At 75.5% G+C, this 54876-nt stretch carries 53 protein-coding genes and 1 pseudogene (1 of these 54 cut by a window edge); 21 read left to right on the top strand and 33 right to left on the bottom strand.

The features are described from left to right. Positions 1–318, bottom strand: partial view of a TetR/AcrR family transcriptional regulator gene (locus ACFVFS_RS00455; protein WP_380618466.1) — the 5' portion only. 261 nt of this gene lie to the left of the window's left edge; 318 of the gene's 579 nt are visible here — the first part of the coding sequence; it begins with the start codon at positions 316–318; its stop codon lies beyond the left edge, outside the window. Between the two features lie 91 nt (positions 319–409). Between ACFVFS_RS00455 and ACFVFS_RS00450 the strand changes: the two genes are divergently transcribed. After that, a complete protein-coding gene (locus ACFVFS_RS00450) occupies positions 410–856 on the top strand; it encodes an anthrone oxygenase family protein (RefSeq protein WP_380618464.1) in 447 nt (148 codons plus the stop codon). 13 nt (positions 857–869) lie between these two features. Here the strand turns inward: ACFVFS_RS00450 and ACFVFS_RS00445 are convergent, their stop codons facing one another. Continuing rightward, the gene (locus tag ACFVFS_RS00445) at positions 870–1406 is read right to left on the bottom strand and encodes an RICIN domain-containing protein (RefSeq protein ID WP_380618462.1); all 537 of its coding nucleotides are present in this window, start codon (positions 1404–1406) and stop codon (positions 870–872) included. A 383-nt stretch (positions 1407–1789) separates the two neighbouring features. On the opposite strand from ACFVFS_RS00445, the gene ACFVFS_RS00440 reads away from it, so the two are divergent. After that, on the top strand, positions 1790–3034 hold the full coding sequence (locus tag ACFVFS_RS00440; RefSeq protein ID WP_380618460.1) for a hypothetical protein: 1245 nt from the start codon (positions 1790–1792) through the stop codon (positions 3032–3034). Positions 3035–3135: 101 nt separating this feature from the next. Next, the gene (locus tag ACFVFS_RS00435) at positions 3136–3690 is read left to right on the top strand and encodes a hypothetical protein (protein ID WP_380618458.1); all 555 of its coding nucleotides are present in this window, start codon (positions 3136–3138) and stop codon (positions 3688–3690) included. A gap of 49 nt (positions 3691–3739) precedes the next feature. Here the strand turns inward: ACFVFS_RS00435 and ACFVFS_RS00430 are convergent, their stop codons facing one another. The 3 genes from ACFVFS_RS00430 to ACFVFS_RS00420 form a co-directional block, all read right to left on the bottom strand. After that, on the bottom strand, positions 3740–5584 hold the full coding sequence (locus ACFVFS_RS00430; RefSeq protein WP_380618456.1) for a trypsin-like serine protease: 1845 nt from the start codon (positions 5582–5584) through the stop codon (positions 3740–3742). A 386-nt stretch (positions 5585–5970) separates the two neighbouring features. Next, on the bottom strand, positions 5971–6915 hold the full coding sequence (locus ACFVFS_RS00425; RefSeq protein ID WP_380618712.1) for an arsenic resistance protein: 945 nt from the start codon (positions 6913–6915) through the stop codon (positions 5971–5973). A gap of 178 nt (positions 6916–7093) precedes the next feature. Further along, the gene (locus ACFVFS_RS00420; RefSeq protein ID WP_380618454.1) at positions 7094–7570 is read right to left on the bottom strand and encodes a hypothetical protein; all 477 of its coding nucleotides are present in this window, start codon (positions 7568–7570) and stop codon (positions 7094–7096) included. A 209-nt stretch (positions 7571–7779) separates the two neighbouring features. On the opposite strand from ACFVFS_RS00420, the gene ACFVFS_RS00415 reads away from it, so the two are divergent. From ACFVFS_RS00415 to ACFVFS_RS00405, 3 genes are read left to right on the top strand one after another with little or no spacing between them, the layout of a single operon-like run. After that, complete coding sequence (locus ACFVFS_RS00415; RefSeq protein ID WP_380618452.1) at positions 7780–8205, top strand: NAD(P)H-dependent oxidoreductase; 426 nt, start codon at positions 7780–7782, stop codon at positions 8203–8205. 58 nt (positions 8206–8263) lie between these two features. Next, a complete protein-coding gene (locus ACFVFS_RS00410; RefSeq protein ID WP_380618450.1) occupies positions 8264–9088 on the top strand; it encodes an NAD(P)H-binding protein in 825 nt (274 codons plus the stop codon). Beyond that, on the top strand, positions 9088–9741 hold the full coding sequence (locus tag ACFVFS_RS00405) for a GNAT family N-acetyltransferase (RefSeq protein ID WP_380618448.1): 654 nt from the start codon (positions 9088–9090) through the stop codon (positions 9739–9741). The genes ACFVFS_RS00410 and ACFVFS_RS00405 overlap by 1 nt, the downstream gene beginning before the upstream one ends. Here the strand turns inward: ACFVFS_RS00405 and ACFVFS_RS00400 are convergent. Continuing rightward, positions 9696–10118 (bottom strand): hypothetical protein, encoded by a 423-nt coding sequence (locus ACFVFS_RS00400; RefSeq protein WP_380618446.1) that lies wholly within the window; start codon positions 10116–10118, stop codon positions 9696–9698. The two genes, ACFVFS_RS00405 and ACFVFS_RS00400, sit on opposite strands and share 46 nt — an antisense overlap. 112 nt (positions 10119–10230) lie before the next feature. Next, positions 10231–11268, bottom strand: a complete 1038-nt coding sequence (locus ACFVFS_RS00395) for an ArsR/SmtB family transcription factor (RefSeq protein WP_380618444.1) — start codon at positions 11266–11268, stop codon at positions 10231–10233. Positions 11269–11559: 291 nt separating this feature from the next. Here ACFVFS_RS00395 and ACFVFS_RS00390 point away from each other — a divergent pair, with 291 nt between their 5' ends. Next, complete coding sequence (locus ACFVFS_RS00390; RefSeq protein ID WP_380618442.1) at positions 11560–12066, top strand: RICIN domain-containing protein; 507 nt, start codon at positions 11560–11562, stop codon at positions 12064–12066. Positions 12067–12094: 28 nt separating this feature from the next. Here ACFVFS_RS00390 and ACFVFS_RS00385 read toward each other — a convergent pair whose 3' ends face one another. From ACFVFS_RS00385 to ACFVFS_RS00375, 3 genes are all read right to left on the bottom strand, one after another. After that, the gene (locus ACFVFS_RS00385; RefSeq protein WP_380618440.1) at positions 12095–12865 is read right to left on the bottom strand and encodes a hypothetical protein; all 771 of its coding nucleotides are present in this window, start codon (positions 12863–12865) and stop codon (positions 12095–12097) included. 92 nt (positions 12866–12957) lie between these two features. Continuing rightward, entirely contained in the window at positions 12958–13506 is a 549-nt protein-coding gene (locus ACFVFS_RS00380; RefSeq protein WP_380618438.1) for a PadR family transcriptional regulator, read from the bottom strand. A gap of 61 nt (positions 13507–13567) precedes the next feature. Continuing rightward, the gene (locus tag ACFVFS_RS00375; protein WP_380618436.1) at positions 13568–15625 is read right to left on the bottom strand and encodes an FAD-dependent oxidoreductase; all 2058 of its coding nucleotides are present in this window, start codon (positions 15623–15625) and stop codon (positions 13568–13570) included. Between the two features lie 227 nt (positions 15626–15852). Here ACFVFS_RS00375 and ACFVFS_RS00370 point away from each other — a divergent pair, with 227 nt between their 5' ends. After that, a complete protein-coding gene (locus ACFVFS_RS00370) occupies positions 15853–17091 on the top strand; it encodes a monooxygenase (protein ID WP_380618434.1) in 1239 nt (412 codons plus the stop codon). Positions 17092–17162: 71 nt separating this feature from the next. Here the strand turns inward: ACFVFS_RS00370 and ACFVFS_RS00365 are convergent, their stop codons facing one another. After that, complete coding sequence (locus tag ACFVFS_RS00365; RefSeq protein WP_380618432.1) at positions 17163–17738, bottom strand: TerD family protein; 576 nt, start codon at positions 17736–17738, stop codon at positions 17163–17165. A gap of 54 nt (positions 17739–17792) precedes the next feature. Next, positions 17793–18716 carry a LysR family transcriptional regulator gene (locus ACFVFS_RS00360; protein ID WP_380618430.1) on the bottom strand — a complete coding sequence of 308 codons (924 nt, stop codon included), beginning with the start codon at positions 18714–18716 and terminating at the stop codon, positions 17793–17795. Between the two features lie 72 nt (positions 18717–18788). Here ACFVFS_RS00360 and ACFVFS_RS00355 point away from each other — a divergent pair, with 72 nt between their 5' ends. Then, positions 18789–19529, top strand: coding sequence for an SDR family oxidoreductase (locus ACFVFS_RS00355; RefSeq protein ID WP_380618429.1), 741 nt, complete (start codon positions 18789–18791; stop codon positions 19527–19529). A gap of 12 nt (positions 19530–19541) precedes the next feature. On the opposite strand, the gene ACFVFS_RS00350 is transcribed toward ACFVFS_RS00355, so the two are convergent. The 3 genes from ACFVFS_RS00350 to ACFVFS_RS00340 all read right to left on the bottom strand — a co-directional run bounded on the left by ACFVFS_RS00350 (position 19542) and on the right by ACFVFS_RS00340 (position 20945). Then, positions 19542–20012 carry an Imm21 family immunity protein gene (locus ACFVFS_RS00350; RefSeq protein WP_380618427.1) on the bottom strand — a complete coding sequence of 157 codons (471 nt, stop codon included), beginning with the start codon at positions 20010–20012 and terminating at the stop codon, positions 19542–19544. Between the two features lie 41 nt (positions 20013–20053). Then, positions 20054–20194: a hypothetical protein gene (locus tag ACFVFS_RS00345; protein WP_380618425.1), complete on the bottom strand. Its 141-nt coding sequence runs from the start codon at positions 20192–20194 to the stop codon at positions 20054–20056. Positions 20195–20474: 280 nt separating this feature from the next. Beyond that, positions 20475–20945: a hypothetical protein gene (locus tag ACFVFS_RS00340; RefSeq protein WP_380618423.1), complete on the bottom strand. Its 471-nt coding sequence runs from the start codon at positions 20943–20945 to the stop codon at positions 20475–20477. Positions 20946–21080: 135 nt separating this feature from the next. Here ACFVFS_RS00340 and ACFVFS_RS00335 point away from each other — a divergent pair, with 135 nt between their 5' ends. Further along, a complete protein-coding gene (locus ACFVFS_RS00335) occupies positions 21081–21374 on the top strand; it encodes a hypothetical protein (RefSeq protein WP_380618421.1) in 294 nt (97 codons plus the stop codon). A 13-nt stretch (positions 21375–21387) separates the two neighbouring features. On the opposite strand, the gene ACFVFS_RS00330 is transcribed toward ACFVFS_RS00335, so the two are convergent. Next, positions 21388–22959 carry a glycerol-3-phosphate dehydrogenase/oxidase gene (locus ACFVFS_RS00330; RefSeq protein ID WP_380618419.1) on the bottom strand — a complete coding sequence of 524 codons (1572 nt, stop codon included), beginning with the start codon at positions 22957–22959 and terminating at the stop codon, positions 21388–21390. A 39-nt stretch (positions 22960–22998) separates the two neighbouring features. Beyond that, on the bottom strand, positions 22999–23598 hold the full coding sequence (locus ACFVFS_RS00325) for a TetR/AcrR family transcriptional regulator (RefSeq protein WP_380618417.1): 600 nt from the start codon (positions 23596–23598) through the stop codon (positions 22999–23001). Positions 23599–23618: 20 nt separating this feature from the next. On the opposite strand from ACFVFS_RS00325, the gene ACFVFS_RS00320 reads away from it, so the two are divergent. The 5 genes from ACFVFS_RS00320 (at position 23619) to ACFVFS_RS00300 (ending at position 29353) form a co-directional block, all read left to right on the top strand. Then, the gene (locus ACFVFS_RS00320; protein WP_380618415.1) at positions 23619–25244 is read left to right on the top strand and encodes an FAD-binding oxidoreductase; all 1626 of its coding nucleotides are present in this window, start codon (positions 23619–23621) and stop codon (positions 25242–25244) included. Next, positions 25241–26152, top strand: coding sequence for a diacylglycerol kinase (locus tag ACFVFS_RS00315; protein ID WP_380618413.1), 912 nt, complete (start codon positions 25241–25243; stop codon positions 26150–26152). Before ACFVFS_RS00320 ends, ACFVFS_RS00315 begins: the two co-directional genes overlap by 4 nt. Positions 26153–26300: 148 nt before the next feature. Next, entirely contained in the window at positions 26301–26657 is a 357-nt protein-coding gene (locus tag ACFVFS_RS00310; RefSeq protein WP_380618411.1) for a hypothetical protein, read from the top strand. A gap of 1 nt (position 26658) precedes the next feature. Further along, entirely contained in the window at positions 26659–27975 is a 1317-nt protein-coding gene (locus tag ACFVFS_RS00305; protein WP_380618409.1) for a caspase family protein, read from the top strand. Beyond that, positions 27968–29353 carry a Clp protease N-terminal domain-containing protein gene (locus ACFVFS_RS00300; RefSeq protein ID WP_380618407.1) on the top strand — a complete coding sequence of 462 codons (1386 nt, stop codon included), beginning with the start codon at positions 27968–27970 and terminating at the stop codon, positions 29351–29353. The genes ACFVFS_RS00305 and ACFVFS_RS00300 overlap by 8 nt, the downstream gene beginning before the upstream one ends. Before the next feature lie 17 nt (positions 29354–29370). Here the strand turns inward: ACFVFS_RS00300 and ACFVFS_RS00295 are convergent. Next, a pseudogene (locus ACFVFS_RS00295) lies at positions 29371–29694 on the bottom strand (hypothetical protein); the annotation flags it as partial. Positions 29695–29783: 89 nt separating this feature from the next. Between ACFVFS_RS00295 and ACFVFS_RS00290 the strand changes: the two are divergent. Further along, a complete protein-coding gene (locus ACFVFS_RS00290) occupies positions 29784–30344 on the top strand; it encodes a TetR/AcrR family transcriptional regulator (RefSeq protein ID WP_380618405.1) in 561 nt (186 codons plus the stop codon). A gap of 15 nt (positions 30345–30359) precedes the next feature. Here the strand turns inward: ACFVFS_RS00290 and ACFVFS_RS00285 are convergent, their stop codons facing one another. After that, complete coding sequence (locus ACFVFS_RS00285) at positions 30360–30968, bottom strand: TetR/AcrR family transcriptional regulator (RefSeq protein ID WP_380618403.1); 609 nt, start codon at positions 30966–30968, stop codon at positions 30360–30362. Between the two features lie 49 nt (positions 30969–31017). On the opposite strand from ACFVFS_RS00285, the gene ACFVFS_RS00280 reads away from it, so the two are divergent. Then, entirely contained in the window at positions 31018–31923 is a 906-nt protein-coding gene (locus ACFVFS_RS00280; protein WP_380618401.1) for an alpha/beta fold hydrolase, read from the top strand. Positions 31924–31957: 34 nt separating this feature from the next. Here the strand turns inward: ACFVFS_RS00280 and ACFVFS_RS00275 are convergent, their stop codons facing one another. The 8 genes from ACFVFS_RS00275 to ACFVFS_RS00240 form a co-directional block, all read right to left on the bottom strand. Then, a complete protein-coding gene (locus ACFVFS_RS00275; RefSeq protein WP_380618399.1) occupies positions 31958–33316 on the bottom strand; it encodes a DUF2252 domain-containing protein in 1359 nt (452 codons plus the stop codon). A 185-nt stretch (positions 33317–33501) separates the two neighbouring features. Then, the gene (locus ACFVFS_RS00270; protein ID WP_380618397.1) at positions 33502–35091 is read right to left on the bottom strand and encodes a multicopper oxidase family protein; all 1590 of its coding nucleotides are present in this window, start codon (positions 35089–35091) and stop codon (positions 33502–33504) included. Continuing rightward, complete coding sequence (locus ACFVFS_RS00265) at positions 35088–35660, bottom strand: hypothetical protein (protein ID WP_380618395.1); 573 nt, start codon at positions 35658–35660, stop codon at positions 35088–35090. Before ACFVFS_RS00265 ends, ACFVFS_RS00270 begins: the two co-directional genes overlap by 4 nt. A 337-nt stretch (positions 35661–35997) precedes the next feature. Beyond that, positions 35998–38610, bottom strand: a complete 2613-nt coding sequence (locus tag ACFVFS_RS00260) for an FtsX-like permease family protein (protein ID WP_380618393.1) — start codon at positions 38608–38610, stop codon at positions 35998–36000. Then, complete coding sequence (locus tag ACFVFS_RS00255; protein WP_380618391.1) at positions 38607–39407, bottom strand: ABC transporter ATP-binding protein; 801 nt, start codon at positions 39405–39407, stop codon at positions 38607–38609. Before ACFVFS_RS00255 ends, ACFVFS_RS00260 begins: the two co-directional genes overlap by 4 nt. Positions 39408–39575: 168 nt before the next feature. Continuing rightward, positions 39576–40367 carry an aminotransferase class IV gene (locus ACFVFS_RS00250; protein ID WP_380618389.1) on the bottom strand — a complete coding sequence of 264 codons (792 nt, stop codon included), beginning with the start codon at positions 40365–40367 and terminating at the stop codon, positions 39576–39578. Positions 40368–40464: 97 nt separating this feature from the next. Next, positions 40465–41955 (bottom strand): pyridoxal-phosphate dependent enzyme, encoded by a 1491-nt coding sequence (locus ACFVFS_RS00245; RefSeq protein WP_380618387.1) that lies wholly within the window; start codon positions 41953–41955, stop codon positions 40465–40467. Positions 41956–42140: 185 nt separating this feature from the next. After that, positions 42141–43250 carry a GNAT family N-acetyltransferase gene (locus ACFVFS_RS00240; protein ID WP_380618385.1) on the bottom strand — a complete coding sequence of 370 codons (1110 nt, stop codon included), beginning with the start codon at positions 43248–43250 and terminating at the stop codon, positions 42141–42143. 405 nt (positions 43251–43655) lie between these two features. On the opposite strand from ACFVFS_RS00240, the gene ACFVFS_RS00235 reads away from it, so the two are divergent. Together ACFVFS_RS00235 and ACFVFS_RS00230 are read left to right on the top strand one after the other, a co-directional pair. Beyond that, the gene (locus ACFVFS_RS00235) at positions 43656–44969 is read left to right on the top strand and encodes a glycosyltransferase 87 family protein (protein WP_380618710.1); all 1314 of its coding nucleotides are present in this window, start codon (positions 43656–43658) and stop codon (positions 44967–44969) included. Further along, positions 44966–46165, top strand: coding sequence for a glycosyltransferase family 4 protein (locus ACFVFS_RS00230; protein ID WP_380618383.1), 1200 nt, complete (start codon positions 44966–44968; stop codon positions 46163–46165). The genes ACFVFS_RS00235 and ACFVFS_RS00230 overlap by 4 nt, the downstream gene beginning before the upstream one ends. Positions 46166–46301: 136 nt before the next feature. Here ACFVFS_RS00230 and ACFVFS_RS00225 read toward each other — a convergent pair whose 3' ends face one another. The 6 genes from ACFVFS_RS00225 to ACFVFS_RS00200 all read right to left on the bottom strand — a co-directional run bounded on the left by ACFVFS_RS00225 (position 46302) and on the right by ACFVFS_RS00200 (position 51666). Then, complete coding sequence (locus ACFVFS_RS00225; protein ID WP_380618381.1) at positions 46302–46559, bottom strand: hypothetical protein; 258 nt, start codon at positions 46557–46559, stop codon at positions 46302–46304. Positions 46560–46568: 9 nt separating this feature from the next. Continuing rightward, complete coding sequence (locus ACFVFS_RS00220) at positions 46569–47516, bottom strand: SPFH domain-containing protein (RefSeq protein ID WP_380618379.1); 948 nt, start codon at positions 47514–47516, stop codon at positions 46569–46571. A 304-nt stretch (positions 47517–47820) separates the two neighbouring features. Continuing rightward, a complete protein-coding gene (locus ACFVFS_RS00215) occupies positions 47821–48516 on the bottom strand; it encodes an alpha/beta fold hydrolase (RefSeq protein ID WP_380618377.1) in 696 nt (231 codons plus the stop codon). 91 nt (positions 48517–48607) lie between these two features. Next, complete coding sequence (locus tag ACFVFS_RS00210) at positions 48608–49273, bottom strand: response regulator (RefSeq protein ID WP_380618375.1); 666 nt, start codon at positions 49271–49273, stop codon at positions 48608–48610. Then, complete coding sequence (locus ACFVFS_RS00205) at positions 49261–50709, bottom strand: sensor histidine kinase (protein ID WP_380618373.1); 1449 nt, start codon at positions 50707–50709, stop codon at positions 49261–49263. Before ACFVFS_RS00205 ends, ACFVFS_RS00210 begins: the two co-directional genes overlap by 13 nt. Before the next feature lie 9 nt (positions 50710–50718). Next, the gene (locus ACFVFS_RS00200) at positions 50719–51666 is read right to left on the bottom strand and encodes a DMT family transporter (protein ID WP_380618371.1); all 948 of its coding nucleotides are present in this window, start codon (positions 51664–51666) and stop codon (positions 50719–50721) included. Positions 51667–51772: 106 nt separating this feature from the next. On the opposite strand from ACFVFS_RS00200, the gene ACFVFS_RS00195 reads away from it, so the two are divergent. Together ACFVFS_RS00195 and ACFVFS_RS00190 are read left to right on the top strand one after the other, a co-directional pair. Beyond that, positions 51773–52663 (top strand): LysR family transcriptional regulator, encoded by an 891-nt coding sequence (locus ACFVFS_RS00195; RefSeq protein WP_380618369.1) that lies wholly within the window; start codon positions 51773–51775, stop codon positions 52661–52663. A 423-nt stretch (positions 52664–53086) separates the two neighbouring features. After that, positions 53087–54745 carry a translation initiation factor 2 gene (locus ACFVFS_RS00190; RefSeq protein ID WP_380618708.1) on the top strand — a complete coding sequence of 553 codons (1659 nt, stop codon included), beginning with the start codon at positions 53087–53089 and terminating at the stop codon, positions 54743–54745. Positions 54746–54876 lie beyond the last annotated feature (131 nt).

Below are 54876 nucleotides of genomic sequence, written 5' to 3'. Positions count from 1 at the left end.
CGCCGGGTTGCGGTCGGCGAAGTCGAGGTAGGTCCGGGCGAGGGCGGCGACCCGGGCCCGGGGGCCGTCCGCAGCGGCGGTCGCGGCCCGCAGCGCCGCGGCCATCTCGACGGCGCCCTCCAGGGCGACGGCGCCGATGATCTCGCGCTTGCCGCGGAAGTGGCTGTAGAGGACGGGCTGGCTGTACTCGATGCGCTCGGCGAGCCGGCGGGTGGTGACCGCGTCCCAGCCCTGCTGCTCGGCGAGTTCACGGGCCGTCGCCACGATGAGGCGTTCGCGCTCCGCCCGTTCGCGCTGCTTGCGTTCCTGTACCGACATGACCCGATCCTAGCACCGCTAGACAATCAAGCGGCAGCAGCGCTAGCGTTGCCTCATCAGCTAGCAACGCTAGATACCTGGAGGGGTCGTCATGCTCACCACACTTGAGGTGCTCACCACCGTGGTCGTCGGCGTGATGGTGGGGGTGGAGTTCTCCGTCGCCTTCGTCATGAACCGGATCTTCAACGCACTGCCCGAGGACAGCGATCAGCTGGCCCGCGCCCACGGGGGCCGGATGCTCGGCGCCGTGATGCCGGTCTGGTACATCACCTCACTCGTCCTGAGCGGCGTCTGGGCCGTCGCCGAATGGCAGCGCCCCGGCGCCGGCCTGGTGGTCGGCGCCGGGGCGCTGCTGGTCCTGAGCGTGCTGATGTCGGTCCTGCTGCTCGTCCCGATCAACAACCGGGGCAAGACGTGGACCCCGGAGAACCGGCCCGCGGACTGGAAGGAGCAGATGAACCGCTGGGACCGCTACCACTACGCCCGGGTGGCCGTCATCGTCGCCGCCTTCGCCCTGCTGGTCTCCGCCCTCGCCTGAGCCCGTGGTGGGCCTAGTACTCGACGGGGGGATACCCGTTGCCGGGCGCATAGGGGAACCACAGCTGGTTGTTGCCGTTCCAGCAGTCCCACTGCTGGATGCGGACACCGTTGACGTAGCCCGCGCCGGGGACGTCCAGGCACTTCCCGCTCCACGCGTTGCGCAGGGTGTAGCCGCCCGGCGTGCGGGTCCAGACCCAGTTCTGGTTGGCACCGCCGTTGCAGTCCCACTGCTGGGCGGGCGCGCCGTTGTCGGTGCTCCAGCCGCCGATCTCCAGGCACTTGCCGGAGTGCTCGTTGACCACCGGACCGCCCGCCGCCCGCCACAGCTGGTTGTTGCCGCCGTGGCACGACCACTGCTGGATGGGCGCACCGTTGTCGGTGCTCCAGCCGGCGACCTCCAGGCAGTGCGGACTGTTGGCGCTGCCCAGGGTGACGACCTTCGGGATCACCGGGTGGTAGCCGTCGGCGGCACCGGCACCGGGTACGCCGACGGTGAGTGCGAGACCGGCGCCGAGAACGGCGGCGGCCATGCGGGACTTGAGAGCCAAGGTCGTGATCCTCGTCGGAGAGATAGCTGATGACGTCGGCGCGCCGCGCACGAGCACCATCGCCCCCCCGGCTGCCGGGCGGTCACACTAGCGGATCGGCCGCAGGAAGATCACCAGGGTTTCGGCCTCCCGACCACGCCGACAGGCGGAAGAGGGAGCGGGAGGTCGGACCGGCCGACCTCCCACGCCACGACTCCCTGCGCGGCGGCTACCGGTGCCAGCCGCTCCAGTTGCCGTTGGCGGCAGGCCTGCGACTGCGGGAATCGGACAGATGTTCAGCAGTGTGACGGCAGCACGGGGTGGGCACGATGGAGCCGCGTCCCCGGCTCCCTGTACGTGTGCACCCGGTCCGGAACGATCGATCGACGGAACGAGGGATTCTGATGCAGGAAAAGACCCGTGCCACTGTTCGCGATCTGCCGTCGAGCTGCCTTCTCGCCTCGGGAAGTGAACGCGCAACCAACGCCTCGGGCATCCTGAAAGCCATTCAGGGCCACCGGATCTCGGACGTCTTCGCGGGCCCCAAGACCAGCTACGCCCTGGGCCCGGACGGCAAGCTCCTCGGCCGGGATTCCTGGTCCGAGGAGTTGACGGCCCAAGCCCGAGGAGTACGGATCGCCGACATCTTCGCAGGATGGCAACACGTCGCCGCCCGGACCGCCGAGGACACCCTCATCATGGCGGGTTCCCATCGGGCCCTCCCCAAGCTCATGAAGGCGGCGGAGGGAAGGAAGATCGTCGATGTCGCCGCCCCGATCACCGGCTTCGCCGTCGCGCTCACCGCGGAGGGAAGCGTCCTCGGCGCGGACCGCGAGGGCTGGGACCTCGGCCGCAAGCTGGCGGAGGCCGCGCGGGGCCGACAGGTCACCGCGGTCTCCGCAGGACCCTTCGGCGCTCTCGCGCTGACCGCCGACGGCACCCTGCTCACCTCGGGAAACGGCAACTACGGCGAGATCCCGATGGTCGCGAGGGCGGCGAAGGGCAGGAGGATCACCGCCATCGCCGCCTGCACCGGCGCCAGCTTCGCGGTGACCGAGGAGGGCACCGTCCTCGCCGACGGGAGGGACGCCTTCGTCACCCCGGCCCTGAAAGCCATGGAGGGCAGGAAGATCACCGCAATCTCCGCCTGCGAGGAGAACCTCCTCGCGCTGGCCGCCGACGGCACCCTGCTGGCGGCCTCGACGGATGACGAGAGCGACGTGGTCCCCGGGATCCTGAAGGCGGCGCAGGGGAGGAAGATCCTCAAGATCGCCGCCGGAGTCTTCCACAACCTGGTGCTGGTGGCTCCCTCGGACGAGATCGAGTGCCCGCCCCTGCAGCCCGGCGAGACCTGCCTGGCGTTCACCTCGGCCGAGCGCGTCAGCCTGGTCGTCAAGCGCGGCACCGACAGCATCACCATCGCCGCCGGAACCGCCAAGGGCTGGAAGGCCTCCGAGACACCCCACCAGGTCGTCGTACGCAGCACCAGCCGGGACCTCGCCGTCGGGTCGGTGTACTTCGCGACCGCTCCGGACGGCCGGGTCGGCGTCAACCGCGAGGCGAGCCAGCTCCCGGCGGGGCTGACCGCCACCGTTCCCGACGGCACCGACCGGGTCGTCTTCCACTGGGCCCCGGGCAGGAAGCACTGACACCCGCGCCGCTGCGGGCCGGCCCGGCGATCCCCGAGGGACGGCTCGCGACCGGGAAAAGCAAGTGCCCGTACGGGGCGGCCGGTGCGAGACTGCGCGCCGTGAGCACATCCGAACCCGACGAGCTGGACTACCTCCGGGAGATCGAGCGCCTCGCCGACGGCGTCACCATCGAGGCCTCCGCCGAGGGCTGGCTCTCGTACGCGCCCGACCCGCCGGACGCGACGCCGTTCCAGCGCAGCGTCAACGCGCTCGCGCGGGCGGTGCGCGCGTACCACTTCGAGGGGGACGGCTGTGTGGACGACCGCCCCCTCCTCAAGCTGGCCGCCGCCGCCCTGCTGAAGCCCGGGGCCGTGTCGGCGGGGCTGGACGAGGACTACGAGCAGGCGTGCGCGCGGTTCGGCGTCGAGCCGCGGCCGGAGGGCTGGGCGCTCTGGCACACCTGGGGCAAGGGCGGGCTCCAGGTGACCATGGTGGTGTCGGCGGTCGCGACGACCGAGGGGCTGTTCCGGAACTGGGCGCTCGGCCGGGAGTTCGACCCGGTGGAGCCGCTGCCCTCGCAGATCGCCCTCGTGCACCGGGGCTGGATCGGCCCGATGACCTTCGCGCCGCGCGGCGTCCGCCGCATCGGCCTCGAAGGGACGCCACTGGCCTGACGGCCTCCCCGGCCGTAGCCGGGGAGGCCGTCGGGCGGTCGGGCGGTGGTTACGGGAGCTGGATGGCGTTCCAGTCCCAGCCGGCCGCGGCGGGGACGGTCCAACCGCCGGTGCCGAAGGCGCCGATCAGGCCGGACGCGTCGGTGCGCGAGGTGTGCTGGGTGATCCGGCCGTCGCCCTGGCGGTACATCATCGCCAGCTCGGCCCGGCCGTCGCCGTTGAAGTCGCCCGGGACCAGCTTCATGTCGGCCCGGCTCCAGTTGCCCGCCGGAACCCGGTACCCGGCGGTGTACTCGCCGAGCGCGCCGTTCGCGCCGGAGGGCGCCGTGTAGAAGCCGATCGCGCCGTCACCGAAGTAGTAGGCCATCATCACGTCGGTGCGGCCGTCGCCGTTCACGTCGCCCGGGAGGAGCTGGATGGCGTTCCAGTCCCAGCCGGCCGCGGCGGGGACCGTCCAGCCGCCGGTGTCGAAGGCGCTCAGCAGGCCGGCGGTGTCGGCGATGGAGGTGTGCTGGGTGATCCGGCCGTCGCCCTGGCGGTACATCATCGCCAGCTCGGCCCGGCCGTCGCCGTTGAAGTCGCCCGGGACCAGCTTCATGTCCGCCCGGCTCCAGTTGCCCGGCCCGACCCGGTAGCCGCCGTTGAACTCGGCGACGGCGCCGGTCGGTCCGGCCAGCGCGGTGTAGAAGCCGATCGAGCCGTCGCCGTGGTGGTACGCCATGATCAGGTCGGTGCGGCCGTCCCCGTTGGCGTCACCGGGGTACAGGTCGAAGGCGTTCCAGTCCCAGTTGCCCGCGGCCGGCACGGTGGTGCCCTTGACGTCGAAGGCGCCCAGGTGGCCGGCGGTGTCGGCGAGCGCGGTGTGCAGGGTGATCGAGCCGTCGCCCTGGTGGTACATCATGGCGAGGTCGGCCCGGCCGTCGCCGTTGAAGTCGCCCTGGACCAGCTTCATGTCCGCGCGGCTCCAGTTGCCCGGCGGGACCACGTAGCCGCTGGTGTACTCGCCGAGCGCGCCGTCGGTCCCGGCCTGCGCGGTGTAGAAGCCGATCGAGCCGTCGGCCTGGTAGTAGGTCATGACCGAGTCGGCGCGGGCGTCGCCGTTGGCGTCCCGGGGCGTGCGGGCGCGGCGGACGGTGTCCCGCACCCAGCCGCCGAGGTCGTCGACCCGCGCCTCGGTCGCGCCGGTCCTGGTCTCGGTCGTGCTCCCCCAGCAGCCGCCCTGCCAGGAGCGGCTGCTGACGCCCACCAGCTCGGCGCCGCCGGCGGCCGTGGTGCGCAGCGCCGGGCCGCCCATGTCACCCGCGCAGACGGCCGCGCCGCTCTGGCCGGTGATGCTGATCCCGGTGGCCGCGACGGACTTCACCGTGAAGGTGTTGGTGTGCAGGTTGACCGGCACCCATTCGATGGCGGTGCGGCCGTAGCCCGCCACCCGCAGGGTGTCGCCGGCCGCCGGGGCGGTGGTGGCGATCGGGGCCGGGGCGATGCCGTCGACGGGGGTGGCCAGCCGGCCGAGGACCACGTCGCGGTCGGCGCGCGGCACCAGCTCGACGACCTCGGTCTGGACGCCGCCGGGCTTGGTGAGGTCGCTCCGGCCGATGGTGAGGACCGTGCGCTTGGCGGGGGCGCCCGCGGGGGCCGGGAAGCCGGGGGTGGCCGTCTCGGTGAAGCAACTGGCCGCGGTGATGATCCAGAGGCGGTCGACCAGGACGGCGGAGCAGGCCCGTTCGCGGTTGCCGATCTCCAGGCGAGCCGTGTAGGCGTAGCTGCCGTCGGTGGCCGGGGTTCCGGTGACGGCTCCGGCGCTGCCCGCGGTGACGGTGGTCAGCGCGCCGGCGGCGAGCGCGGCGGCGGTCAGTGCGGACCGCCAGGCGCGCGGGGCGGAGGTACGGGACATGCAGTGGGCTCCTAGGTCGGGAATCAGGTGGCGGCCGATTTGGCCGGTCCACCGGAGAAACGCATTTCCAGCAGGGCGGCCGCCATTCCGAAAGACGACGAAACGGCGGCCGAACCGGATTTCCGGGAAGATCCGTACGCACCCTAGGTCATGTGCACGGCTGCTCGGGAAAAGCTTTCGGAAACTTCCTCCGTACAGTAACGGTGCGTCAATCACGGCACTCCCTACGGCGACGGAAGGGCGGTCACGCATCGGAACATGTCCGACATGGGGGCTTCCGGAGGGCGGTATCCCGCCAGCGGGATGGCCGAATTCGTACGCCTACTAATCAGTCACCGGGTGTGTTTTCGGACATCGGGACAGTTGGCCGACGATCGAGAAAATCCTCAGGCCGCGTCGGGGACCAGCCGGGGGACGAGGCGGACGTAGACGACCATGCCCAGCACCTCGACCAGCGTCTGGGTGACGACCACGGACGCCGCCACGGCGAGCGTGTCGGGCAGGGCGAGGGCGAGCGGCAGGACGACCAGGGAGTTGCGGGTCGCCCCGGTGAAGACGATCGCGCGGGCGGCGCCGGTACCGAGCCGGAAGAGGCGGGCGACGGCCTTCCCGGCGAAGGCCATCACGACCAGGAACAGCACGTAGAACGGGATCACCCCGGCGACGTCGCCCAGGCCGTCCCCGAGCTTGGGCACCTGGGAGGCGACCACTGTCAGCAGGGTGGCGGCCATCAGCGGCACCATGGCGGCGGTCGCGGCGTCGGAGACCGTCCGCCCGGCCGGGCGGCGGGCGGCCCAGGCCTGGAGCAGCCAGGCGAGGACGAGCGGGACCGCGATCAGGGTGAGGAAGGCCCGGACGAACGGGCCGGCCTCGACGATGTCGGACAGCTCCGGGCCCAGGAAGAGGTAGAGGAACACCGGGAGCAGCAGCATCTGCGCGACCAGCAGCAGCGGGGTGGCGGCGAGCAGGCGGCGGTTGGAGCCGCCGGCCAGGCCGGAGAAGACGATGACGTAGTCGACGCACGGGCAGAGCAGCACCAGCAGCACCCCGATCCGCACGGCCTGCTCGTCGGGCAGGAAGGTGAACATCGCGGCCACCACGAGCGGGACGACGGCGAAGTTCACCGTCAGCGCGGCGCCGAGGAAGCGGGTGTCGCGCAGCGAGCGCAGCAGTTCGGCGGCGGGCACCTGGAGGAAGGTGACGAACAGCAGGGCGCCGAGGACGGGGTTGATGGCGTGCTCCAGGCCCGGGCCCGCGCCGGGGGCCAGCCACCCCAGCAGTCCGCCGAGCGCCATCGCGGCGAGGTAGACCGCCACCTGGTGCTCTTCCATCCGCTCGACCGGGCCGCTGCCCCGCGGTCCTTGCTGCGCCACCCTCACTGCTCCCTGCGTCTCGGCGTCGGGCCGCCCGGGACGGCGGCCCGAAGCCCATCCTCGCAGGTCAGGACAGGACGACCAGGGGCCTTCCGGTTCGCCGCGCAGGGCGGGCGGACGGTGCGGGGCCCGTCGCTCAGGAGCCGTCGCCGCAGGAGGCCTTGCGGCGCTTCTCGAACTCCTTGAGGGTGAGCAGCTTGTAGTCCCAGTCCCAGCCGCCGGCCGCCCACTTGCCGGCCGGAAGGGCGAGCAGGACGTCGCCGGGGACGGTCACGGTGAGGGCGCGGTTGCGGAGCACCTCCACGGTGTAGCGCTTGTCGGCGCTGACGCCGCCGGTGAGCCGGCCGGACGAGGTCCAGCCGGGCGGGAGGGCGCCGAGGTCGACCGCCTCCAGCGCCTCGGCGGCGGAGCGGCCCTCGCGCGGGCGGACGTCCAGCTTCTCCGAGCCCGGGAGGACCTTGACGCGGACGGCGTGCAGGCGCTCGTCGTGGCACATGCCGGTGCGGACGACCAGCCGGCCGGACTCCACGCGGACGGCGATCAGCTCCTCCTGAGGGGGCTTCGGCTCGCCGCAGCCGACCAGCGCCGCCGCGGCCGCGGCTGTCAGGGCCACCGCCGCCATCACCGTTCCCGCCCCGCGCCGCCGCACCCCGCGCCTCCTTCGCACCCGCCCGATCCGTTCCGACCTGACCGATCCTGCCCCACCGGCCCCGCGCCGCGCACAGGAGGGACCGGTGCAGAGCGCGCGGGGCACACGGGGCACACCGGGCGCACGGGAAGGGAGGGACGGGAGCAGGAGGGCCGCCCGCCGTCGGAGGACCGGTGCAGAGCACGCGGGGGCGCGCGGGAAGGAAGGGGTGCGGGACGCGGGCGCGTTCCCGGCGCCGCTCGGGATCGCTCGGCGGGAAGCGCGGGCTGCTGGCGGTGAGCGTCGGCGCGCGCGGGTCGGCGTTCACCGACCGGGGCGCGCACGGGCCGCTGGCGGAGGTGCTGTTCCCGCTGCAGCACGGCGTGTTCTGGTTCACCGGCATGGCGGCGCTCGAACCGTTCGCCGCGTACGGGACGGTGGGCCTGCCGGAGGAGGGGTTCGCGGCCGTCGCGGAGGCGTACGGGCGGCGGCTGGACGGGCTGTTCACCGAGGAGCCGATGCCGTTCCGGCGGCTGGACGGCGACTACGGGCGGGACATGCGGCTGCGCGAGGGGCTGGAGCGGCCGGGCACGAGCGGGCTGGGGCTGCACACCCGCTGAGCGGCGCGCGGCGAAAAGGCGTTGACGAACGGGTCGGCGGCTCAGGAGAGTTGCCCGGGTGATCGTTGTGACCGGCGCCTCCGGCGCCCTCGGACGCCTCGTCCTCGACCGGTTGCTCGCGCTCGGCCCGGCCGGGCGCGTCGCCGCCGCCGTCCGGCGCCCCGCCGCGCTCGACGGGCACGCCGCCCGGGGCGTCGACGTCCGCCGGGCCGACTACGGGGAGCCGGCGAGCCTGCGGGAGGCGTTCGCCGGCGCGGAACGGGTGCTGCTGATCTCCTCCCCCGAACTCGCCGCCGAGCGGCGGACCGCGCACCACCGGGCGGTCGCCGAGGCCGCCCGCGCCGCCGGGGTCCGACGACTGGTCTACACCAGCTTCCTCGGCGCGGACACCGCCGCCGACGGCCTCACCGAGGCCCACCACGCCACCGAACTCCTGCTGCGGGAGAGCGGGTTGGCCACCACCGTGCTGCGCAACCCGTTCTACACCGAAGGGTTCGTGACAGCGGAGCTGTTGCGCACCGCGCTCGCCACCGGCACCCTCGCCGCCACCACCGGCGGGCGCGTCCTCAACACCGCCACCCGGGCCGACCTCGCGCAGGCGGCGGCCCGGGTGCTCGTCGAGGACGGGCACGAGGGCGCCGCGTACGACCTCACCGGGGCGGGCTGGACGCACCCCGAACTGGCCGCCCTGCTGCCCGGGGTCGCCCACCGGGAGGCCGACCCGGCGGAGGAGCCGCCAGGGGTGCGGCGATTCCTCAACTCCCTGGCCCGGTCGGGTGCGCTGGAGCGGCGGACTGCGGACCTCGCCCTGCTGCTCGGCCGTCCCGCCACCCCGCTCGCCGACACCGTCCACGCCCTGCTCGCAGCCCCCGAGGAGTCCTGATGGCCTTCCCCTTCGACGCCCCGCCGCTGGAGGGCGCCCTCGTGCGCCTGGAACCGCTCGCCCGCCGGCACCTCGCCGACCTCGCGGCCGCCGTCGAGGAGGAGCGCGGCTCCTACGCCTTCACCGAGGTGCCGCGCGCCGAGGAGCTGCCGCGCTACTTCGACCAGCACGCCGCACGGGTCGAGGCCGGGCAGCTCGCCCCGTACGCCCAGGTGGACCGCGCCACCGGGCGGGCCGTCGGCGCCACCGCGTACTGGTCCCCGCGCCCGTGGCCCTCCGGCGAGGGCCTGGCCGCGGTCGAGATCGGCTGGACGTGGCTCGCCGCCTCCGCCCAGGGCACCGGGGTGAACACCGAGGCGAAGTACCTGCTCTTCCGGCACGCCTTCGAGCAGTGGCGGGTCGCCCGGGTCGACCTCAAGACCGACGCCCGCAACGCCCGCTCCCGCGCCGCCCTGGCGGCGGTGGGGGCCGTCTTCGAGGGCGTGCTGCGCAACTGGTCGCCGTCCTGGGCCCCCGGGGAGGCCGGGAGGCTGCGCGACTCGGCGATGTTCTCCGTCACCGCCGAGGAGTGGCCGCAGGTGCGGGCCCACCTGGAGCGGCGGATCGCTCAGAAGGCCGAGGCCAGGTCGAGGGCGTCGCGCAGCGAGGCGTAGAGGACGCAGAGCAGCAGCCAGACGCCGAGACCGGCGGTGACGGCGGCCAGGACCCGGCCCGAGCGGCCTCGCCGCTCCTTGGGGCGGCGCAGCTGCCGCACGCCGAGGACGACCACCAGCACGCCGGCGGCGCCCAGGGCGTAGGCGAGCGCGGGGCTCCGCCGGTGGGCGAGTTCGGCGAGCACGAAGGCGGCGGCGAGGGAGGCGGTGGTCAGCACCACGAGCAGGGCCTCCCCCACCAGTTCCAGCAGGAACTCGCCGATCGCGCGCAGGCAGCCGCGCACCGGCCCGTGCGGGGGATCGGTCACGGGCGTCGGGTCGCCCGGCTGGTGGACGGGCTTGCCGAGGTCGGGCGTGCCGACGCTCTCGTCGCTCATCCCCGCCCACACCCCCGTCATGTCGCGCCCGCCCCGCACCCGTTCACGCAAGCTAACACGGGGCGGGGCCGGGCGGGACGGCGTCAGGGGCGCGGGCGGGGGCGGGGCGGTGTCAGCCGCGGGGGCCGGGCTCGGGGGCGGGTGCCGGGGTGCGGGGCAGACGGTCGTCGAGGAGGGCCTGGCCGAGCGGGGTCAGCGCGTGGCGGACGCCGGGGCCGGTGCGTTCGGTGGTGAGCAGGCCGGCCACCCGCAGGACGGTGGCGTGGTGGCTGGCGGTGGCGGCCGACGTGCCGGTGCGGCGGGCCAGTTCGGCGGTGCCCGCCGGTTCGGCCGCCGCCCGCAGGACGCGGGCTCGGGTGGCGCCGAGCAGGGCGACCAGCGCGCCGGCCGGCTCCTCGGCGGCGGCGGTCCAGACGGTCCGGTAGGTGGTGAGGTCACGGGCCAGCGGGTAGTGCAGCACCAACGGGTGCTCCGGGCCGCGGTTGTCGGTCATGGCCATCGGCTCCGGCCAGAAGAAGGTGGGCACGAGCAGGATGCCGGTCCCCCGCAACTGCACGTCGACGTCCAGCGGGCAGGGCACCGACAGCACCGGTGACGCCCAGTGGATGTCCGGGTGCAGCGAGCCGAGCAGGCCGTCCAGCCCGGCGTCGGCCACCGCCAGCGCCCGCGCCGTCCGCTCGGTGTGCGCGGCGGCCAGCAGCTGCGACCAGTAGGGCGCCACCGCGAAGGCGTGGTACTCGCGCAGCCTGCGGTCCACCACGCCGCGCCACTCGCGGGAGCCGCCGTGCAGGTCGCGCACCCAGCGGGGCGTCCTGGGCCGCAGGTACTCCAGCACCGTCAGGTCCGCCGCCCACCGGCGCCGCGGCAGCGACCAGGTGTGGTCCAGGCTGTCCGGCAGGCTTTCGGTGGCGGCGTGCAGCAGGGCCTCCGGGGCCTCGGCCGGCCCGGCGGCGGTCGCCAGCTCGAACAGCACCCCCAGTTCGGGCCGCAGACGTGGGCGGATCCTGCTGCGCCACCCGTCCAGGGCCACTCCTCCCACCTCGCGGGCCTGTACCAGTGACAGGCTCAGGACCGTCTCGGTGAGCGGATCGGGCGTCCGCGCGATCCGAACCCTCGTCAGGTCGTCGTGGGTGAAGTGGATACGCAGCAATCCGGACCCTTCCGTCGGCCTCCCGGCGGGGAGCATCGAGGTCCCGGACTCGCTCGCACCCACCGATCCCTGCGGCCCCGGGCGGCCGTAAGCCCAGCGTAAACGCACCGACCGGGCGTGTGGGGGACGTTGCCCGGCCCTGACCGCTTCGTGGCACGGCGAGGACATTGCCCCGCCCGAATTCGATGCAGACCGAACGGTCTTGGGACGAACCGTACCGGTTCGGGAGACTGACGGCCGAGGGCGCCCCGACGCGGCGCCCCGGTCCTCCGGTGAGGAGTGCGTCCCATCATGCGATTCACCCGTCAGTCCGCCGTCCGCTCCGGTGTCGTCGCGGGCACCGTGCTCGCCGCCGCGACCCTGCTGGCCGCCCCCGCGCAGGCCGCACCGGTGCTGCACGGCTACGCGAACGCCCTCCAGGGCAAGTGCCTCGACATCCAGGGCGCCTCCAACGCCGAGGGCGCGATGCTCCAGGAGTTCAGCTGCAAGAACGCCTCGAACCAGCGGTTCTGGACGGACGACGCCGCCGTCGGCGGGACCGAGATCCGGGTGCAGAGCTCCTTCCTCTGTCTCGAACCGACCACGCTGAACGCCTACAGCACCGTCGTCCAGCGCCAGTGCTCCGGTGCCGACACCCAGCGCTGGGAGCTGGTCCCGGCCGGCGTCAACGCGGTCACCATGCAGAACAAGGCGACCGGGCTGTGCCTGCAGGACTGGCTGTCGGCCGACGGCAGCCGGCGCCACGTGAACATGTGGCCGTGCAACGGCAGCGCCTACCAGCAGTGGCTGCTGCGCTGAGTCCGGCGCCCCGTTCCCGGCGCGGCCGTCAGGCGGCCGTACCGGGAACGGCGGTGGCGCCGGCCTGGAGGCCCAGGGTGCGTTCGGCCTTGGCCACGGCGGCACGGTAGTAGAGGGAGGCGAGTTCGGAGTCGTCCGAATCCTGCTGGAAGTACCCGTAGCCGAGCGCGACGTCACCGAGGCGTTCGACGCCCAGGTAGCCGTTGAGCCGGGTTCCGGCCAGGGTGCCGTCGATGCGCACGGCCTGGGCGTCCTGGCGGTCGCCGAGCGTGACCGGGGTGACGGAGAAGGTCACGCGCTCACCCGCGTCGCTGGTGAAGTCGATGCTGGGGCACCGGGTGAACGCGGAGTTGACGGTGCCGAGGTCGGCCGCCAGCTCCTCGGACTCCTCCGCGGTGAGGAACTCGGTGATCAAGGGGGAACCGTCCGGGCCCTCGAACTGGACTTCCTGGAACGGGCTCTGCGCGGGACTGGGCAGTTCCTCGGTCACGGTGCCGTTGATCAGGGCGCGCAGGGCGTCGCAGCCGGCCAGCGGGGAGGGACCGGACCCGGTGCCGGCCTCGGGCGAGGGGCTCTCGGTGCCGAGGGGGACCTCGGTGAAGTCGGGGCCGAGTTCGGCGGCGGTCAGCAGGGCCGCCTTGAGCTGCTCGTCGGTGGGCGGCTGGGCGGCGGCGCTCCGCGGCGCGTTCGCGGGTGCGGCTCCGGCTGCCGAACCGGCGGCGAGCTGGGCGCCGCCGAGGGTGAGCGCCATGCTGACGGCCACCGCGGTGAGGACGGGGAGAGGCCTCGGAAGAGACATGCGGGCCCCCGGTCGGTGAGGTCGGGCAGGGACAGGCGTCCAGTGTCCCACCGGCCGCTCCGCCCCGCCCGCCCGGCGGGCATCGCCGCAGGTCAGGATGGTTGCGCCGGGGCCTCGGGCAGGGTGTCGACGGTCTCCTCCAGCCAGCGCACCCAGAAGGTCTCCAGGCCGATCCCGGCCCGCAGCACGGCATGCTGGAGCGGGTCGCCGTCGGGCTCCTGCCCGGCCGGGAAGTCCCGCCGCTCGATCTCCTCGTAGTGGGCCAACCGCTCCCGGTGCAGGGCGAGATGACGGCGCAGCTCGGCGTCCAGGCCGGCCGTGCCGATCACGGCGGCGGCGCGCAGCCGCAGCAGCAGCGGGTCGCGGATCGGCCGGGGGTCGTCCGCGGCGGCCGTCCAGCGCTCCAGTTCGGCGCGGCCGGCGGGCAGGACCTCGTACTCCTTCTTCTGCCCGCGCACCGGCCCGGCCTGCGGGAGCGCCCGGATCAGGCCGGTGGACTCCAGCCGGCCCAGTTCCCGGTAGATCTGCTGGTGGGTGGCGGACCAGAAGAAGCCGATCGACTTGTCGAACCGCCGGGTCAGCTCCAGACCGGAGGACGGCTTCTCCAGCAGGGCGATGAGGATGGCGTGCGGCAGCGACATGGCACCGATCCTAGGCGCGCCCTGTCGCCGCCCGGGAGGCCGCCGCACGCGGGGCCTCGGCTCAGAGCGCGGCGGCGAGTTCGGTGCCCTGCTTGATGGCGCGCTTGGCGTCGAGTTCGGCCGCCTCGACGGCCCCGCCGATCAGGTGCGGGGTGACGCCGAGGGCGCGCAGGGCGGCGTCGAGGTCGCGGCGCGGCTCCTGGCCGGTGCAGAGCACCACGGTGTCGACGGGCAGCAGTTGCGGCTCGCCGTCGAGGGTGAGGTACAGGCCGGCGTCGTCGATCCGGTCGTAGCGCGCGCCGGCGACCGTGGTGACGCCGCGGTGCTTGAGCTCGGTGCGGTGGATCCAGCCGGTGGTCTTGCCGAGGCCTGCGCCGACCTTGCCGGCCTTGCGCTGGAGCAGGTGGACGCGGCGCGGCGACTCGGGGCGCTCGGGGCGGGCCAGCCCGCCGCGCTCGCGGTACTCCGCGTCGATCCCCCAGTGGCGGCGGTGCACGGCGGGGTCGAGGCTCGCCGCGTCGCCCGCGTCGGTGAGGTACTCGGCGACGTCGAAGCCGATGCCGCCCGCGCCGAGGATCGCCACCCGCTCGCCGACGGGCGCGCCGTCGCGCAGCACGTCGAGGTAGCCGAGCACCCGGGGGTGGTCGACGCCGGGCAGGTCGTCCGGGTCCGGGGTGCGCGGGGTGACGCCGGTGGCGAGCACGATCTCGTCGAAGCCCTCGGCCGCGAGCTCGGCCGCCTCCACCAGGGCGCCGAGCCGCAGCTCCACGCCGAGGGCGTCGAGCCGGTGGCGGTAGTAGCGCAGGGTCTCGGCGAACTCCTCCTTGCCGGGGACGCGGCGGGCGATGTCGAGCTGGCCGCCGATGGTGCCGGCCGCGTCGAACAGGGTGACCCGGTGGCCGCGTTCGGCGGCGGTGACGGCGCAGGCGAGGCCGGCCGGTCCGGCGCCGACGACCCCGATCCGCCGGGCGAGCCGGGTGGGGGCGAGGACGAGCTCGGTCTCGTGGCAGGCGCGCGGGTTGACCAGGCAGGAGGTGATCCGCCCGCTGAAGGTGTGGTCGAGGCAGGCCTGGTTGCAGCCGATGCAGGTGTTGACGGCCTCGGGGCGGCCCTCGGCGGCCTTGGCGACGAAGTCGGGGTCGGCGAGCAGCGGGCGGGCGAGCGAGACGAGGTCGGCGCAGCCGTCGGCGAGCAGCTGTTCGGCCAGTTCGGGGGTGTTGATCCGGTTGCTGGTGACCAGCGGGACGGAGACCGAGCCCATCACGCGCTCGGTGACCCAGGCGTAGGCGCCGCGCGGCACCGAGGCGGCGATGGTCGGGATGCGCGCCTCGTGCCAGCCGATGCCGGTGTTGATGATGGTGGCGCCGGCCTCCTCGACGGCCCTGGCCAGGCGGATCACCTCGTCGAGGGTGGAGCCGCCGGGGACGAGGTCGAGCATGGAGAGCCGGTAGACGAGGATGAAGTCGGGGCCGACCCGCTCGCGGACCCGGCGGACGATCTCGACCGGGAAGCGCATCCGGTTCTCGTACGGGCCGCCCCACTCGTCCTCGCGGTGGTTGGTGGCGGCGGCGGTGAACTCGTTGATCAGGTAGCCCTCGGAGCCCATGATCTCTACGCCGTCGTAGCCGGCCCGCCGGGCGAGCGCGGCGCAGCGGACGAAGTCCTCGATGGTCCGCTCGACCTCGTCCGCGGTGAGGGCGTGCGGCGGGAAGGGGCTGATCGGCGCCTGGACGGCGCTGGGGGCGACCAGGCCGGGGTGGTAGGCGTAGCGGCCGAAGTGCAGGATCTGCAGGGCTATCCGGCCGCCGGCGGCGTGCACGGCGTCGGTGACGACGCGGTGCCGGTCGGCCTCCTGCCCGGTGGTGAGCTTGGCGCCGCCGTCCCAGGGGCGGCCGGCCTCGTTGGGGGCGATGCCGCCGGTGACGATGAGGCCGACGCCGCCGCGGGCGCGCTCGGCGTAGAAGGCGGCCATCCGCTCGAAGCCGTTCGGGGCCTCCTCCAGGCCGACGTGCATGGAGCCCATGATCACGCGGTTGGGGAGGGTGGTGAAGCCGAGGTCGAGCGGGCGCAGCAGGTGCGGGTAGGGCGCGGGCGGCGGGGTGCTGGCGGTCGTCGTCATCGCGGCGTCTCCTGGGACGGGAGGGGGCGGCCCGGGGGCGGGTTGTTACCACACGGTAGGGGACGGGGTCCGCCTATGCAACCAGTTGCATAGGTGACCCGGGGAACACCGCCGGACGCCGCTCCGCGCTTTCACTGACGGATCATCAGTTCACGTCGTATCGTCGACGGGACGACGGACGGAACGACGGACGGGGCCGGTGGGCCCCGGCGAGGAGGGGGACGGTCGTGCGGGGTGGATCGGTCGCCGTGGTCGGCGGCAGCATCGCGGGGTGCGCGGTCGCACGGGCGGCGTCACGGGGCGGCGCCGAGCGGGTCACCGTGCTGGAGCGCAGTCCCGGGCACCTGGAGGACCGCGGGGTGGGCCTGTGCATCCTGCTGGACCGCTACGACGAGCTGGTCCGGGCCGGGCACCTCGACGACGGCATCCGCCACCACCCCGTCACCGCCCGGCACTGGGTGGCCAAGGACCCGGACGGCTCCCCGCGCGGGCGGGCGCTGTGGGTGCAGCCGATGGCCATGCACTCCTACCACTGGGGCGTGCTCTGGCAGGGGCTGCGCGAACGCACCCCGGACGGCGTCGAGTTCCGCTCCGGGACGGCCGTCACCGCGGTCGGCGGCGCCGACGGCACCGGACCCGCCTGGGTGGAGACGGCGGCCGGCGGGCGCGAGGAGCACGACCTGGTGGTCGGCGCCGACGGCCACCGCTCGGTGGTGCGCGCCGCCGTCTGCCCCGAGGCCCGCTCCGAGTACGCCGGGTACGTCGCCTGGCGCGGCAGCCTCGACGCCCGGCTGCTCGACGGCCTCCCCGGCGGCGCGGCCCGCTGGCCCGAGGAGGAGGTGATCACCGCCTGCTACCCCGGCGGCCAGGTGGTGCTCTACCGCATCCCCGGGCTGGAGCCCGGCACCACCCTGGTGAACTGGGTCTTCTACGCCCCCGAACCCGACTGGCTGCGGCGCTCCGAGGAGGACTCCGACCCGCTCGGATTCCCGGTCGGCGCGCTCGACACCGCCCGCCGCGGCGAACTGGCCGAACTCGCCGAGCGCGTCCTGCCGCCGTACTGGGCGGGCGTGGTCGCCCTGACCCCGGTCGAGCGGATCCTGCTCCAGCCGATCCAGGACCTGGAGACCCCGCGCCGCACCGCCGGGCGGCTGCTGCTGGCCGGTGACGCGGCGACGCTCGTGCGCCCGCACACCACCAGCGGTGCGGCGAAGGCGCTGCAGGACGCCTGCGCCTTCGAGGACGCCTGGCGGGCGGCGGAGGACTGGACCGGACTGCTGCCCGGCTACGACCGCGAGCGCGGCGCGGCCGGGCACGCGCTGGTCGGCCTCAGCCGGCGGCTCGGCCGGGCACAGGTCACCGGGGCGCCGGACTGGGCGGCGATCGACGAGCCGGGGATGGTCGCGTGGTGGCGCCGACAGCTGGGCGCCACGGGCGGGTTCGGCGGTCTGGCGATGGAGCGGTAGGCGGGTGGGCCGGTAGGCGGGTGGGCCGCCGGGCGTCGAGCCGCCCGGCGGGCCCGCCGTTCAGGCGCCGGTCAGACGTTGACGCCGTAGTCGGTGGCGATGCCGCGCAGGCCGGAGGCGTAGCCCTGGCCGATCGCCCGGAACTTCCACTCGGCGCCGTTGCGGTACAGCTCGCCGAAGACCATCGCGGTCTCGGTCGAGGCGTCCTCGGTGAGGTCGTAGCGGGCGATCTCCTGGCCGTTGGCCTGGTTGACGATCCGGATGAACGCGTTGCGCACCTGACCGAAGTTCTGGAGCCGGGCGTCCGCGTCGTAGATCGACACCGGGAAGACCACCTTGGCCACCTCCAGCGGAACGGCGTCCAGGTCGACCTTGATCTGCTCGTCGTCGCCGTCGCCGCCACCGGTCAGGTTGTCGCCGCTGTGCTCGACCGAACCGTCGGGGCTGCTCAGGTTGTTGAAGAAGACGAAGTGCTGGTCCGAGACGACCTTGCCGTGCGCGCCGCAGAGCAGCGCGCTGGCGTCCAGGTCGTAGTCGACTCCGGTGGTGGTGCGGACGTCCCAGCCGAGCCCGACGATGACGGCCGTCAGCCCCGGCGCCTCCTTGGTCAGCGAGACATTGCCGCCCTTGGCCAGCGAAACTCCCACGATTTGCCCTCCTCGGTCGCTCTCCCTGCCAACGAATCTACAGCACTGTAGAGATCATGGAGCCTCGTCGTCCGACAACATCCGGGCCACCTGGTCCGGCAGCAGACAGGCCCGACGGGCCAACAGTTCGACGAAGGCCGCCGTCAACGCGTCCGGCCTGGTGCGGGTGTAGGCCACCAGCGGCCGGCGCACCGGCGGCTCTGGCCGGCGGACCAGCCCGTCGAACCCGGTCGGCACGATGTTCGCGGGCACCAGCGCCGGCCCCAGCCCGGCCGCCGCGAGCAGCGGCGCCGCGGCCGTCTGCTCGGTGCGCACCGCCGCCCGGGGGCGGAACCCGGCCTCCGCGCAGACCGCGTCGACCAGGTCCGCCAGGCCGTTGCCGGGGGCGTAGTGCACCCAGTCGCGCCCGGCGAGTCCGGCCAGCGGCACCCGGTGCGCCGCCGGTCCCGCGTCCTCGTCCTCCGCCGGGAGCACCAGCACGAACTCCTCCACCCCCAGCTCCCGGATCGGCCCCTCCCAGTCCGCCGGCGGCGTCCCCACCGCCACGTCCGCCTGTCCGGCCGCCATCGCCGCCCGCAACTCCTCGGTGTGCGCGAACTCCCTCAGCCGGATCCGCACCCCCGGGTGCGCGGCCCGCCAGGCCCGCAGCACCGGCGGCAGGATGCCCAGGCTCACCGAGTACACCGTCGCCAACTCCAGCTCCCCGCCCGCCAGTCCGGCCGCCTGCCGGGCCGCCGCCCGCAGCCGCTCGGCGTCCGCGAGCGCCGCCCGGGCGTGCGGCAGCACCGCCCGCCCCATCGGCGTCGGCCGCACCGCCCGCGGCAGCCGCTCCAGCAGCGGCCCGCCCACCGCCTTCTCCAGTGCCCGCACCTGGTGCGACAGCGCCGGCTGGGTGACGTGCAGCAGCTCGGCGGCACGGGTGAAGGAGCCGGTGTCGACGACGGTCACCAGGTACTCGAATTGCCGGAGGGTAGCCATGCAAGGAGTTTATGGCCGACCGAGAAAACAAGCCTTGGACGCATCCACCCAGCTCAGCGCAGCCTTGTGGGCATGACCGACACCACTCTCCCCCTCGCCTCCCGCCGCGTCGTCGTGGTCGGCGCCGGCTCCCACACCGGCCGCGCCCTCGCCCACGCCGCCTCCGCCGCCGGAGCCGAACTGGTCCTCGCCGGCCCCGACCCGCGCAAGCTGGAGTGGACGGCCGGCGAGCTGTCCGGCCCCGCGGAGGTCGTCCCCGTCGACCTCACCGACGAGGCCTCCATCGCGGCCCTCGCCGCCGCCACCGGCCGCTTCGACCACCTGGTCTCCACCGCCGCCCTGCCCGCCAACGGCCCGCTCGCCGAGCTCGAACTCGCCGACGTCCACCGCGCGTTCGCCGCCAAGGTCTACGGCCCGCTGCTGCTCGCCAAGCACCTCGCCCCGCAGGCCGCCACCGACACCCCCGACGGGGCCTCGTTCACCTTCTTCTCCGGCGTCGCCGCCTGGCGCCCCGCCCCCGCCCGCACCGTGATGGCCACCACCAACGGCGCGCTGGCCTTCCTCGTCCAGGCCCTCGCCGTCGAGATCGCCCCCGTCCGCGTCAACGCCGTCTCCCCCGGCATCGTCGACACCGGCGCCTGGGACCGCATGGGCGCCGACAAGACCGCCTTCCTCCGCTCCGTCGCCGACCGCAACCCCGCCCGCCGCACCGGCACCACCGAGGACCTCACCCGCGCCGTCCACTTCGCGATGACCAGCCCGTTCGTCACCGGCACCGTCCTCCACGTCGACGGCGGCGGCCGCCTGGCCTGAGCCCCGGCCGGGCTACCCGCGCGCCGGCGGCACCGGCTCCAGCCGGTCGACGCGGAACTCACCGTCCGGCGTCTCCAGCGCCAGCGACAGGATCCGGTAGAGCGCGTCCGGAAGGTCGACGTCGATGCTCTCGCCCGCGTGCGGGTAGTCCCCCGGACAGGCGGAGTCGATCAGCCGGTACCTCCCGCCGAGCCGCACGTCGGCGCAGTGCTCCCACCGCGACGGATCGCCGAGGGCCGCATCCAGGCCCTCGGCGATCCCGCCGTCGCCGTCGGCGGAGATCCAGCGGACGAACGAGAACCGCTCGGGGATCCAGGCGACTTCGAGCGGCTCACCGGAGAGTGTGACGACGTCCCGCCCCAGGAACTCGATCCCCGCGACGTCGTCGAGGACCGTGCCGTCCGCCTCGTTCCCGGTCCACGAGGGGAGGAGCTCCACCGGACACAGCGCGTAGTAGCCGAAGTCCGTGTTGATCCACCGCAACGCCGTCCCGCTTCCTTCCGCTTCCGTTGCGGACCATCACATCACCCCTCCGGGGCCTTCCGCTTCCGCCTCCGGGCCGGAGTGCTCCGCGCCGCCGCCACGACGGCCTCGGCGTAGCCGGCCAGGTCGGCGGTGAACGCCTGGGGCGCGGCATCCGTCCAGTGGTGGAAGTAGGACTCCACGCACCCGCGGAACCGGGCGGGATCGGCGGGCCCGGCCGGCTCGAAGGCGATGTCGTTCCCCTTCGGCCCGTCGCGAACAGCCGCAGCGGCCGCCCGCCGGCGTCGAAGGCGTCCCTGATGTCGCTCACGAAGTCCGGCTCGGACGCCAGGCGGACGTCGTCCGGCGTCCCGCAGGGGATCAGCCAGTCGTCATCGTCGACGAGCACGCACGGGAAGGCGACCACCGGTGCCGTCATCCCGGCCTCACCCCCACTCCTCGCTCCTGCCGCCTTCCCGCCGCTCAGTCCCAGAACGGTGATGCGAAGTCGTCGACGTACAGGCCCGAGGCCCGGGTCTCCAGGACGGCCTGCTCCGGCGGGCCCGAGACGCCGAGGTACATGTAGTAGTCGTAGCTGATGTGCACGAAGAAGTCGCCGTCGCCGTAGAACTGGCACCACACGTAGTCCTCGCGGAGCACCGACCGCACCAGTTCGAGCGCCTCGTCGAGCGGCAGCCGGTCACCGTCGGCGACGCGCTGCCACCACGGGCTCTCGGGGTAGATCTCCAGCCCCTCGACGCGCAGCGCGGTCACCCGGTCCACCGCCGCGAACCGGCGGACGGCCGCGAGATAGCTCTCCTCCATCGCCCGGTAGACCGGCTCGGTGAGCACCTCCCCGCCGAAGGACCGGCCGATGTCGGAGATGGCCGTCCACGCCGGCGCCGCCCCGGTCCGCTCGTCCTCCGTGTACTTCACCACGCGATACTGGTGCATCCGCCCTCTCCCGATCTTCCCGGTGCGCCACTCTACTGATCACCGGAGCACCGCTTTTGCCGCGATCCATCAGGAATCGACCTGGTTCCGGCCGTAAAATGACCGTTGGCCGGGGCTGCACTGCGGGAGGTCCTCATGCGTCAGCGGCACAGCTTCCACCTCGACCGGGGCGGGCACTCCGTCACCGTGAACGTGCGGTCCGGGTGGATCACCGAGACCGAGGTGCTGGTGGACGGCAAGGAGGTGGCGTTCCACCGGGTGCACGGTCACGGGGTGTATCCGCTCACGCTGGCCGCGCAGCTCGCCGAGGAGCCGCCGCGGCCGCTGGCGGTGCGGCTGGAGCGGACGGGCTCGGCGGAGCGGCCGCTCAGCTGTGCGCTGGAGCTGGACGGGGCCGTGCACCCGATGGCGGAGCGGACGGAGCAGTGAGGGGCCGCCGGGGTCAGCGCGCCTTCGCCGCGATCTCCTCGACGGCCGCGCGGGCCCGGTCGGCGTCCGCCGGGACGAGGCCGATGCGGGTGCGCCGGTGCAGGACGTCCTCGGTGTCCAGGGCGCCCTCGTGGGTGAGCGCGTACGCGATCTCGGCGCGGCTGACGTCGACGCCCTCCGCGACCGGCGCGCCGTGGCCGGCGCCCAGCCGCTCCTCCCCCAGGGCCAGCACCTCGCCCGCCGCGCCGCCGTGCCGGGCGAGCAGCGAGGCCGCCACCTCCCCCTCCGGCGCCGGGCGGCTGTCGCGGTGGCCGGGCGCGCCGACCAGCGGCAGCCGGGCCGTCCAGCAGGCGCGGGCGGGCAGCCCGCGCAGCCGGACGGCGGTGTCCACGGCGTCCTCGGCCATCCGGCGGTAGGTGGTGAGCTTGCCGCCGACCACGGTGATCACGCCGTCCGGCGACTCCAGTACGGCGTGCTGCCGGGAGAGGTCGGCGGTGGCGCCGTCGCCGGTGTCGATCAGCGGCCGCAGACCGGCGTGGGCGCCGCGCACGTCGGCCCTGGTCAGCGCCGTCTCCAGGGCGGTGTTCACGGTGGCCAGGAGGAAGTCCAGCTCGGCCTCGGTGGGCTGCGGCTCGTCCGGGACCGGGCCGGGCGCGTCCTCGTCGGTGAGGCCGACCGCCACCCGGCCGAGCTGCTGCGGCAGCGCGAAGACGAACCGGCTGGTGGAGCCGGGGACGGGCACGGTGAGCGCGGCGGAGGGCCGGCCGAGCGCGGCCGCGTCGACCACCAGGTGGGTGCCCCGGCTGGGGCGCAGCCGGATGGACGGGTCCACCTCGCCCGCCCAGACACCGGTGGCGTTGACGACGGCGCGGGCGTTCAGGAGGAACGACGCGCCGGTCAGGGTGTCGGTGAGCCGGGCGCCCGTCCCGGTCACCCGCTCGGCGCGCACCCGGGTCAGCACCGACACCCCGTACTGCGCCGCGGTCCGGGCCAGCGCCACCACCAGCCGCGCGTCGTCGACGAGTTGGCCGTCGTGCGCGACCAGCGCGCCGGACAGCCCGGCGCCGCGCAGGCCCGGCACCAGGGCGCGGGCCCGCTCGGCACCCACCCGGCGCACCCGGGGCAGCAGGCGCCCCGGGGTGCCGGCGCTCAGCCGCAGCGCGTCACCCGCGTGGAAGCCCGCCCGGACCAGCGCGGCCTGCCCGGGCTTCATCAACCCGTGCAGCAGCGGCACCAGTTGGGGCAGCGGCCGGACCAGGTGCGGGGCGGTGCGGGTCATCAGCACGCCGCGCTCGACCGCGCTCTCCCTTGCCACGCCGATCCGCCCGGAGGCCAGGTAGCGCAGGCCGCCGTGGACGAGCTTGGAGCTCCACCGGCTGGTGCCGAACGCGAGGTCGCGCGCCTCGACCAGGACCACGTTCAGCCCGCGCGCCGCCGCGTCCAGGGCGACGCCCGCGCCGGTCACCCCGCCGCCGATCACCAGCAGGTCGACCGCCGGCCCGGCGGCGAGCGCGTCGAGCTCCAGCTCCCGGCGGCGGGCGGTGAGTCGGGAGGTCCCGGCGAAGGGCCCGGCGGTGCTGGTCATCTGCGGTCTCCGTGACGGTCTGGCGGTCGGTGGTGGTCGTTACGGCGCGAGGTAGCCGTCGAGGGCGCGGGCGAGCTCCCGCCGCCAGGCCGCCTCGGGCAGCAGCGCGGCCACCATGCGGTGCGACTGGACGGTGGACTGGGCGATCAGCAGCACCATGGCGGCGAGTTCGAGCGGCTCGCCGGCCCGGATCGAGCCGTGCCGCTGGCCTTCGGCGATCCCGGCCCGCAGCGCCTCCAGCAGTCCGCGCTGGCTGGTGCCGAGGCGGTCGACCACGTACTCGAAGAGCGTGTCGGAGTCGGCGGAGCGCAGCAGCGCGCCGAGCACCGGGTGGTCGCGCAGCCGGACGGCCACCTCGACGACGCCGTCGACGAACGCGGCCCGGTCGGCGCCGGCCAGCCGGACGGCGTCCCGGGTGGCGCCGATCTCGCGGGTGAGCAGCGCGCCGATCACCGCCCGCACGTCCGGCCAGCGCCGGTAGACGGTCGGCCGGCTCACCCCGGCGCGGCGCGCGATCTCGGCCAACTGGGTCCGGCCCACGCCGAGTTGGACGATCAGCTCGGCGGCGGCGTCGAGGATCGCGTCGTCGGTCCCACGGGGCTCGGCCGACCGTTCGAAGTCATCGTTACTACTTGACATGATGTGTAAAACTGTAACGCATGACCCCCGAGAAGCAAGCAGCGCCGGCCGGTGCGGCCGCGCTGCCCCTCCCCCCGATGAAGTGGGACGCCTGGGGCGACCCGGCCCTCGCCAAGGAGCTGTCCGCCGACGTCAAGGGCCTGCTGGCCGCCGCCCTCGGCGTCACCGGCGACGCCGCCCCCGGCCCGGACGTCTCGGAGGTCGTGCTGCGACCGTCCGCCCTCACCCCCGACGACCTCGCGGCGCTCGCCGCCGCCGTCGGCGAGGCCCACGTCAGCACCGCGGACGCCGACCGCCTCCCCCGGGCCGGCGGCAAGTCCACCCCCGACCTGCTGCGCCGCCGCTCCCGCGAGCCGCAGGACGCGCCCGACGCGGTGGTGCTGCCCGGCGGCGAGGAGGAGATCGCCGCGCTGCTCGCCGTCTGCGCCGAACGCCGCATCGCCGTCGTGCCGTTCGGCGGCGGGACGAGCGTCGTCGGCGGACTGGAGCCGCAGCGCGGCGCCTTCGCCGCCGTCGTCTCCCTCGACCTGCGCCGCCTCGACGGGCTGCTCGACCTGGACGGGACCTCCGGCGAGGCGCTGCTCGGGGCCGGCCTCACCGGCCCGGCCGCGGAGGCCCTGCTCGCCGAGCACGGCTTCGAACTCGGCCACTACCCGCAGAGCTTCCGCTTCGCCACCATCGGCGGCTTCGCGGCCACCCGGTCCTCCGGGCAGAACTCGGCCGGCCACGGGCGGTTCGACGAGATGGTGCGCGGGCTGCGCGTCGTCACCCCGGCGGGCGTGCTGGACCTCGGCCGCGCCCCCGCCTCCGCCGCCGGGCCCGACCTGCGCGAGCTCTTCCTCGGCTCGGAGGGCACCCTGGGCGTGATCACCGCCGTACGGGTGTGCGTGCACCCCGTGCCGGCCGTCAAGGCGTACGAGGCCTGGTCGTTCCCCGACTTCGCCACCGGCACCGCCGCGCTGCGCGCCGTCGAGCAGCAGGGCACCGGGGCGACCGTCATCCGGCTCTCGGACGAGGCCGAGACCATGGTCAACCTCGCCATGACCGAGAAGATCGGCGGCGAGCCCGCGGTGACCGGCTGCCTGGCCGTCACCGTCTTCGAGGGCACCGCCGAGCAGGTCTCCGCACGCCACGGCCTCACCCGCGCCGCCCTGCTCGCCGCCGGCGGCAGCCCGCTCGGCGAGGCGCCCGCCCGGGCCTGGGAGCACGGCCGGTTCAACGCCCCCTACCTGCGCGACGCGCTGCTCGACGCGGGCGCGCTGTGCGAGACGCTGGAGACCGCGGCCACCTGGCAGCAGCTGCCGGGCCTGCGGTTCGCCGTCACCGCCGCGCTGACCGAGGCCCTGCCCGGCGCCCTGGTGCTCTGCCACATCTCGCACGTCTACCCGACCGGGGCGTCGCTCTACTTCACCGTGGTCGCCGCGCTCGGGGAGGAGCCGCTGGAGCGCTGGGCCGCCGCCAAGCGGGCCGCCGGCGACGCCATCGTCCGCTCCGGCGGCACCATCACCCACCACCACGCCGTCGGCACCGACCACCGCCCCTGGATGGCCTCGGAGATCGGCGACCTGGGCGTGCGGGTGCTGCGCGCCGTCAAGGCCGAGCTGGACCCGGCCGGCATCCTCAACCCGGGCAAGCTGATCCCGTGAGCGACCGGAGAACCATCGCCCGCGTCGTTCTCCTCACCAATCCCGCGGCGGCCGCCGGCCACGCCGAACCGGCGGCCCGCCGCGCCGCCGCCCGCCTGCGCGACCACGGCATCACCGTGGACGCCCGGGCGGGCGCCTCCGCCGCCGACTCGCTCGCGCTGGCCCGCGACGCCGTCGGGTCCTGCGACGCCCTGGTCGTGGTCGGCGGCGACGGCATGATCAACCTCGGCCTCCAGGCGGTCGCGGGCACCACCACCCCGCTCGGCGTCATCCCGGCCGGCACCGGCAACGACCACGCCCGCGCCCACGGCCTGCCCCGCGACGACCCCGAGGCCGCCGCCGACGCCGTCGCCGCCGGCCGCACCCGCACCGTCGACCTCGGCCGGATCACCGCGGCCGACGGCACCACCCGCTGGTTCGGCTCCGTCCTCGCCAGCGGCTTCGACTCCCTCGTCAGCGACCGCACCAACCGCCTGCGCTGGCCGCGCGGCCGGATGCGCTACCACCTCGCCATCGCGGTGGAGTTCGCCAACCTCCGCCCCCTGCCGTTCCGGATCACCCTCGCCGACGGCACCGAGATCAGCCGCCACCTCACCCTCGCGGCCGTCGGCAACACCAGCAGCTACGGCGGCGGCATGCTCATCTGCCCCGACGCCGACCCCGCCGACGGCCTCCTCGACGTCACCCTCGTCGACGCCATGCCGCGGCACCGCATCGCCCGCTTCTTCCCCACCCTCCTCAAGGGCACCCACATCCACCACCCGGAGGTCACCACCTACCGCACCCCTTCCCTCCGGCTCACCTCCCCGGGCATCACCTCCTACGCCGACGGCGAGTTCATGGCCCGCCTCCCCATCGAGGTCACCGCCGCCCCGGCGGCCCTGCACCTGCTCGCCCCCGGCGCCTGAGCACCGCCGCCTCCCCCGGGGGGCGTCACGAGACCACCGACCCGTACCGCCGCACCCCCCGGGGGTGCGGCGGTACGAGGCCGGGATCAGTAGACTGGCCGCCCTCAACCCCGTCCATCACCAGGCCTAGTGGGGGGCACTCGTGGACGTGCACATTTCCGTGACCGGTGGGGAGACCGTCGCGGAGGCCGAGTCGTTGACCGACTGGCTCCGGGGGGAGCCGGGGCTGCGGGGCGTGGGCCTGAGCGGCCCGCCGCCCGGGGCCGGGGAGATGGGGGCGGTGCTGGACACCGTCTCGGTGGCCCTCGGGACCGGCGGCGGTCTGTCGGTGCTCGCCTCGTCGCTGCGGGCCTGGTTCGCGCAGCCGCGGCGCAGCGACGTCCGGCTGAAGATCCGCCGGCCCGGCGGCGTGACGGTGGAGCTCGACGCCAAGCGGGTGCGCGCCGGGGAGCTGGAGGCGATCCTGCGCGGCGCGTTGGACGGCAGCGACGGCGAGCAGGCCTGAGGTGCCGCTTCCCGATCCGCTGCGGTCCCGGATCGTGCTCGTCGGCGCGAGCGACTACACGGACCCGGACCTGCCGGACCTCCCGGCGGTCCGGCGCACCGTCACCGACCTCGCCGCCCAGTTCACCGACCCGGACCACGGCATCGTCCCCGAGGAGCACTGCACCGTCCTGCTGAACGACGGCGACCTGTCCCGGGTCGGCCGGAGGCTGCAGGATGCCGCGAGGGCGGCGGAGGACCTGTTGCTGGTCCACTTCACCGGGCACGGACTGGTCGGCGGCCGCCGGCACGACCTCTACCTGGCGCTGTCGCACAGCGAGTACGGGTCGCCGGACTTCAACTCCCTGGAGTACGACAAGGTGCGCGCCACCGTGCTCGACAGCCCCGCCGCCACCAAGATCATCGTGCTGGACTGCTGCTTCTCCGGCCGCGCCGTCAACGACGCCATGTCCGGCGACGGCACCGACCTCGCGCAGTTGGAGGTCGCGGGCACCTATGTGCTCGCCTCCTCCTCGCACGACCAGGTCTCCCTGTCCCCGCCCGACGAGGAGCACACCGCGTTCTCCGGGCGGCTCCTGCGCCTGCTGCGCGAGGGCGTCGTGGGCGGACCGGAGGAGCTCACCGTCGCGGAGCTCTACCGCCGGCTCGCCGCCCTCATGCGCTCCGAGGGCCTGCCCGTCCCGCGCAACCGGGGCACCGAGAACGCCGACCAGATCGCCCTCGGCCTCAACCGGGCCTTCGCCGCCACCGCCGCCGCGGCTCTGCGCGAGCGGTATCAGGAGGCGGAGCAACAGGCCCTGCGGGGTGACTGGGCGGGCGCCGCCGAGGCGCTGCACACCGTGCTCGACGAGCAGACCCGCGTCCTCGGTCCCGAGCACGGGGACGTCCTGCGCACCCGGCGCGCCCTCGCCCACTGCCTCGGCGGGGCCGGCCACCCGGCGGAGGCCGTCCGGATGCTGCGTCCGCTCCCGGAGGCCTACGCCCACCTGTACGGCGAGGACGATCCGGAGACCCTGCACACCCGGCAGTTCCTCGCCGTCAACCTCGGCGAGTCCGGCCACCGGGTGGAGGCGGCCGCCCTGCTGCGGATCCTGCTCGCCGACCGCAGCCGCGTCCTCGGCGGCGAGCAGGAGGACACCCTGCGCACCCGGCACATGCTCGCCCGCAACCTGGCGATGACGGGCGCCGAGGAGGAGGCGGCGGCCCTGCTGCGGCAGTTGGTCTCGGAGCGGGACCGCGTCCTGGGCCTGAACCACGAGCACACGGTGCGGGCGCGGAAGGACCTGGCGGCGCTGGAGGGGGGTGCACGGGGTGTTTGAGCGGTTCGGCGACCACGCCCGGCGGGTCGTCCTGCTGGCGCGCGAGGAGGCCAGGGAACTGAACTACCACCGCATCGGCACCGAGCACCTCCTGCTGGGCCTCCTGCACGAGGAACAGGGTGCCGCCGGCCAGGTCCTCCGAGCGCTCGGCCTGTCGCTGGAGGGCACCAGGAAGCAGGTGGTGGCGGTCTCCAGGCCCGCCTTCGTTCCCGCGCTCGGGCACCTGCAGTACACCCCGAGGGCCACCGCCGTCCTCGACCGCTCGCGTGCGGTGGCCACGGGTCAGCGGCACCACGAGGTCGGGACGGAGCACCTCCTCCTGGCCCTCCTCGACGAAGGCGAGGGGGGTGGCACCCGGACCTTGGCGGCGCTCGGCCTGGACTCGGCCCGGGTGTTCCAGGAGGTCGTGCGCCGCTCGGAGGCCCGGGCCCCCGTCGCCGAACCGGCCGTTCAGGACCGGGTCGTCCAGGAGGCGGCCGTCCAGAAGCCGGCCGTCCAGGAGCCGGCCGCCTTGGAGCGGACCACCAGGGACCTCACCCGCGAGATGGCCGACCGGTCGGCCGCCACCGCCGTCACGGCCCTCGGACGGCGGCCGGAGATCGAGTGGATCCTGCGGATCCTCGCCCGGCAGACGCGCAACGTCCCGCTGCTGGTCGGGGAGCCGGGGGTCGGCAAGACGAGCACGGTCCTCGGGCTCGCCCGGGCCGTGGCGACCGGGCACGTGCCCCACGCGTTCCGCGACCGGACCGTCCGCCTGCTCGACGTCGGCGAGCTCTTCACCGACCCGCGGCACCACGGGCGGTTCACCGAGGTGATCGCGGAGCTGGTCGGCGAGGTCCGGCGGACGGCGGGGCTCGTCCTGTTCCTCGACAACGCCCTCGCCACCGTCCACACCCGCGAGGGGCGGGCGACCGCGCTGGCGTTCTTCCGCCCGGTACTCGGAAGGCCCGGTACCTCCGTCATCGCGGCCGCCACCACCGCCGACTACCAGCGCTGGGACCGCGACGCCGGGCTCGACCGGCTGATCCACCTGCTGGCGGTGAACGAACCGGCCCCCCAGGAGGTGCTGGAGATCCTGCACGGCGCCCGGCACCGGCTGGTCGCGCACCACGGCGTGGAGATCACCGACGCCGCGCTGGCGTCGGCCGCCCGGCTCGCCCGCAGCCACCGGCCGGGCCAGGTCCTCCCGGGTGCCGCCATCGACCTGCTCGACGAGGCGAGCGCGCACGTCCGCGCCGAGCCCCCGCCGGCCGGGGCGCCACCGGCGGTCACCCGGGCCGCGGTGGAGCGCACGGCGGCCGGGGCGTTCGCCTCCCCCCACCTGTCGGCCGTCTCCCCACCGGTCCCCCACGACCCGTCCGTCTGGTCGATGAGCTGAGCCGCACCCGGCTACGGCAGCTCCAACGCCTCCCACTCCAGCCCGTCGCCCCACCCGGGTTCGCGGCGCGCCCAGGCCGTCATCGCGGCGATCACCGGCCCGGGGTCGTCCAGCAGCACCTGGAAGTGCTTGTCCGGCCCGCCGTCCCGGTACTCCAACGTGTACTCGCCGCCCTCCTCGTGCCACACCTGCACGTACACATCCGGCTCGTCGGGTATCCGCTCCACCACCAGGAACCGGTCCTTCCGCTCCCCGATCCGCCGCACCAGCCCCGCCAACACCTCGGCACCCACCCGCGGGAGGCTCTCGTCGTCTTCCGTCCGCACCGTGATCTCCAACATGCCACCGGATCCTGGCACGGCCCACTGACAACCGGCCGCCGTCCGCCGTGCCGCTCAGCCCGGGGGCCGCCCCGGGTACGGTGAGGCGCATGGGTGTGACGCGGACGCCGCGGGAGCGGTGGGTGGAGGAGGGGCTGCGGGCGCTCGCGGGGGGCGGGCCGGAGGCGGTGCGGGTCGAGGTGCTGGCGCAGGCGCTCGGGGTGACCAAGGGCGGGTTCTACGGGTACTTCCGCAATCGGGAGGCGCTGCTCGCGGAGATGCTCGACACCTGGGAGCGGACGGTCACCGACGGGGTGATCGAGCGGGTCGAGGGTGAGGGCGGGGACGCGCGGGCCCGGCTGGAGCGGCTGTTCACGATCGCGGCGGAGGCCGGGGACGGGCAGGTGACCGGGATGGCGGTGGACCTGGCGATCCGGGAGTGGGCGCGGCGGGACGAGGCGGTGGCCCGGCGGCTGCGGCGGGTGGACACCCGGCGGATGGCGTACCTGCGGTCGCTGTACGGGGCGTTCTGCCCGGATCCGGAGGACGTGGAGGTGCGGGCGTTCGTGTCGTTCACGCTGCGCATCGGGTACCACCTGGTGGACGTCGACCACGCGGGGCGCAGCCGGGCCGAGGTGATGGAGCGGACGCGGGACTGGCTGCTGAGGTAGCGGCCGGGAGCCCCGTCAGGGCGTCAGGAACAGCTCGTCCAGGTGGCGGGCGAGGATCGCGAGCGCCGCTTCGCCGGTGCGCTGGCCGCCCAGCACGCTGGAGCCGAGGCCGTTGACCATGGCGAGCAGGCCGGCGGCGGTGACCTCGGGGTCCTTGCCGGGGTCGATCTCCCCGGCCTGCCGGGCGGCGCGGAGCTGCTTCGCGAGGAAGCCCTCCAGCACCTCGGGCTGCCGCGCGCCGTGCTTCTCCAGCACCTCGGGGTCGTTGAGCACCAGGGTGTAGTAGGCGGCGAAGGTCCGGGTGATCCGGCGGCTCTCCGGGTCGGTGGGCAGGATGCAGGAGAGGATCGCGGTGACGACGCCGCGCGGGGTGGGCGGGGAGCCGGCGGTCTCGGCGATCCACCGCTCCATCCGGGCCTGGAGCTGGGCGGTCAGCCTGGTCAGGGCGTCCAGCAGCAGTCCCTGCTTGGTCGTGAAGTAGTACTGCACCAGGCGCAGGGAGACGCCCGCCTCGGCGGCGACCACCCGCATGCTGGCCGACTGGAGGCCCTGGGTGTCGGCGATCCGCAGCAGTGCCTCGGCGATCTCCCGCCGGCGTTCCTCGTGGTCGGTCCGCGCAGTCATGGCTCCACCTCTCTGGTACACCCGTATCATGCCGTGATACACCTGTACCATGCGAATCAGCGCGTTCAAGAACGACCGGGCGCGGCAGCGGTTCGACGCTGCCTACGAGCGGACCCTGGCGCAGCTCTGGCCCGGTCCGCGCACGGCGATCGACCTCCCGACCTCCTTCGGAACCACCCGCGTCTACCGGACCGGACCGCGACCCGGCGCACCCGACGGCACGCACGACGGCGCTCCCGACGGCAGGCACGCACCCGTCGTGCTGCTCCCGGGCTCCGGCGGCAACGCGCTGATGTGGCACCGCTACATCGACGCGCTGGCCCGGCACCGCCCGGTCGTCGCCGTCGACACCGTCGGCGAGCCCGGCGCGAGCGTGCAGAGCGCGCCGATCGCCGACGGCCGGGACGGCGCCGCCTGGCTGGAGGAGGTGCTGACCGGTCTCGACGCGACGGCCGCCCACCTGGTGGGCTGCTCGTACGGCGGCTGGCTGGCCCTCCGCCACCGGCTCCACCACCCCGGCCGGACCGCCTCCCTCACCCTGCTGGACCCCGCGGGCTTCGCCGCCCTCGGCCCGCGGTTCTACACCTGGCTGATCGCGGGCGGGCTCGCGGCCGCCGCGCCCCGGCCGCTGCGCCCCCGACTGGCCCGGCTGGTCCGCAACGGCACCGTCCTGGAGGGCGAACTGACGGGCCTGATGCGCGCGTCGCTGGGGTTCCGCCGCGTGCTGCCCGTGCCGCCGGTCTTCTCCGACGAGGAGCTGCGCCGTCTGGACGGGCCCGCGCTGTTCCTGCTCGGGGAGCGCAGCGCCCTGCACGACTCGCGCGCGGTCGCCGAGCGGATCGGCCGGCTGCTGCCCTCGGCGCGGGTGGAGGTGGTGCCCGGCGCGGGCCACGCGCTGACGAGCGACCGTCCGGAGCTGGTCACCGAGCGCGTCCTCGGCGCCGTCGGGGCGTAGGGCCTACCGCCCCGCCCCCGGACCCCGCGCCCCCTCAGACCCCGCGCCGCGCCGCCACCGCGCCCGCGTCGATCGCCGCCAGCAGCGCGGCGTGGTCGGCGGCGGTCCGGTCGGCGTACAGGACGGCGAAGTCGGCGACGGCCTCGGCGAAGGTGTCCGAGCCCCCGAGGTAGCCGGCGACGGCGAGCCGGTCGCCGGAGCGGGCGTGCGCGCGGGCGAGGGCCCGGCCGCAGAGGTCGGCGTAGCCGCGCAGGTCTCCGGGGGTCATGCCGGCGACCTCGACGGAGCCCTTCATGTCGCGCAGCTGGCGGCCGTAGAAGTGCCGCCCGGCCGGACCGGTGGTCCAGCCGAGGAAGATGTCGCTGGCGGCCTGCAGCAGGCGCTGACCGGTGACGACGCGGTGCCCGCCGTGCACCACCGGGGCCTCGGCGTCCGGGCGGGCGGCGGGCAGGTGCGCCTCCAGGACGGACCGCCCGGCCTCCTTGATCTGCAGGAACAGCGGGTCGCGCTCGTCCCGTCCCTCCATCAGGAGGACGAAGCAGCGGGTGCCGACGCTGCCGACGCCGACCACCTTGCGGGCGACGTCGACCATCCGGAAGCGGTCGAGCAGGATGCCGCGGTCCTCGGCGAGGGTGGCCCGGTAGTCGTCGAAGATCTTGCCGACCCGGCGCAGTTCGTCGCGCGGGACGGGTTCGAGCAGCGGGGGGTCGCTGATGATCCGGCGCCGGCCGTCCTCGCCCTGTTCGGTGAGCTTGTCGAAGGCCTGCAGGCTGGTGCGGCGGCGGGCCTTGTCGAGGGTGGCCTCGACGCGCTTGCGGCGGCTCTTGCGGACCAGCGGGAGGATGTCTTCGACGTCGATCCGGGCGTACCAGACGTCGAGTTCGCCGAACCCGGCGAGGCGGCGCATGGCGCGGGCGTAGCCCTGCGCGGCGGTCAGCGCGGCCAGGCGGACCCGCCCCTCGGCGTGGCCGTTGTCGCGGGCGGCGACGGCGACGCTGGCGGCGAGCCGTTTGACGTCCCACTCGAAGGGGCCGGGGTAGGTCTCGTCGAAGTCGTTCACGTCGAAGAGCAGCGCCCGCTCCGGGGAGGCGTACACCCCGAAGTTCAACAGGTGCGCGTCGCCGCAGAGCTGGACGGTGATGCCGGTCTCGGGGACGGCCGCGAGGTCGGCGGCCATCACGGCGGCGGCGCCGCGCAGGAAGGCGAACGGGGAGTCGGCCATCCGGCCGTAGCGGATCGGGTTGAGGTCGGTGAGCCGGTCCTCGGCCTGCCGGGCCAGCACGTCCAGCGGGTCGGGGCGGTCCGCGGCGGGGATCCAGCGGCCGTGGGCGGAGCGCGGGATGCGGTCGCGGGCGGCCCGGCCGCGCCGTCGGCGTTCGGTCGGACTGGTCATGGCGCGGCTCCTCCACGTGCGCGGCGGGCGGACCGGCCGGCGGCCGTCCTCCCCGCGACGCTAGGGCAGCCGCCGCGGCGCGGCACCTCGGCGGGCCGGCCCCGGGACCCCGGCGGCGGAGCGCGGACGGGCGTACGGGACGCCCACCCGCGCTCCGCCGAACGGGTGAAAAGCGAGGGTTCGCGTCACTCCACGACGAAGTCCGCCATCATCGCCATGTCCTCGTGCTCCAGGTTGTGGCAGTGCAGCATGTACGACCCCGGATGGTCGGTGAACCGCACCAGCACCTCCACCGCCTCCGCCGGCCGCAGGTCCACGGTGTCCTTCCAGCCCGCGTCGTACGGGCCCGGGTCGCCGCCGTTGCGCGACAGCACCTGGAAGGCGTTCAGGTGCACGTGGACGGGGTGGTGGACGTCGCTGAAGAACCGCCAGAGCTCGGTGCTGCCGAGCGCCGGGCGGGCGAGCGCACGACCGGGCTGGTAGAGCCGGTTGTTGATGGTCCAGTCGCCGTCGCGGCTGCGGCGGAAGCCGAACACCCGGGTGGCCACGGCGTCCTCGGGGTCGAGCCGTTCGAGGGTGCAGAGCCGCTCGGGCACGGCCGAGTCGTCGCTCACCGGGCGCGAGCCGACCTCGAAGAGCATCACCTCCTCGGTCCGCCCGTCGCCGAAGCGGTTCATCAGCCGCACGTCGGTGCCGGCCGGGTAACGGGAGAAGTCCACCACCAGGTCGAAGCGCTCGGCGGGGGCGATCTCGACCGCGTCGTGCGCGATCGGTGCCTCCAGCAGGCCGCCGTCGCCGCCGATCTGGACGAACGCGTCGCCGCCGGACGGCTGCGGGTCGAGTTCCAGCCGGTAGAGGCGGGCGTTGGAGGCGTTGAGCAGGCGCAGCCGGTAGCGGGCCCGGTCCACGGCGGCGCGCGGCCAGGGGGCGCCGTTGACCAGGATGACGTCCCCGAGGACGCCGTTCATGTACGCGTCGGTGACGCCCGGGACGGCGAGGTCGGGGTCGGTGGCGGGATAGGCGAGGGAGCCGTCCTCGGCGAAGGCGCGGTCGGCGATCATCAGCGGGAGGTCGCGCTCGCCGCGCGGCAGCGGCAGGGCGTCCTCCTCGTCGTCGTGGACGAGGTGGAAGCCGCTCAGGCCGCGCCAGACCGCCGGGCCGGTGAAGCCCATCCGGTGGTCGTGGTACCAGAGGGTGGCGGCGCGCTGGCGGCCCGGGTAGGCGTACTCGCGGGTGCCGGTGACCGTCCGGGCGGGGTCGGCGTCCATCCCGGCCATCGGGTGGCCCGCGGCGTGGCCGGCGAGGTGGTCGGCGAGGTGGTCGGCGGACGAGCCGACCGGGAGCAGCAGGTCCACCGGGTAGCCGTCGCTCTCGGCCGGGGTGTGGCCGCCGTGCAGATGGACCACGGTGGGCACCGGCAGCTCGTTGCGGTGGGTCACCACCGTCCGGCGGCCCGAGCGCACGGACAGGGTCGGCCCGGGGTAGCTGCCCCCGTACGTCCAGGCCTCGGTGCGCAGGCCGGGCAGGATCTCCAGCCGGGAGACCCGTTGGGTGAGCTCGTAGTAGTCCGCGGTGGCGTCGGAGCGGACCGGGGCGAGCACCTCGGGCACCGGCAGCGGGACCTGGAACGGCTCCGGCAGCGGGACGTCGCTGCTCAGCCGGCGGCCCGGCCGGCCCTCGGTGAGCAGCCGGGCGGCCGCGGGGACGGCGAGGGCCCCGAGGGCGCCCGCGCCGAGCACGGCCGCACCGGCGCCGAGGAACCGGCGGCGCTTCACGGGGCCACCTCCACCGGTCCGGTGCCGCTGCCGGCCCCCGTGCCGGACGGCCGGGGCAGCCGCCCGGTGCCGTCCTCCGCCGCCTGCGGGAGCGCCGACGGCGGGCTCAGCGGCAGCCGCCACGCGCCGACCAGGGCGAACAGGTGCGCGCTGACCAGCAGCACACCCAGCGTGATGTGCACGCCCACCGCCCGCTCGTAGCCCGCCCCGGTCTGCGCCCCGTCGGCGGCCAGCAGCAGCACCGCGGCCGCGAGCGGCCACCGCGGTCCGCGCTCCCCCGCCGGCCCGCCGGCCCGGACGACCAGCGCGGCCGCCAGCAGTTGGACGACCAGTACGCCGCCCAGCGCCATCGCGGCCACCTCGTGCGCCCGCAGCGCCTCGTAGTGGCCGTTCAGGAAGCCCGCGGCCAGCACCGTCCCGGCCAGCACCAGCGCCGCCGAGGCGGTCGCGGTGCCGCGCAGCAGGAGCCGGGGCAGGCGGACCGCCGGGGGTGCCGGAGGGCCGTCCGACGAACGCGCCGAGGGGAACAGCGGCAGGCGGGGCGTGCGGATCACCGGGGGACTGCTCAACGGTCGGCCTTCTCTCTGCCGGGCGCGCCGCGGCGGCGTGGGCACGCCGGGGTGACGGGCATGCCGGACGCGCGCTCGGCGCGGGAGGTGTGGGCGGGACAGCCGCCGCGGGCACGCGGCACCGGAACGGGCGCGGCCGCGAGCGCGGCTGATCATCCCTCACTATCGGTGCGACGAGCGCGCTTTCCGGCCGACGACCCCGCTCGCCCGCCTGTTCAGCGCGCCTTTGTCACCCGAACGGGCGGTGCGCCAGCCCCGCGCGCACCGCCCGTCCACGCCCCGGTGTGTCCCGGGCGCTCCTGCCCCGGGAACCCGGCAGGGCTCCCGTCCGCCTCCGCTACTGCTTCCCGCCGCTCGCGGCGACCGGGCTGGACCCCAGCAGGGCCCGGGCCGGCAGGGCCGTCGCGGCCAGGCAGAGCCCCACCGCCGCGGCGGCCAGCGGCAGCGCCGTCCCGGCCGGGACGTGCGGCGCGGCGCCGGCGATGCCCCGGGTGATCGGCACCAGGGTGAGCCAGGCGATCACCGAGCCGATGCCCAGGCCGGCCGCGGCCACCAGCAGCGCCTCCCAGCGCATCATGTGGCGCACCTGGCGCCGGGTGGTGCCCGCCAGCCGGAGCAGCGCCACCTCGCGGCGCCGGTCCAGCACCGTCATGACCAGGGTGTTGGCGGCCGTGACGGCGGCGAACCCGCCCAGCACGCCGGCCATCACCGTGTTCGCCCAGGAGCCCATCTCCTGCGACTTGTCGGCCTGCGCGGCGAAGCCCGCCCGGTCGGTCACCGTCAGCCCGGGGACCCCGAGGCCGGACAGGCCCCGGGCCACCGCGGCCCGGTCGGCGCCGGGCGCGTCCGCGACCAGCACCTGGTGGTCGAACCCGGCGGTGACGTGCTCCGCGACCGCCGCGCGGGGCAGCAGCACATGGCCGAAGCCGAGTCCGCGCTCGTAGGTGGCGACCACCCGCGGCTTCACCGCCGTGCCGTCACCGAGCCAGAAGGGGGCCTGCTCGCCGACCTCGACGCCCAGCGCCGAGGCCAGCTCGGCGGAGAGCGCGACGGTGTCCGCGGAGCGGCCCAGCTCGGCCAGCGAACCGCCGCGCACCCCGAGGTCGAGCACCCGGGGCAGCCGGGCGGAGTCCCCGGTGACGCCCAGCGCGGGGGCGGACAGCAGCTGGTCGCCGTCCCGGTAGACGACGCCGGTGCGCAGCACCCCGACGGCCGCGTCCACGCCGGGCACCTTGGCCGCCTGCTCGACGGCGCCGGCCGTGCCGGGCCCGGCGACGGGCAGGCCGGGGCCGGTGGAGCCGAGCACGTGGTCGGCGGTGATGCCGGTGCGCACCTGCTCGCCGGTCTCGTGGCGGATGGTGCTCTGCATGAACAGCAGGGTGCCGCAGAAGGCGGTGACCATCACGATCGGCGTGATCGCGGAGGCCAGCCGGCGGGCGTTGGCACGGGCGTTGTCGGCGGCCAGCGAGCCGGACGCGCCACCCGCCCGCAGCGGCAGGCCGAGCACCCAGGCGGCGGCGCGCGCCACCCACGGGCCGAGCAGGGCGACCGCGACCAGGAAGGACATCACCACGCCGAGCGCGGTGTTGGCGGCGTTGGCGCCGTCCAGACCGGCGGCGACCCCGGCGAGCACCACACCGCCGGCGGCTGCGACCACACCCAGCACGGTGCGGACGACACCGAGCCGGGCCGGTTCCACGGCGGCCGCGCCGAGCGCCTGGCCGGCCCGCATCTTCGAGGGGCGGCGGGCGGCGAAGAAGCCGGCCGCGAGGGCGGCGAGCGTGCACAGCACGACGGCGGCGAGCATCGGCAGCGGGCCGACCGACAGCTCGACGTCCGCCGGGACGGCGCCGCGCTCGACCATCCCGTCGAACCACCAGCGAGCCAGGCCGAGGCCGGGCAGGATGCCGAGTGCGGCGGCGAGCGGCGCGACCAGCATCGCCTCGGTGGCGATGGTCCGGCGGATCTGGCGCGGGGTGGCGCCGACGGCCCGCAGCAGGGCGAACTCGCGGGCGCGCTGGCCGGTGGCCAGGGCGACGGTGGAGACGACCACGAAGACGGCGGTCATGGTGGCGGTGCCGCCGAAGGACCCGCCGATCGCGGTCAGCATCACCTTGCCCTCGTTGAGCAGGGGCTGCTCGACGGCGCCGCGCCCCTTGCCGCTCAGCACCTTGGCGGCACCGTCGACGGCCTGCTTCACCTGCGCGGTCAGGGCCTTGTGGTCCACGCCCTCACGGGGCTGGACGGCGATCGCGTCGACCCGGCCGGGGTGGCCGGAGAGGCGGTCGGCCTGCTGGTCGGCGAACCAGGCGGTGGGGCCGGACCGCTGGGGGGCGGCGAGGCCGGAGATCCGGTAGCCGCCGCTGCCGCCGGGGGCGGTGAGCGCCACGGTGGCGCCCGGCGCGAGGTGGGCGGCGCGCGCCGTGTCGGCGTCGAGCACGACCTCGCCCGCGCCGGGGGCGCGGCCCTCGACCAGCTTGTCCTGCGGGCCGGCGATGCCGAGCGCCGCGAAGCCGCGGCCGGTGAGCGGGCCCGGCAGGGCCTGGGTCGCGGCGGCCTGCGGTGCGGTGGCCTGGGTCGCGCTGGCCTGGGGCTGGGTCTGGGGCCCGCTCTGCACCGGGAAGGCGGTGTCCGGGCGGGCGGCGGCGACGCCGGGCTGTCCGGCGATCCGGGCCACCAGCCCGGCGTCGACCCGGGCCCGCTCGGACACCGGCTGCTCGTGGGTCTCGTTCTCGTCGTTGGTCTTGTACTTGATCGTGACGTTCGGGTCGGCGGCCACCACGACCGGCGCCTCGGCGTACCGGACGGACGGCACCGAGGCGGTGATCCCGGTCTGCAGCAGCGTGCCGCAGCCCATGATCACGGCGGCGCCGAACAGCAGGGCGACGAAGGTGCCGACGAAGGACGCCGGCCGGAACCGCACCGAGGCGCGGGCGAGTCCGTTGCTCATGCCGCCGCCCCCATCGGGCGCGCGGTCAGCCGGACCATCCGGTCGGCGACGGCCTGCGGGTCCGGGTGGTACAGCTCGTCGGCGAGCGCGCCGTCGGCCAGGAAGACCACCCGGTCGGCGAAGGAGGCGGCCACCGGGTCGTGGGTCACCATGACGACGGTGGCGCCCATGGTGTCCACCGCGCGCCGCAGCAGGCCGAGCACCTCGTGCGCGGTCGTGGTGTCCAGCGCACCGGTCGGCTCGTCCGCGAACAGCACGTCCGGCGCCGTGACCAGCGCACGGGCGATCGCCACGCGCTGCTGCTGACCGCCCGACAGCTCCCCGGGGCGCCGCCGGCCGTGGTCGCCGAGGCCGACCTGGGCGAGCAGTTCCTTCGCCCGGGCGCGGTCCTGGCGCGCCCCGGCGAGGCGCTGCGGAAGCAGCACGTTCTGCAGCACGCTCAGCGAGGGCAGCAGGTTGAAGGACTGGAAGACGAAGCCGATCCGGTCGCGGCGCAGCTTGGTGAGCCGGTCCTCGCTGAGCCGGGTGATCTCCTCGCCGCCCAGGTAGACCTGGCCCTCGGTCGGGCGGTCCAGGCCGGCCGCGCACTGCAGGAAGGTGCTCTTGCCGGAGCCGGACGGCCCCATCACGGCGGTGAAGGTGCCGTGGCCGAGCGCCAGGTCGATGCCGCGCAGGGCGTACACGGTCTCACCGCCGCGGCCGTAGCTGCGCCGGACACCGCGCAGCTCGATCGCGGCGTGGGCGGCGGCGGGGCGCCCGGTCGGCTCGGGCTGGGGGCGGGAACGGCGGGGTGCCATGGTGGGGCCTTCCTTGATGGATCGTCGCTGGTCGTCGACGTGTTCCAGGCTAGGAAGACGGGCTGCGGCGGACCATGCAGGCCGCTGGCGGACCCGGGGTGGGGTTATCCCCCCGTCCGGTCTCCGGGTGGCGTCAGGGCGTGCCCGGCCGGTCCGCTCGCACGGCGGTCAGACGGGCTCCGGCTCGACGCCCTCGTAGGCGGCGCGCAGCTCGGCGACCACCGGGTGGGCCGGGTCGAGGACGGTGCCGTCGATCGCGGCGAGCGGGCGGACGCCCACGCCCGCGTTGACGGCGACGGCGGCCGTGAAGCGGCCGAGGCCGTCCGCCGCGGTGACGGGCTCGCGCCGCTGCGGGCCGGTGTGGGCGCCGGCGAGCAGGGCGGCGGTGACGCCGGGCAGGGCGGCGGCGTCCGGCCAGACCAGCTCGCGGCCGTCGTACAGCGCGAGGTTCCAGGTGGCGCCCTCGGCGATGCGGCCCGCGTCGTCGAGCAGCAGCGCGTCGTCGTAACCGTCGAGTTGGGCGAGCCGGCGCTGGTGCAGCAGGCCGAACAGGCCGACGTGCTTCACCTCCGGCAGCTCGCGCCGGTACCCGGCGGTGCGCACCCGCAGCGCGCCGGGAGCGGCGGCCGGCGCCGGGCGGGTGGTGACCAGCAGGTGCGGTACGGCGGGGGCGGCGGGGCGCTCCAGACCGAGCGCCGGGTCGAACACGGTGACCCGGACGATCACCGGCGCGCCGTCGGCCGGGAGGGCCCGGCGGATCCGGGCGCGGACCTCGGCCCGGTCCAGCTCGGCGCCGAACACCGTGCGGCAGTCGCGGACCAGCCGGTCCAGGTGCAGCGCGAGGCCCCGGGTGCGGCCGGCCTCGGCGCGCAGGGTGGTGAAGTGCCCGTAGTTGAGCAGGCCCAGGGCGGCCAGCCGGGCCGGGTCAGCGGGGGCGCCGTCGATCTCGATCTCTGCCATGGCGTCGAGTCTCCCAGGCGTCCCCGCCGCTCCTGCGCGGTGTGCGCCGGTGCCGCACGGTGAGCACCGGCGCTACGGGGTGCCGCCCCGGCCGGTGCTACGCGGTGAGCACCGGCCGGGGCAGCACCCCCGCGGCCCGGCCGTCCACCAGCACCAGCACGCCCGGGTGCGCCGCCCCGAGCGCCGCACGGGCCTCCCCCACCGACTGCCCGACGCCCACCGCGGGCAGCGCCGGGCCGAGCAGGGCGCCCAGCGGGGCGTCCGGCCCGGCCGCGCCGACCGCGAGCGCCGCCGCCAGCGCCTCCCGGGACACCGAGCCGACCACCTCCGCAGCGCTCACCCCGTACGGGCGCGCCGTCCGCGTCAGGACGGCCGGGGCGACGCCGCCCGGCACGCCGTGCAGCGCCCGCACCGCCTCGCCCACCGTCGCTCCGGCGTCCACGGTGACCAGCGGGCCGGCGCCGTCGAGCAGCGGCCGCAGGCCGGCGCGGGGGGCCGGGACGGCGCCGGCCGGGAGACGGTCGGTGCCGTCGGTCGCGGGTCCGCCGGTGCCGCCGGAGCGGTCGGTGCCGTCGGGCGGGAAGCCGTCCTCGCCGTCCTCGCCGTCCTCCAGGAAGCCCCACTGCCGCATCCAGGCGTCGCTGTGCACCTTGGAGAGGTACGAGCGGCCCGAGTCCGGCAGCAGCACCACGACCAGGTCCTCCGGCCCCAGCCGGCGCGCCACCCGCAGCGCGGCCGCCACCGCCGTGCCGGACGACGGCCCGGCCAGGATGCCCTCCTCCCGGGCGAGCCGGCGTGCCGTCAGCAGCGACTCGCGGTCCGGGATGCGCTCGAAGGCGTCCGCGACGTCCTTCCGGTAGGCCTGCGGCCAGCGGTCCTCGACGGTGTCGGGGTGGATGAAGTGGCCGATGCTCTCGACGTAGTACGGGCTGCCGTCCCCGCCGCCGTAGACGGAGCTCTCGGGATCGGCGCCGACCACGGTGACCGCGCCGCCGGACACCGCCTTCAGGTGGCTGCCGGTTCCGGTGATGGTGCCGCCGGTGCCGACGCCCGCGACGAAGTGGGTCACCCGGCCGCCGGTCTGCTCCCAGATCTCCGGGCCGGTGGTGCGGACGTGGGCGTCGGGATTGGCCTGGTTGTCATACTGGTCGGCGAGCCAGGCGCCGGGCGTCTCCTCGGCGAGCCGCCGGACGACGTTGAACAGGTGCGCCGGGTCCTCCAGCGGCACGGCGGTCGGCGCGAGCACCACCTCGGCGCCGTAGGCCCGCAGGATGTCCGACTTCTCCGGCGCCGCCCGGTCCGCGACCCCCGCGATCACCCGGTACCCGCGCTGGCGGCCCACGATGGCCAGGCCGATGCCGGTGTTGCCGGAGGTCGCCTCCACGATCGTCCCGCCGGGCGCCAGCAGCCCCTCGCGCTCGGCGGCCAGCACCATGGACAGCGCGGCGCGGTCCTTCACGCTGCCGCCGATGCTGAGGAACTCGGCCTTGGCGTAGACGGGCGCGGCGAGGCCGGCGCCGAGCCGGGCGAGGCGGAACAGCGGTGTGCCGCCGATCGCGTCGAGTACGGATTCGTGCACTGCGGGCATGGCGGGCTCCTCAACTCGGTGTTCTGTGAGCGGTGTCGGCGGTGTCGGCGGCGTGGGCGGTGCCTGCGGGTCCGGCGGTGCCGACGTGTGCGGTGCCGACGTGTGCGTCCGGCGGAGCCTGCCCAGGGCGGCGGGCCGGTAGGCCGTGTCCTGCGAATCGTCCCGGGAGACGGGCCGGGGCGGGCTCAGGGCGTCGGCGCGCCGTCCGACGGCCGGGGGGCGGCGGCGTTCGGCCCTGGCGCCTGCTCCGGAGGCGGCGTCTCCTCCGTAGGCAACGCCTCCGTAGGCACTGCCTCCGCCGACGGCCGGGGCACGGCCGGGAACGCCGGGGGCCGGTAGGGCGTGGCCACCGTCCGGCCCTCGGCGCGGGCCGACCGCTCGAACTCCTCGATCCGGTAGGCCAGGCCCTCCGGTTCGCCGATGTCCGCCCAGCGCCAGGCCTCCGCCCACCACTGCGGGCCGCGCACCAACGGGCGACCGGCGAGGGCGAGGTGCAGGGCGAGCGTCGATCGCGCGTAGCCGTGCACCCAGCCGTCGGCCTGCCGATAGGCGGCGGTCTCGTCCAACCGCAGTCGGCGGCCCTCGCTCCCGGCGGCGAGCAGCGGCGTCCAGACGATGCCGGAGGGGTCGGGCGACGGACGGCCGACGACCGACAGCACCAGGCGGCCGTCCTCCTCCTGGACGCGGTAGGGCGGGAGTTGGGGCATCCGGGCGAGGCCGATGGCGTGCTTCCAGGAGACCACCCACAGGCCGCGGCGCAGGTAGTAGCGGGGGGCGTGCTGCCAGGTCCAGTGCGCCTCCAGCCGGTAGCCGGGCAGGCCCTCGGCGGTGGCGGCGCGGTAGACCTGGTCGAGGGCGGCGGCCGCCAGGCCGCGGCCGCGCGCCGAGGGGCGGAGGTAGAGCGACGAGACCGCCAACTGGCCCGGGCCCCTGGTCCAGTTGTCGACGGCGACGGTCCCGACCGGCTCGGCGGCAGCCGGACCGCCGGGGCCGCTGGGGCCGTCGGGGCCGTCGGGGCCGTCGGGGCCGTCGGCGAGGAGCCAGTAGCGGCGGCGGTAGAGCTCGCCGCCCGGCCACTCGCGGCCGCTCTCGCCGAGCCGCTCGCGCAGCCGGCGCTCCTCGGCCGGGCCGATCGACGCCGGGTCGACGCACTCGCCCAACTCCCCCTCGGCGCAGGAGGCGAGGTCCCAGAGCGCGAACCCGCGCCCCTCGTCCTCCCCCACCACCCGCACCCCGGGCGCCGCCGCCAACCGCTCCTGCGCCCGCCCGACCGCCTCATCCCAGGACCTCGCCACGGGTCCACGATAGCGAGGGATCCGCACCGAACGTAATTCGATGGACACCGAACGTGAGATCGGATACGAATTCCCTTGTTCGGAACACCCGCTGACGAGGAGGAGCCCACGCCCGTGCACGCCCACCGCCCCGACGACGCCGCGCCCCGGTCGCGCGGGCCGCCCCGGACGCCCTCCCGGTGGTAGGGGAAACCCGACCGGAGGACTCGACCTGACCGTCATGACCTCGCCGACCTGCGCCGCTGCAATGAAGTGGTGCCGATTCACCGCATCCGAACCCCGCTTCCCTCCGTTCCCGGCCCCGCCTCCCGGCCCGGCCGTCCGCCCCGCCCCGGCCGTGTCCACCGCGCCCCCCGTCCACCGGGTTCCTCCGGTCCGCCCCGCCCACCCGGCGGGCGGAGGGCGCTGTGGTGCGGCGGGTGGCTGGTCGCGGCCGGGTGGGCGGGGGCGTTCCCGCTCACCTCCGGGCTGGGACCGCACCGGAGTTGGGGGCTGCTCGCGGCCGCCGGGTACGTGGCGGCGGCGATCGCCGTGCTCGCCCTGCCGCCACGGTGGGCGCGTGCCGGATCGGTGGCGGTCGCGCTGGCCGGCGCGGTGCTCGCACCCCTGCTCGTCCTGGTCCTGACCGGGCAGGGGCAGAGCGAGGTCGTCGTCATCGAACGGTCGGGCGAGCTGTTGCTCCGGCACGGCACGCCGTATCTCGCCGAGCCGCAGACGGTCGCCGAGTACACCCCCTACCTGCCCGGGATGGCACTGTTCGGACTGCCGCGCGCCCTGTTCGGCGCGGACGGGTGGCCGGCCCGGCTGCTCGGCGACGCCCGCCTCTGGTGCGCCGCCGTGTTCCTCGGCTGCCTGGCCGCCGCCGTCCGGCCGCGCGGACGCGGCCCCGTGCCGCCCACCACCGGGCGCGCGACCACGTCCGCGTCCGCGTCCGGCGGGCTCACGCCCGGCGGTGGTCCGACCGTGCCCGTACCCGCGCTGCCCGCACTGGCGGTGGCTGCGCTCGTCTCCTCGCCACTGGTCGCGCTGCCGCTCTGCGTCAGCGGGGTCGACCTGCCACTGACCGGCCTCTGCGTGCTCGCGCTCGCCCTGGCCGGGCGGGCCCGCCCGTTCGCCGCCGGGTCGGCCCTCGCGCTGGCCTGCGCGCTCAAGTGGACGGCCTGGCCCACCGTGGCGGTCGCCGTCGCCCTGCTCGCCGCCACCGCCGGACGCCGGGCGGCCCTGCGGACGGCCGCCACCGCCGTCGCCGGCACGGCCGCGCTCGTCCTGCCGAGCGCGCTGCGCGCACCGGGGCCGCTGGTGGAGCAGGTGTTCGCCTTCCCCACCGGCCGCGGCGGCCTGCCCACCCCGGCGAGCAGCCCGCTGCCCGGCCGGCTGCTCGCCGACCTCGCCCCCGGCGGCTGGTACGCGGCGCTCGCCCTGCTGCTCCTCGCCGGGCTCGCCGTCGCCCGGTCGCTGGTCCGGCACCCGCCCCGGGACACCGTCGCCGCCGCCGACCGGCTCGCCCTCGGGCTCGCCCTGGCGTTCCTGCTCGCCCCGGCGGGCCGCTTCGGCTACCTCGCCCTGCCCGCCGTCCTGGCCCTCCTCCCGCGCCTGTCCGGCAGCCCCCGGATCCCCCGCGCCTCCCTCACCTCCCTCGATCCCCTCAACCCCCTCGATCGCCCCACCCCCCGCCGATCCCCCCGCCCCCGTACACCCCAGGTGGTCTCCCTCCCATGACCGGCACGCTCATCGTCACCAACGACTTCCCGCCCCGGCAGGGCGGCATCGAGACCTTCGTCCACGCCATGGCCACCCGGCTGCCCGCCGACGAGGTCGTCGTCTACACCTCGGCCGAACCCGGCGCCGACCGCCATGACGCCGCGCTCCCGTTCCCGGTGGTCCGCGACCGGTCCCGGACGCTGCTGCCGACCCCCCGGGTGACCCGCCGGGCCGCCGAACTCGCCCGGGCGTACGGCTGCGACCGGGTCTGGTTCGGCGCCGCCGCCCCGCTCGCCGCGATGACCCCCGGACTGCGGCGGCTGGCCCCCGGCATCCGGCGGACCGTCGCCACCACGCACGGCCACGAGATCTGGTGGGCCCGCACCCCCGTCGCCCGGCGCCTGCTGCGGCGGATCGGCGACAGCGTCGACGTCGTCACCTACCTCGGCGCCTACACCCGCGACCGGATCGCCCCCGCGCTCGGCCCCTCGGCCCGGCTGGAGCGGCTGGTCCCCGGCGTCGACACCGAACTGTTCCGCCCGCGCCTCCTGGAGGGCGTCCCCCGAAAGGACCTCCCCCGGGCACCGGTGATCCTCTGCGTGGCGCGGCTCGTCCCCCGCAAGGGCCAGGACACCCTGATACGGGCGCTCCCCCTGATCCGGCGCACCGTGCCGGACGCCGTCCTCGTCCTGGTCGGCCGGGGCCCCGACGAACGGCGCCTGCGCGACCTCGCCCGCCGCCTCACCGCCCCCGGCGCGGTCGTCCTCACCGGCGGCCTCGAACACGCCGACACCCCGGACGCCTACGCCGCGGCCGACGTCTTCGCGATGCCCTGCCGCACCCGCCGGGCCGGTCTGGAGGCGGAGGGCCTCGGCATCGTCTTCCTGGAAGCGGCCGCCGCCGGCCTGCCCGTCGTGGCCGGCCGCTCCGGCGGCGCCCCGGACGCCGTCCTCGACGGCGTCAACGGCACCGTCGTCGACGGCCGCGACCCGTCCGCCGTCGCCACCGCGATCACCCGCATCCTCCGGTCCCCCGCCCCGGAGCGCGCCCGCATGGCCGCCGCCGGCCGCGACTGGGTCCGCGCCCGGTGGTCCTGGGACACCACCGCCGACCGTCTGACCGCCCTCCTCACGGAGAACACCGCCCGCCCCCACGACCCGGTCGACCGCACCGACCCTCCGCACGTCCGCGCCACCGGCTCAGGTCACGGGTGATCCCGTGCTGTTCCTCCGCCCGCCCCCGGTCGCCCCCCCACGACACGGGCGGCGGGCACGCTCGCCCCGCTCTCCGGTCGCCCGCGCTCCGGTCGCCGCTCTACGGTCGTTCCGGGCGGGCACCCCGCCGGCGCGGTCAGTCCCGGTCGGAATCGCCTTGCTCCGCAGGCTCCTTGGCCGGGGCGCCGGGCTCCGCGTCCGGCTTGGGCGGACGGCCGCGCCGGGGGATCCGGGCAGCACCTCCAGGCATCCGGCCCGCGTCGGCCAGAGCCCGACGGAGCAGGAACTCGATCTGTGCGTTGGTACTGCGGAGGTCGTCCGCGGCCCACCTGGCGAGCGCGTCGTGAACTGAAGGGTCCAGCCGCAACAGGAGCTTCTTCCGTTCCGTCGCCAAGGCTTCGCCTTACTGGTAGAGGGAGCCCGTGTTCACGACGGGCTGGGTGCCGCGCTCGCCGCAGAGCACCACCAGGAGGTTGCTCACCATGGCGGCCTTGCGCTCCTCGTCCAGGTCCACGACATCGCGTTCGGCGAGCCGGTCCAGCGCCTCCTCGACCATGCCGACGGCGCCCTCGACGATGAGCCGGCGTGCCGCGACCACGGCCCCGGCCTGCTGCCGCTGGAGCATCACCTGCGCGACCTCCGGAGCATACGCGAGCCTGGTGATCCGGGACTCCACGACCCGCACCCCGGCCGAGGCGACCCGGGCGGCGATCTCCGCGGAGAGCTTGCGGGCGATCTCGTCCGCGCCGTCACGCAGCGACAGCCGGCCCTCCTGGTGGGCGTCGTACGGGTAGCTGGTGGCGATGTGCCGCACGGCCGTCTCGGTCTGGATGGCGACGAAGTCGGTGTAGTCGTCCACCTCGAACACCGCCATCGCGGTGTCCTCGACCTGCCAGACCACCACGGCGGCCATCTCGATCGGGTTGCCGTCCGCGTCGTTGACCTTGGTGGTCTCGGTCTCGTGGTTGCGGATCCGGGTGGATATCCGGTGCCGGTTGGTGAACGGGTTCAGCCAGGTCAGACCCGCGGCGCGGACGGTGCCCCGGTAGCGGCCGAGCAGCTGGACCACCCGGGCCTCGCCGGGCGAGACCACCGTCAGACCGAACGTCAGCAGCAGCGAGCAGAGCGCCAGCAGCGGCCCGGCGACGACCAGGGCGATCCCCAGCCCCTTGCCGCCCTCGGACAGTTGGGCGGCACCGGCGATGGTGGACCCGACTCCGGCGACCAGGCCGAGCAGGCTCCCCCCGAGCATCGGCAGACCGGCCCATCCCGTGATCGTCCGCTCGGCGATCCCGGGGACCGGAAGGTCCGGAACGAGGCCGTCCTCGACGGGGAAACGCGATGTGGTCATGGGAGCGACTCCTTCGGCGAGCATCGATTTCCGATGGCAAAGTGATATCACTTTTTTGCTCCGCCCCGCCATTCCCCGAAGCGGCGGGCACATCGAACCGCCCGGGGCCTAGCCTGCGTACTCGTCGATCGGCATCCGCGGACCAAGGTCACCTACGGGCCGTCACCTTCCCGGAGCGTGCGCGGAACGGGCCCTGGCCCGAGTGCCGGACGACGGCACGGCGGGCCGGACCGGTGGCCGGCTCCCGCCGGAGCGGGCCGAACCGGTCATCGTGCACCAGCGGCCGGCCGGCGGGCGGACCGCGTCATCGGCTCGCGGCGGCCAGGAGGACGGCGGCGAGGGCGGCCGGCTCGGAGAACATCGGCCAGTGGCCGGTGTCGAGGGTGGTGTGCTGCCAGCCGGCGTCACGGAGGAGGGCGGCGACGGCGGGCGGGGGTTCGGGGCTGTCGAGGAGGCAGGTGAGGTAGGTCGCCGGGAGGGCGGCGAGGGGGCCGGCCAGCGCCGCGGGTTCGGTGAGGCTGCCGCCCGGGTGCGGGGTGGAGCCGGCGACGATCCGGGCGGTCTGCTCGCCGGTGAGGCCCTGGCCCGCGAAGTCGGCGGCGGTGAGCGGCGGCCAGAAGCCGCCGTTGGCGCCGATCGCCTCGGCGACGGCGCTGCCCCAGGGGCCGGCGCCGACGAACGCCTGCCCGTCGACGGGGATGTTGGCGTCGACCAGCACGAGGCGGGCGAGCCGGTCGCCGATCCGCTCCGCGGCCTGCCCGACCGGGATGCCGGAGTAGCTGTGCCCGACCAGGACCACCTCCCGCAGATCGCGCTCCTCGACGAGGTCGACGATGTCCTGGACGTGGGTCTGCTGTCCGGCGGGCTCACCGCGCCGCTCGGCGAGGCCGGAGAGGGTCAGCGGGTGGACACCGTGCCCGGCGGCACGCAGGTCGGGGAGCACGTCGTCCCAGGCCCACGCGCCGAGCCAGGCACCCGCCACGAGTACGAATTCCGTCATGGCGGCACCGTAGCGCCGCGCACCGACAGCTCCGACGGCTCCGGCTGCTCCCGCTGCTCCGGCGGCTCCGGCGGCTCCGGCTGGGGCCGAGCTACTCGCCGCGCAGGTCGGCGAGGTGGGCCAGGACGGCGAGCACCCGGCGGTTGCCCTCGACCGGATCGAGGTCGAGCTTCATGAAGATGTTCCCGCAGTGCTTCACCACGGAGGCCTCGGTGATGCTCAACCGGGCGCCGACCGTCTGATTGTTGAGCCCCTCCGCCATCAGCCCCAGCACCTCGCGCTCGCGCGGGGTGAGCCGGGCGATCGGACGGTCGGCGGACTGCTGCCGCAGCAGCACCCGGACCACCTCCGGGTCGATCACCGTCTCCCCGGCCGCCACCCGCCGCAGCGCGTCCAGGAACTCGGACACCTCGCCGACCCGGTCCTTGAGCAGGTAGCCGAGACCGGCCGGCTGCGCGCCGGCCGCACCGAGCAGCCGGGTGGCGTACGGGGTGGCCACGTACTGGGAGAGGACGAGCACGGGCAGGCCGGGGTGGCGGTCGCGCAGCTGGAGGGCGGCCCGCAGCCCCTCGTCCTGGAAGCCGGGCGGCATCCGGACGTCGGTGACGACGAGGTCCGGCCGGTCGGCGTCCACCGCGGCGGCGAGGGCGTCCGCGTCGCCGACGGCGGCGACCACCTCGTGGCCGCCCCGGGTGAGCAGTTCGACCAGCCCGGCCCGGAGCAGGACGGCGTCCTCGGCGATGACTAGCCGGAGCACGGCACCTCCAGCCGGAGCCTGGTCGGCCCGCCGGTCGGACTCGTCACCATCAGTCGTCCTCTCAGGATCGCCACCCGGTCGGCCAGTCCCTGCAGTCCGGCCCCGGCGGCCGGGTCGGCCCCGCCGCGGCCGTCGTCGGTCACCTCCAGCACCAGCCGTCCGTCGGCGATCCGCCCGTGGACGGTGACGGCGGTGGCACCGCTGTGCTTGGCGGCGTTGGTGAGCGCCTCGGTGACGGTGAAGTAGGCGGTGGACTCGACCGGGCCGGCCAGTCGGCCGGGCAGGTCGAGGTCGACCTCGACGGGGACCGGGTGGCGCAGCGCGACCTCGGTGACGGCGGCGGCCAGCCCGTGGTCGGTGAGCACCTGGGGGTGGATGCCGCGGACCAGCCCGCGCAGCTGCTCCAGCGCCTGCCGGGCCTCGCCGCGCGCCCGGTCGACCAGGGCGAGCACCGGGTCGTCGGCGCCCGCGCCGCCCGCGGCATTCTCGCCGCCCTCGCCGCCGGCACCGCGTCCGCACAGTTCGTGGGAGGCCAGCCCGAGGGTCATGGCGAGGGCGACGAGCTGCTGCTGGGCGCCGTCGTGCAGATCGCGTTCGATGCGGCGGCGCTCGGCCTCGAAGGCGTCCACCAGGCGGGCCCGGGAGCGGGTCAGTTCGACGACCCGCTCCCTGCCGAGGTCCTCCTCGCGGGGGCCGAGCAGCAGCCGGGCCAGCCTGACGTGGACGGTGGTGAGCAGCGCCCCGGCGTAGCAGCCGAGCAGGAGCCCGGCCAGGCCGACGGCAGTGGCGGGCAGGGCGTACAGCGGTCCGGGGACGACGTGGCCGGGGATCAGCATGACGGTCTCGGGGGCCAGCGCCCAGACCACGAGGGGGCTGACGACCAGCGCCGCGGAGAACAGCAGCAGGGCGGTGAGGCCCAGTCCGGCGGCGGCGAGCGGCGGGCCGACGAGCAGGGTGTGGGCGAGTTCGCGCCAGGTCGCGCGTTCGCGCAGCCGGGTCCGGAGCCGGGCGCGGCGGCCGGCCCCGGGCAGGGCGCGGTGCGGATCGGGCACCGGGGACGGTTCGACGAGCCGCAGCCGACGGCGTTCCAGGGCGCCGACCGGCCGACCGGAGAGGGCGACGGCCAGGAGCAGCGGCAGGCCGACGCCGACCACCGAGAGCCCGAGGCCGACCAGGGCGAGGGCGGCCAGCAGGACGGCCAGCACCGGGCCGAGCAGGGCGCCGACGCCCAGGTAGGCCCAGCAGCGCAGCGAGTCGCGGGTGAACGGGAAGCGCAGCGGCCGGGCGCGCAGCGCGACCTGGACGGCGACGGTGGCGGCGGGCACGGTCTGCGGCGCCTCGGCCGCACCGCCGCCGCGGAGGTCATCGGTGCGCGCGTCCCCGATGTGCGCGTCCCCGGTGTCCACGCCCCCGCCCGCTGCCCGCCCCGTGCCCATCGGTCCACCCTAACCGACCGGCTGACGCACCCTCCGGCCCCGTCGTCCGGCGGGCGCCCCGCCGTCCGGGGCGGCGGACGGCTGCCGGATGAGCACCACGGCGGCGATCACCGCGAGGCCGCCTGCCAGGGTGTTCCAGCCGACCGGTTCGGCGAGCAGCAGCGCGCCCAGCGCCGTCGACCAGAGCGGGGTCACATAGGTGACGGCGGCGGCCACGGCCGTCCCGGCGGTGCGGACCAGGTCGAGGTTGAGGACGTAGGCGACACCGGTGCCGACCGCGCCGAGCACCAGCAACGCGGCCGCGGCCCCGACACCGGGCCAGTGCGGGGCACCGGCGGCGAGCGGGGCGGCGACGGCGAGTTCGACGGCGGCGCAGGTGATCTGGGCGGCGGACACGGCGGCGGCCGAGTGCGGCCGGGTGGAGAGGTGGCGGCGCAGGTAGGCGAAGCCGGCGCCGTAGCAGCAGGTCGCGGCCAGACAGGCGAGGCCGCCACCCATCGACCCGGAGCCGAGCCCGTGCCGGACGCCGAGCACGGTGAGCACCCCGGCGAGGCCGAGGACGAGTCCGCCGATCCGGCGCGGCCCCGGGCGCGGTTCGCCGGGCACCGCGGCCAGCGCGAAGAGCAGCGCGAACAGCGGGGTGGTCGCGTTCATCACCCCGGCAAGCACCGAGCTGACGCGGGTCTCGCCGTAGGAGAAGAGCACGAACGGCACCGCGTTCAGCAGCACCGCGACCACGGCGCAGTGGCCCCAGGTGGCGAGGTCGCGCACGGCGGCCTCGCGGCGGGCGGCGAGGATCGCCCAGAGCGCGGCCGCGCCGAGCAGGCAGCGCCAGGCCGCCACCCACACCGGGGGCGCGCCCGCGTCGACCGCCACCTTGATCAGGGCGAAGCTCGCGCCCCAGATCGCCGAGAGCGCCACGAACCCCGGCCACCAGCGCCGTCCCGTACCGGCCATCCGTTCGTCCCCTCTCCCGTGCCACCGCTTCCCGATGGACAGAGGGTGGCGGTTCGGCCGACCATGAGTCCAACAAGTGGCACTGCGGTAGAAATGAGGAAGTCTCATGGCCTCCGAGGTGAACCTCGCCCAGCTCAGGGCGCTGGTCGCGGTGGCGGACGCGGGCGGCTTCGGGGCGGCGGCGGTCGACCTGGAGGTGAGCCAGTCGGCGGTCTCGCACGCGGTGGCGGCGCTGGAGCGGGTACTCGGCGCGCCCGTCCTGCACCGGGGCACCCCGGTCCGACCGACCCCGCTCGGCGAGCGGATCCTGCCGCACGCCCGGACGGCGGTCGCCTCCGCCGCCGCCGTCCGGACGATCGCCGCCGACCACTCGGGCGGGCTGACCGGCACGGTCCGGCTGGCCGCGCCGACCACCGTCTGCCAGGGACTGCTGCCGGGCCTGCTGCACGGCTGGCGGACCGAGCACCCCCGGCTGACGGTGCGGGTGTTCGAGGGCGAGGACGACGAACTGGGCGTCTGGCTGGAGGCCGGCACGGTGGACGCGGCGGTCCTGGTGGACGCGGACCCGCTGCCGCCGGGCGCGGTCCCGCTCGGCGCGGACTCGATGCACGCGCTGCTCCGGCGCGACCACCCGCTCGCGGACGAGGAGGCCGTCGACGTGGCCGACCTGGAGGACGACGACTTCCTGCTCTCCGAGGGCGGCTGCGAGCGCCACATCCGGGACGCCTACCGCCGGGCGGGCGTCCGCTTCGCGCCACGGCACCGGATCCGGGACCTCAACACGCTGATCGGCATGGTGCACGCCGGGGTGGGGGTGTCGGTGATGCCGGCGCTGGCCCAGCCGATGCTGCCACCGGACTGCGTACTCGTCCCGATCCACCCGGCCACCCACCGAACACTCACCCTCACCGGCCCCGCGACCCGCCCGTGGACCCCGGCGGTGGCGGGCCTGCTCGCAGGCGTGCGCACCGCCCCCGGGGCGGCCGCCCCACACTGAGCGCCGACCCCACCGGACCCGCGCCCGGGCGCGCATCGCGGCCGCCCCGCCACTCGACGCCCGCGCCCCCGACGACACCGGCGTCCGCCAGTGGAACGGCTCCCCCTGGGCGCAGATCGGCGGCCCGGCAAGCCACTCCGTCCGCCAACCCCACACGCGGCCCGACCCGCCCGAATGCCGCGCGCAGGACTCCCGTAGATTCGGATCGGACCAACCGAACATCCGATCGACGGGGGCCGGGGTGGAGTGGCGGCGAAGCCGGGTGGGAGCCTGCTCGGTCCGGCCCGCGTCGGCGGCTCGCCGGGGATCGCCGAGCTGCGGCGGGCACGAGGATCGACCGGCAGCCGACCGGTGGCCGGTCGCACCGTCGACCCGGTGGATCCGGTGACGGCGCCCGACGCCCCGCCCGACCCCCCGCTCGGCGTGCTGTTCGCCGTCCGCTCGGCGGCCGCGCTGCACCGGCTGCTGGACCTGCTGCCCGTCTTCGACGGTGACGCCCGGGTCCGGTGCCGGTTCACGCTCGTCCCCGGCTCCGCCTTCGACGCCGACGCACTGGCCGCGGTGGCGCCGTCCGGTGCCCGCTGCCTGTCCTGGCCCGAGGCGCTGGCCGACCGCCACGACCTGATCCTCGCCGCCAGCCCCAAGGGCGAGCTCGCCGCGCTGCGCGGGCCCAAGGTCCTGCTGCCGCACGGTGCCGGGTTCAACAAGGCACTCGCCGAGGAGGGCTCCCCGCATCTCCCGTCCGGCCTGGACCCGGCGTTCCTGCTCACCGCCGACCGGCGCCCGCTCGCCGACCTGCACGCCCTCGCCCACCCCGACCAGGTGGACCGGCTCGCGGAGCAGTGCCCGCCCGCCGTGGCGACGGCGCTGGTGGCGGGTGATCCGACGCTCGACCGCATCCTCGCCTCACGGGACCGGCGCGAGGCCTTCCGATCGGCGCTCGGCACCGGGTCGCGCCGGCTGGTCGTGCTCTCCTCCACCTGGGGTCCGGAGTCGCTGCTGGCCCGGCACCCGGACCTGCCGGCCCGGCTCGCCGCCCGACTCCCCCACGACGCCTACCAGTTGGCACTGGTCCTGCACCCCAACGAATACAGCCGGACCGGCTCCTTCGACCTCGCCCGGCAATTGCGGCCGGCCCTGGACGCGGGGGTGGTGCTGGCCGACCCGTACGAGCAGTGGGCGGTGCTGCTGGTGGCCGGTGACACGGTGGTCACCGACCACGGCTCGACCGCCCTCTACGCGGCGGCGCTCGACCGCCCCGTGCTGGCGGTCTGCGACGGCGGCAGCGAGCTGGTCCCGGGCAGCCCGATGGCCCGTCTGCTCGCCGCCGCGCCCCGGTTGGACCCGTCCGGCGACGACGCGGCGACCATCCTCGCCACACAGCCGTCCGCCCCGGGCACCCGCCGCTTCGCCGAGGCGGCGTTCGCCCGGCCCGGGGAGGCACTGGCGACACTCGGCCCGGAGCTGTACAAGCTGCTCGGCCTGGTCCCGCTGCCGCACCCGCTCCGGCCGCGCCCGCTCCCCGCCCCGCCGTCCGCGCCGCAGGCCCCGGCCGCCTTCGCCGTCCGGGCCCGCACCGAACCGACCGGGCGGACCGGAGCAGGCGCCGTCGTCGACATCGACCGGCTCCCGCCGTGGACGGACCTGCCGCACCACCACCTGGCCGCCGAGTTCGGCCGCGCCGGAGTCCGCGAGGCACGGAGCGCGGCCCTGCTCTACCGCCGGGCGGCCGGTGCGCCGACTCCGGGCACCACCCACAACCGCGAGTACCGGACGGCCGCGGACTGGACCACCGAGGCACTCGCCGACCACCCCGGCTGCCGAACCGCCGCCGTCATCCTCTCCCCCACCCGCTGCCTGGTCCGGCGCCCGAACCACGCGCCGCTCACCGTCCGGATCGCCCCCCACCGGACCACCGGCCGCGTGCGATACGCCGACCCCGCCGCCGCCCTCTCCGCCGTTCACATCCTCCTCGACACCCCGCACGCCCCCACCACCACCCCGATCTGCCGGATCGACGGGACGCCCTACCGCCTCCACCTCGACACGGCTACCGAGGCTGACCTCCGGCACCTCCTCTGACAGCGCTACCGCGGCCGCCATCGCCCCCGTCGGGCCCGCCGGACGCCGGCGGGTTCTCACACGGAGCAACCGTCCGGGCGGTTGACGACCCCTCATGACAGGTCTATACCAGTGAAGGCCTCACGGCGGTC

The organism is Kitasatospora sp. NPDC057692 (genome assembly GCF_042799475.1).
Taxonomy (GTDB): domain Bacteria; phylum Actinomycetota; class Actinomycetes; order Streptomycetales; family Streptomycetaceae; genus Kitasatospora.
Note: the sequence above shows the minus strand (reverse complement) of the source record. Positions and strands in the feature narration are given on the sequence as shown.

Bases quoted from the DNA above. Each gene is read 5' to 3' on its own strand.
- ACFVFS_RS00450 (WP_380618464.1), top strand. From the start codon at position 410: ATGCTCACCACACTTGAGGTGCTCACCACCGTGGTCGTCGGCGTGATG.
- ACFVFS_RS00440 (WP_380618460.1), top strand. From the start codon at position 1,790: ATGCAGGAAAAGACCCGTGCCACTGTTCGCGATCTGCCGTCGAGCTGC.
- ACFVFS_RS00430 (WP_380618456.1), bottom strand. From the start codon at position 5,584: ATGTCCCGTACCTCCGCCCCGCGCGCCTGGCGGTCCGCACTGACCGCC.
- ACFVFS_RS00425 (WP_380618712.1), bottom strand. From the start codon at position 6,915: ATGGAAGAGCACCAGGTGGCGGTCTACCTCGCCGCGATGGCGCTCGGC.
- ACFVFS_RS00405 (WP_380618448.1), top strand. From the start codon at position 9,088: ATGGCCTTCCCCTTCGACGCCCCGCCGCTGGAGGGCGCCCTCGTGCGC.
- ACFVFS_RS00400 (WP_380618446.1), bottom strand. From the start codon at position 10,118: ATGAGCGACGAGAGCGTCGGCACGCCCGACCTCGGCAAGCCCGTCCAC.
- ACFVFS_RS00390 (WP_380618442.1), top strand. From the start codon at position 11,560: ATGCGATTCACCCGTCAGTCCGCCGTCCGCTCCGGTGTCGTCGCGGGC.
- ACFVFS_RS00385 (WP_380618440.1), bottom strand. From the start codon at position 12,865: ATGTCTCTTCCGAGGCCTCTCCCCGTCCTCACCGCGGTGGCCGTCAGC.
- ACFVFS_RS00380 (WP_380618438.1), bottom strand. From the start codon at position 13,506: ATGTCGCTGCCGCACGCCATCCTCATCGCCCTGCTGGAGAAGCCGTCC.
- ACFVFS_RS00375 (WP_380618436.1), bottom strand. From the start codon at position 15,625: ATGACGACGACCGCCAGCACCCCGCCGCCCGCGCCCTACCCGCACCTG.
- ACFVFS_RS00360 (WP_380618430.1), bottom strand. From the start codon at position 18,716: ATGGCTACCCTCCGGCAATTCGAGTACCTGGTGACCGTCGTCGACACC.
- ACFVFS_RS00355 (WP_380618429.1), top strand. From the start codon at position 18,789: ATGACCGACACCACTCTCCCCCTCGCCTCCCGCCGCGTCGTCGTGGTC.
- ACFVFS_RS00340 (WP_380618423.1), bottom strand. From the start codon at position 20,945: ATGCACCAGTATCGCGTGGTGAAGTACACGGAGGACGAGCGGACCGGG.
- ACFVFS_RS00335 (WP_380618421.1), top strand. From the start codon at position 21,081: ATGCGTCAGCGGCACAGCTTCCACCTCGACCGGGGCGGGCACTCCGTC.
- ACFVFS_RS00330 (WP_380618419.1), bottom strand. From the start codon at position 22,959: ATGACCAGCACCGCCGGGCCCTTCGCCGGGACCTCCCGACTCACCGCC.
- ACFVFS_RS00325 (WP_380618417.1), bottom strand. From the start codon at position 23,598: ATGTCAAGTAGTAACGATGACTTCGAACGGTCGGCCGAGCCCCGTGGG.
- ACFVFS_RS00320 (WP_380618415.1), top strand. From the start codon at position 23,619: ATGACCCCCGAGAAGCAAGCAGCGCCGGCCGGTGCGGCCGCGCTGCCC.
- ACFVFS_RS00290 (WP_380618405.1), top strand. From the start codon at position 29,784: ATGGGTGTGACGCGGACGCCGCGGGAGCGGTGGGTGGAGGAGGGGCTG.
- ACFVFS_RS00285 (WP_380618403.1), bottom strand. From the start codon at position 30,968: ATGACTGCGCGGACCGACCACGAGGAACGCCGGCGGGAGATCGCCGAG.
- ACFVFS_RS00280 (WP_380618401.1), top strand. From the start codon at position 31,018: ATGCGAATCAGCGCGTTCAAGAACGACCGGGCGCGGCAGCGGTTCGAC.
- ACFVFS_RS00275 (WP_380618399.1), bottom strand. From the start codon at position 33,316: ATGACCAGTCCGACCGAACGCCGACGGCGCGGCCGGGCCGCCCGCGAC.
- ACFVFS_RS00260 (WP_380618393.1), bottom strand. From the start codon at position 38,610: ATGAGCAACGGACTCGCCCGCGCCTCGGTGCGGTTCCGGCCGGCGTCC.
- ACFVFS_RS00255 (WP_380618391.1), bottom strand. From the start codon at position 39,407: ATGGCACCCCGCCGTTCCCGCCCCCAGCCCGAGCCGACCGGGCGCCCC.
- ACFVFS_RS00250 (WP_380618389.1), bottom strand. From the start codon at position 40,367: ATGGCAGAGATCGAGATCGACGGCGCCCCCGCTGACCCGGCCCGGCTG.
- ACFVFS_RS00245 (WP_380618387.1), bottom strand. From the start codon at position 41,955: ATGCCCGCAGTGCACGAATCCGTACTCGACGCGATCGGCGGCACACCG.
- ACFVFS_RS00230 (WP_380618383.1), top strand. From the start codon at position 44,966: ATGACCGGCACGCTCATCGTCACCAACGACTTCCCGCCCCGGCAGGGC.
- ACFVFS_RS00220 (WP_380618379.1), bottom strand. From the start codon at position 47,516: ATGACCACATCGCGTTTCCCCGTCGAGGACGGCCTCGTTCCGGACCTT.
- ACFVFS_RS00215 (WP_380618377.1), bottom strand. From the start codon at position 48,516: ATGACGGAATTCGTACTCGTGGCGGGTGCCTGGCTCGGCGCGTGGGCC.
- ACFVFS_RS00205 (WP_380618373.1), bottom strand. From the start codon at position 50,709: ATGGGCACGGGGCGGGCAGCGGGCGGGGGCGTGGACACCGGGGACGCG.
- ACFVFS_RS00200 (WP_380618371.1), bottom strand. From the start codon at position 51,666: ATGGCCGGTACGGGACGGCGCTGGTGGCCGGGGTTCGTGGCGCTCTCG.
- ACFVFS_RS00195 (WP_380618369.1), top strand. From the start codon at position 51,773: ATGGCCTCCGAGGTGAACCTCGCCCAGCTCAGGGCGCTGGTCGCGGTG.